Origin of the sequence: Nonomuraea composti, assembly GCF_012034275.1 — a bacterium.
GTDB lineage: Bacteria > Actinomycetota > Actinomycetes > Streptosporangiales > Streptosporangiaceae > Nonomuraea > Nonomuraea composti.
The window spans coordinates 112,644-169,338 of record NZ_JAATEP010000024.1; the positions used below are offsets into that span (position 1 = coordinate 112,644).

Below are 56,695 nucleotides of genomic sequence, written 5' to 3' on the forward strand. Positions count from 1 at the left end.
CGCGAGGGTCAGTGCCAGGAGCGTCCAGCGGCTCCGGTAGACCAGGCGGCCCGCCGACTCAAACAAACAGGCCCTCCAGGTACGCCCGCAGGCACGCCTGGCGGGCGATCTTGCCGCTGGACGTTCTCGGCAGGGTGCCGGCGGTGGTCAGCACGAAGTCGTGCACGGACAGGTCGTGATATTTCCGGACGGCCGCCCGTACGGACCGCGCGACCTCCCCCGCATCGGCCCCTTCCCCGCCCCGCGACCGCTCGGCCACCACGACCACCCGCTCCCCCGCCTCTCCGGGAACAGGCCCCACCACCTCTCCCGGGCCTGGGGTCACGGCGTCGCCGGGCACGGCGAAGGCGGCGACGCGGTCGCGGCGGATCGCCGGGTGGGCCTCCTGGGCGGTGGCCTCGATGTCCTGCGGGTAGTGGTTGCGGCCGTCCACGATGATCAGGTCCTTGATGCGCCCGGTGACGTAGAGCCGCCCGTCGTGCAGCACGCCCAGGTCGCCGGTGCGCAGCCACGTCCCCCCGGCCTCCTCCAGCACGGCCCCGAACACCTCGGCACTGCGTGCCGGGTCGCGCCAGTAGGCGCGGGCCACGTTCGGCCCCTGCACCCAGATCTCGCCCACCTCGCCGTCGGGCCGGGCCCGCGAGGAGGGGCCGACGACGCGGACCCGCTGGCCGTAGGGCTGCCCGCAGGACACCAGGCGCGTGCCCGTCGCGGCAGGGACCGCGCGCCCATCGCGGAGCGCGTCGCGGTCGAAGGTGGTGACGACCGGCCGCTCGTCCCGGCCCGTCGCGGTGACGAAGACGGTGGCCTCGGCCAGCCCGTACGCGGGCGTGTGCGCCTCGGGCCGCAGCCCGCACCCGGCGAAGGCGGCGTCGAACGCCTCGATCGCGCCGGGCCGCACCGGCTCGGCGCCGTTCAGCATGACACGGACGCCGGACAGGTCCAGCCCGGCCTTCTCCTCGGGGGTGACGCGGGCGGCGGTGTACTCGTAGGCGAAGTTGGGCCCGGCGGTGAACACGTCCCCGAACTCCGACAGCAGCCGCAGCCAGCGCACCGGCCGCATCACGAACGCCACCGGGTCCATGAACGCCGCCTGGTTCCCGCCCATCATCGGCATCGCCACGGTGGCGACGAGCCCCATGTCGTGGAAGAGCGGCAGCCACAGGGCCGCGACCGACGTCCTGGGGGTGGCTCTGAACAGCTCCCAGAGCTGGGTGGCGTTGGCGGTGAGGTTGCCGTGGGTGATCTCGACGCCGGCGGGGGTGCGGGTGGAGCCGGAGGTGTATTGCAGGTAGGCGAGGTCGCCGGGGTGGAAGGGCGCCGGCTCCCACTCGTCGGCCAGCAGGTCGGAGACGGTGTCCACGGCGAGCACGTGCTTGGGGGCCTGGGCGGTGGCGAGGAAGTCGGTGACGCCGGGCAGGGCGGCGGTCGTGGTCAGCACGATCACGGGGTCGGCGTCGGCGTAGGCCCCGGCCAGCCGCTCGCCGTGGCCGGGCAGCCCGGGTGCGAACAGCGGCACCGCGACGAGCCGGGCGTACAGGGTGCCCAGCATCGCCACCACGTAGTCGAGCCCCTGCGGCACGAGCAGCGCCACCCGGTCGCCGGGCCCGGCGAGCTCGCGCAGCCGGACGGCCAGCGCTCTGGCCTTGAGGTCGGCGCGCCCCCAGGTGACCGTGTGCCGGGCGCCGCCCCCGAGGTGGTCGACGAACGTGTACGCGGGCTCTTTCGGGAGCTCCCGGGCCCACCGGGCCACCTGTGCGAGCAACATGTCGCGCATGCCTGGTCCCCTCACCGTGAGCAGGACCTAGCAAATTACGGGAGGAAGCGGACGTGATTCTTGCCCGGGACCGGCACAATCCGCAGCCGGTCTTGTTGCTCGGGTGACAAGAAATAACCAGACGACACAGCACATTCCGTGCGGCAGAATGACAGGGTTTGGGCAGCTTGGGGGGTTCGAGGTCATGCATGGCTATCTGGGCGATCTCGGCCTGCTGAGAGACCGCCGCTTCGCGCTCCTGCTGTCCGCGCGCACGATCTCCGTGCTGGGCAGCGCGTTCGCCCCCGTCGCGCTGGCGTTCGGCGTGCTCAACCTGCCCGGCGCCGACGCCTCCACCCTGTCGGCGGTGCTCACCGCCGAGTCGCTGCCCATGATCGCGTTCATGCTGGTCGGCGGCGTGATCGCGGACCGGCTGCCGCGCCACCGGGTGATGATGGCCGGCGAGTTCGTGATGGCGTCCGGGTTCTTCGCCCTGGGCGCCATGCTGCTCACCGGCTGGACCCCGCTGCCCGCGCTGATCGCGGCGGCGGCGCTGTCCGGGGTGGCGACGGCGGTCACGTTCCCCGCGCTGACCGGGATCATCCCCGAGGTCGTCCCCCTCGACCGGCTGCAGACCGGCAACGCGCTGCTCGGCCTGGGCGCGAACGCCTCCCGCGTCGCGGGCGCGGTGCTCGGCGGCGGCATGGTCGTGCTGTTCGGCGGGGGCTGGGCGCTGGTCATGAGCGGCGCGTTGTTCGCCGCGGCGGGCGTGCTGGTCGCGCTGCTGCGACTGGAGCCGGGCGACCGCCGGCGGGGCGAGGCCCGCTCCGTGCTGGCCGACCTGCGCGACGGATGGCGGGAGTTCAGCTCCCGGCAGTGGATCTGGGTGGTGGTCGCCCAGTTCTCGCTGCTGGTCATGGCCATCCAGGCCGCGCACGGCGTGCTCGGGCCGCTGCTGGCCAAGGAGAGCCTGGGCGGGCCGCTGGCCTGGTCGGGGTTCCTGGCCGGCGAGGCCGTGGGGACGATCGCCGGCGTGCTGATCTCGCTGCGGCTGCGCCCGAGCCGGCCGATCCTGCTGGGGGTGCTGCTGTGCCTGCCGACGGCGCTGCCGTACGTGCTGCTCGGGCTGGACGCGCCGCTGTGGGTGATCGTGGCCGGCGCGTTCGTGTTCGGGGTCTGCTTCGACGTGTTCGGCGTGCTGTGGCAGACCACGATGCAGCGCGAGATCCCGGCGGAGTCGCTGTCGCGGGTCAGCTCGTACGACATCCTCGGCTCGATGATGTTCGGCCCGATCGGGCTGCTGCTGGCCGGGCCGGCGGCGGGCTGGTTCGGCACCGAGGAGTCGCTGCTCGGCTGCGCGGTCATCATCGTGATCTCCACGCTGGCCGCGCTGCTGTCACCCGGCGTGCGCGGCCTGCGCGCACCCCGGCCGCAGGCGGCCGCGCACGCCGACCTGAGGTAGCCACGGGGCCGTCGCTCACGCCGACCTGAAGAAGGCGTTGGCCCTGGGCTGGAACATCAGCGCCACGCCGCCCAGCACGGCCAGCACGTGCAGGGTCCGGCTGGCGGCGAACGCCCAGGTCATCGCGTCCGCCCCGGCCATTGCGCCGGTGATCGAACCGCCCGCGAGCAGGTACTGGATCGGCTCCATGACCAGCGAGAGCGTGCCGAACACGCCGAGCGTCCCGGCCAGCGTCCAGCGGGCCCAGTTGGCGCCGCCCTTCAGCTTCAGCGCCAGGAACACCGCCCCGGCGAACACGGCCAGCCGGAACCCGGCCTGCGGCAGCAGGTCGAGCACCGGCGTGCCCTCGTAGAGCAGCTTGCCGATCATCAGCACGGCCTCGAACGCGCCGAACGCGACGGCCGCCAGCCACAACATGGCGGCGGTGTGCACGACGGGCGGGACGGCAGGGGTCTGGAGCTTGGCGACGGTGGTGGTGCTCATGGCGGGCCTCCTGAGAAGTGGTGATGCCTCAGTCTCCGCCGCGCGGCCCGCCCGGATCATGCCCGCCGTCCCCCGAGTCGGGGTAAGGCGCGCCCTACCTCCACCGGTCGCCTGTCCGCAGGTCAGGTAGGGGACGCCCTACCCGACGTGGCCGCTGGTCCGCAGGCCGCGGGTGGGCAGCCGCTCGTGCGGGCCGAAGCGCGGGTCGGGCGCGTGGGTGCCGTCGAGCACGCCCGCCACGTACGCGGCCAGCGCCGGCGCGTGCTTGAACCCGTGCCCGGAGTCCCCGCCCAGCAGCCACGCTCCGGGCGACCTCTCGGCGAGCAGCCATTCGGCGTCGGGCGTGAGCGCGTACTGGCAGACCTGGCTGAACAGCACCGGCGCCCCGGCCAGCGCGGGGAAGCGGTGCCCGAGGTAGCTCGCGGCCCGCTCGACGCTGTCGGCGTCGACGGCGCGGCTGTCGTGCTCGGGCTCGTACGGCCGTCCCTCGGCGTCGGAGGTGGACTTCATGCCCACCCCGTCCACGTCGCCGTGCCCGTAGGCGGAGACGTCGTAGTCGAGCCAGGCCGGCGTCTCGGGGACGGACCAGGCGGGCGGCACGGCGAAGTGCAGGGTGTCCTGCTTCGTCACGGTGATCGGCAGCCCGTCGAAGAGCTGCGGCAGCCAGGCGCCGCACGCCCACACGACCCGGTCGGCGCGGTGGATCTCGCCGTCGATCTCGACGGCGGCTTGCTCGGGTACGGGCAGCGCCCGCGCCCTGACCACCCGGGCCCCGGCGTCCTCGGCCAGGCCGGCGGTGACCTGGGTGGCCCGCCTGGCCCTGATCACGCCGGCGTTCGGCTCGCGCAGCACGAAGCTGAGGTCGTCGCCGCGGAAGTCGGGGAAGAACCGGGCGCCGTCGGCCGGATCCAGCACCTCACACGGGATGTCCAGATTTTTCAGTACTTGGGCGCTGGCGTGCTCCCACCCGTCCGGCCTCCTGGCGAACCACAGCACGCCCGACTCCAGGTAGAGCCGCTCCCCCGCCCGCTCGCCGAGCCGCCGCCAGCCGTCCCTGGCCTCCCAGGCGCGGCGGGCGTACCAGTCGTCGGCCCCGTGCGCGCAGCGCAGCAGCCGCGTCTCGCCCGCGCTGGCCTGCCGGACGTGCCCCGGCTTGTGCTGCTCGACCAGCGTCACCCGCCAGCCGGTTTCGGCCAGCCGCAACGCCAGTGACGACCCCCAAATACCCGCTCCGACCACAATGACCGATTTCATACGACCACCGTGACCGCAAACCGGCTTCCCCGACAAGGGTCAGACGATGATCAGCCGGACCACGACGCCCGCGCAGTTGCCCGCCACGCAGATGCGGACCGGCACCTCGGAGATGCCGGGCGCGGCCGGAACGCCGCCCACGTGCCCGTCGGGGCCGATGCTCACGCCCTCGGGCACCTTGTCATGGTCGGTCACGGTGAAGGTGGGCACGACGCCGGCGGGGCCGCCGTTGATGCCGATCTCGCCGTTCAGAGTCGTGCCGGCCCGGCCGGGGAAGGTCAGCTCGCGCGGCTCCCACGGCACGTTGGCCAGCACCACGAGCGTGACGTCCTGCTCGTGGCAGGACCGCCCGGAGCAGACCTGCACGGTGGCCACGAACGTGCCGGAGCGCTGCGGCGTGCCGTACAGGTGGCCGCTCGGATCGACCCTGACGCCGACCGCCAGGTAGGACGGGCGGAAGGTGACGCCCTTGACGGTGGGCAGCAACCACTGGCTCACCTCGATGCCCACCGTGAGGTAGAACGTGTCCTCCACGAGGCTCTGGTCGGCAGGGGTCTCGCGGGCCACCTGCATCATGGGGGTGGTGGTGAGCGAGGGCATGGCAGGCGAAAGGGCGCACATCGCCATCCCGGCAAGCAGGAGAACCCACCTTTGCCGCATGATTACCCCCCGGCTCCTCTACGCCGATACGTACCCCCATCACCGTGCGGCGTCACTACATTCGGTCGCATGGCCGCTGAATCAGCTCAGACCCTGGAGCGCGGGCTCCGCCTGCTCAGACTGCTCGCCGACGGCAAGGGCGGGCGCACGCCGACGGAGCTGAGCGCCGAGCTGTCGCTGAGCCGTCCCGTGGTGTACCGGCTGCTGACGACGCTGCTGAGCGAGGGGTTCGTGCGCAGGGACGCCGAGGGGCGGGTGCACCTCGGGTTCGGGGTGCTGGCGCTGGCCCAGGCGGTGCAGCCGCTGCTGCGGGCGGCGGCGGTGCCGACGCTGCGGCGGCTGGCCGAGCAGGTGGGGGCGACGGCGCACCTGACCGTGGCCGAGGGCGACGACGGGCTGGCCGTCGCGGTGGTGGAGCCGTCCTGGACGGACATGCACGTGGCCTACCGCGAGGGCTCGCGCCATCCGCTGGCCAGGGGCGCGGCGGGGCAGGCGATCCTCGCCCTGCGGGAGGGGCGGCACGACTACTTCGTGACTGAGGGGCAGTTGCAGGAGGGGGCACGTGGCGTCGCCGCGCCCGTGACCGGGCTGCCGTGGCTGGAGGCGTCGGTGGGGGTGGTGACGTTCGGGCCGCTGGCGGAGTCCACGGGGCCGCGGGTGGTGGCGGCGGCGGCCGAGCTGGCCGCCGCGCTGTCCTGAGCCGGGTTGACATCCGCGCACGCATAGCAGACGGTAGTCACAGATAGAGGACACTTCCGTCCGATAGTCGGACAGGCAGGGGAGGGCCGGATGCCGTACTACCGGGTCGTGGGAGAGGTGCCGCGCAAGCGGCACACCCAGTTCAGGCGGCCGGACGGCGGTCTGTACGCGGAGGAGCTGATGGGCGAGGAGGGCTTCTCGTCCGACTCCTCGCTGCTCTACCACCGCTACCTGCCGACCGCGATCGTCAAGGCCGAGGCCGTCACCCCGGCCACAGGCACCCGCCTGGAGCCCAACCTGCCGCTCTCACCGCGCCACTTCCGCACCCAGGACCTCTCCAGCGCCGGCGACCTGGTCTCCGGCCGCATCCTGCTGGCCGGCAACGGCGACGTCCGATTGTCGTACGCGACCAGCGACCGGCCCAGCGAGCTCTACCGCAACTCGATGGGCGACGAGTGCGTGTACGTCCAGCGCGGCCGGGTCCGCTTCGAGTCCACGTACGGCGTGATCGAGGCCGGCGAGGGCGACTACGTCGTGATCCCGACCGGCACCATCCACCGCTGGGTCCCCCAGGGCACCGCGAACGTGCTGGCCATCGAGGCGTCCGGGCACATCAGGCCGCCCAAGCGCTACCTGTCGCAGTACGGCCAGTTCCTGGAGCACGCGCCCTACTGCGAGCGCGACCTGCGCGCCCCGTCCGAGCCGCTCGTCGTCGAGGGCGAGGAGGTGCCGGTGCTGGTGCGCACGCGCGGCGGGCTGACCAGGCTCGTCTACCGCAACCACCCCTTCGACGTGGTGGGCTGGGACGGCTACCTCTACCCGTTCGCGTTCAACATCGAGGACTTCGAGCCGATCGTGAAGAAGACGCACGCGCCGCCGCCGGTGCACCAGACGTTCGAGGGGCCGGGGTTCGTGGTGTGCTCGTTCTGCCCGCGGCCGCTCGACTACCACCCCGAGGCCGTGCCGATCCCGTACAACCACCACAACGTGGACTCCGACGAGTTCATGTTCTACGTCGGCGGCGACTACTCGGCCCGCGCCGGCTCCGGCATCGACGTCGGCTCCATCTCGCTGCACCCGGCCGGCTTCACGCACGGGCCGCAGCCCGGCGCGGTGGAGGCGGTCATCGACGCGGTCTCGCGCGGCGTCACGACGACCAGTGAGGTGGCCGTCATGGTGGACACGTTCCGCCCGCTCGACCTCGGCCAGGGCGCGCTGTCCTGCGAGGACCCCGGATACGCCTGGACCTGGGCACGATGAACCTCTACACCGCACTCATCGACGACGCCGGCCTGTTCCCGCCGACGTCCCTGCACATGGACGAGGCGCTCGCCCGCAACGAGCGCGACCTGGAGCGGGGCAGCGACGTCCTGACCCACCGCTTCCTCTGCCCGGCCAGCCGCCTCGACCGGCTGCGCGCGCGGGACTACCGGCCGCGCCGGATCGGCCTGATCGCCGACACCAGCGAGCTGCCCGACTGGGGCGACCTGCCGGTCGACTACGTCGAGACGCGCCTGCCGCCCGACACCTCCGTCGCCGAGCTGGCGGACACGCTGGGGCTGCGCGACGGCGTGCGGCTGTTCGCCGAGGTGCCGGCCCGCAAGACGGCCATGGACGTGCCCGACGGCGTCGGACTGAAGGTGCGCTGCGGCGGCACCACCGCCGAGGAGTTCCCGCCGGTGGAGCACCTGGGGCAGTTCATCAGGTCGTGCGCGGAGAGCGGCATCCCGTTCAAGGCCACGGCCGGGCTGCACCACGCCGTCCGCCACTTCGACCCCTCGCTCGGCGTCGACCGGCACGGCTTCCTGAACCTGTTGCTGGCCGTCTGCGAGGCCGTGGAGGGCCGCGACCCGGCGCCGGTGCTGCGCACGACCGACGTGGGCCACCTGGTCAGGCTGGCGCACGCCGTCCAGCAGGACACGGCGGAGCGTGCCCGGCAACTGCTGGTGAGCTACGGCTCGTGCAACACCAGCGCTCCCCTGGAGGACCTGCGCACGCTGGGGCTGATCTCATGAGCTGGGGTGTGGACAACCTGCCGTACGGGGTCTTCTCCTGCCCGGGGCAGCGGCCCAGGGTGGGCGTCAGGTACGGCGACAAGGTGCTCGACCTGGCCTCCGCCCTGCACGACGAGGTCTTCGCCACCCCCTCGCTGAACCCGTTCATGGCCAGGGGCCGCGCGGCCTGGCACGACACCAGGGCGCTGATCCAGACCAAGCTGACCAGCGACAGGTTCGTCACCGACCGGCACCTGATCCCGCTCGACCAGGTGCGGCTGCACCTGCCGTTCGAGGTGGCCGACTACGTCGACTTCTACTGCTCGCTCGACCACGCCAGCAACATCGGCAAGATCTTCCGGCCGGGCTCGGAGCCGTTGCAGCCGAACTGGCGGCACCTGCCCGTCGGCTACCACGGCAGGTCGGGCACGGTCGTGGTGTCCGGCACGCCGATCAGGCGGCCGCAGGGGCAGCTCGGGCCCGGGGTGTTCGGGCCGTGCCAGAAGCTCGACATCGAGGCGGAGCTGGGGTTCGTGGTGGGCGTGCCGACCTCGATGGGCTCGCCCGCCGGCGCGTTCGAGGACCACGTGTTCGGGGTGACGCTGGTCAACGACTGGAGCGCGCGCGACATCCAGTCGTGGGAGTACGTGCCGCTGGGGCCGTTCCTGGCCAAGTCGTTCGCCACGTCGATCTCCCCCTGGGTGACGCCGCTGGAGGCGCTGCCCAGGATCCCCGGCCGGGCGCAGGATCCGGAGCCGGCGGCGTACCTGCGCCGGCAGGCCGACTGGGGGCTGGACATCGAGCTGGAGATCGTGCTCAACGGCGAGGTCGTGTCGCGGCCGCCGTACTCGGCGATGTACTGGACGCCCGACCAGATGCTCGCGCACCTGACCGTGAACGGGGCCTCGCTGCGCACCGGCGACCTGTTCGCCAGCGGCACGATCTCCGGGCCCGAGCAGGGGGAGCGCGGCTCGCTCATCGAGCTGACCTGGAACGGCACCGAGCCGATCAAGCTGCCGGGCGGCGAGACCCGCACGTTCCTCCAGGACGGCGACACAGTGACGATCCGGGCCAGTGCGGCGGGGCTGACGTTGGGGGAGGTTTCCGGAACTGTCGGATAGCTGACTCAGCGTGCTTGCGCCGTGACTCACCGCTACCCTTGGAGCTTCCCTTCCCTCGGAAAGCAGGAGTCACATGCGGCATGCCGCGACGTTTTGTGTCGCCTTTCTCCTGGTCTGCGGGTGCCTGCTCCTGGTCGGCGGCTGCGGCTCGGGCGCGGTCGAGACGCCCGCGGCGCCGCCGGTCGTGCAGGTGTGGCCGCCGTTCGACGCCAAGCGCGCCCGCACCGATCACGGCCTGGTGATCAAGGCGCAGGGCGGCACGCTGAGCCAGGTGCTGGTCTACGAGGGCGGCGAGCCGGTGCCGGGCCGGCTCGACGACACCCGCACGACGTGGCGTACCGACTGGACCCTCCAGCCCGCCGCCGAGTACACCGTGACCGCCACCGCCATCCGCGAGGGCGCGCCCGCCACGGTCGCGATGGGCCGCATCCGCACCAGGAGCGCCGCGAAGACGTTCCAGGTGGCCGCCACCGCGCCGCTGCCGGGAGAGACGGTCGGCGTCGGCATGCCGATCGTCATCGACTTCGACGCCCCCATCGAGGACAAGGCGGCCGTCGAGCGCACGCTGGAGGTGCGGGCGCAGACCCCGGTCGAGGGCGCCTGGCGGTGGACCAGCGACACGCAGGTGGTCTACCGCACCCGGCGGCTGTGGCAGCCGCGGCAGCGGGTCACGGTCACCGCGCACCTGGCCGGCGTGCGCGCCGGCGACGGCCTGTACGGCGCCACCGACTCCACCTTCTCCTTCGCCGTCGGCCGCAGGCAGACCAGCACCATCGACACCCGGACCCACCAGATGGTCGTCCTGCGCGACGGGAAGGTCGCCCAGCGCATGGCCATCAGCGCCGGCATGGCCACCACCACCGAATACACCACGACCAGCGGCATCCACCTGACCATGGACAAGGGAAATCCGGTCCGGATGATCTCCCCCGGCCGCGAAAAAGGCGATCCCGGTTTTTACGACATGATGATCGACCACGCGGTGCGCATTTCCAACAGCGGCGAATACGTGCACGCCAAGGACAACGTGTGGGCCCAGGGCCGGTCCAACGTCAGTCACGGCTGCGTCAACGCCCGGCCCGACCAGGCGGCCTGGTTCTACGCCACCTCCCTGCGCGGCGACCCGGTCACGATCACCGGCACCGACCGGATATTGGAATGGAACAACGGATGGGGTTTCTGGCAGCTCTCGTGGGAGAAATGGCGGCAGGGAAGCGCGTTGCGTGACGCCGGCACCCCAGGTGAGAGGGTGCCGCAGCGCTGATATCGGGATTACGGTAGAGAGGGAGGAACCGCACGCCGGCGCAGGCCCGTTGTCCTATCAGGAGGGCCAGGACATGGATGAATGGATCATCTGGATAATCCTCGCAGTCGTCCTCGGCGTGGCCGAAATCTTCACGCTCACGGCCTCACTCGGCCTGCTCGGCGTCGCGGCCCTGCTGACCGCCGCCACCGCGGCCATCGGGCTGCCCGTCCCCCTGCAGTTGATCTTCTTCGCCGTGTCCTCGGCGGCCGGCCTGCTCGTGCTCAGGCCGATCGCGATGCGTCATATCAGACAGCCGCCGCTGCAGCGGTTCGGCGTGGAAGCGCTCGTCGGTAAACCCGCGTACGTCGTGGCCGAAGTGACGGGCCGCGACGGCCGCGTGCGCATCGGGGGCGAGGAATGGTCGGCGCGCGCCTACGACGAGACGCTGGTGATCCCCACAGGGGCGACCGTCGACATCATCGAGATCGAGGGAGCGACAGCCCTCGTATATCCCCGGGAGTGACCATGGATCCGCTCTTGCTGGTCGGACTGTTCGTCATACTCTTCGCCGTGCTGACCCTGCTCAAAGCGGTGCGGATCGTCCCGCAGGCCCGAGCCCGCAACGTCGAGCGCCTCGGCCGCTACCACCGCACTCTCAAGCCGGGCCTCAACTTCGTCATCCCGTACGTCGACCGCGTCTATCCCATGATCGACCTGCGTGAACAGGTCGTCTCCTTCCGGCCGCAGCCCGTCATCACCGAGGACAACCTCGTCGTCGAGATCGACACCGTCCTCTACTTCCAGGTGACCGACCCGCGGGCGGCGGCGTACGAGATCGCCAACTACATCACCGGCGTCGAGCAGCTCACCGTCACCACGCTGCGCAACGTCGTCGGCTCCATGGACCTGGAGAAGACCCTCACCTCCCGCGACACCATCAACAGCCAGCTGCGCGGCGTCCTCGACGAGGCCACCGGCAAGTGGGGGCTGCGCGTCAACCGCGTCGAGATCAAGGCCATCGACCCGCCCAAGACCATCAAGGACGCGATGGAGAAGCAGATGCGGGCCGAGCGCGACAAGCGGGCCGCGATCCTCAACGCCGAGGGCCAGCGGCAGTCGCAGATCCTCACGGCCGAGGGTGACAAGCAGAGCCGCATCCTGCGGGCCGAGGGCCAGCGCACGGCCGCGATCCTGGAGGCCGAGGGCCAGTCGCGCGCGATCGACCAGGTCTTCCAGGCCGTGCACCGCAACGACCCCGACCCGAAGCTGCTGGCCTACCAGTACCTCCAGGTGCTGCCGCAGCTCGCGCAGGGCGACGGCAACACGTTCTGGGTGATCCCCAGCGAGGTCACCTCGGCGCTGCAGGGCGTCTCGAAGGCGTTCACGGAGGCGCTGCCGCGCTCGGCGGCCACCCGCGAGGAGGTGCCGGAGAGCTCGGCCGCCGAGGAGGAGGCGGCCAAGGCGGCGGAGGCCGCGGCCGAGGCCGTCGCCGACGCCCAGGAGGCGGAGAGCCCCAATGGCCCCCGGCAGATCACGCAGCGGGTCGACGAGCCCTCCCCGTTCCCCGACCTCGACCTCGACAAGAAGCCGTCGGAGGCCGAGCGCTGAGCCCGGCGCCGGTGCCGGCCGCTCAGGGCCGGCACCGGCGGGGGTCAGTGCGACAGTGGCGCTTCGGTCGTGTCCACCAGGGTGCAGTCGGCGATCGGCCCCTCGCCCACCCTGGCCCAGATGCCCGCGACGATCCCGCCCTTGGCGGTCTCCGAGACGCTGAACTCCAGCACCCCGGTCTGGTCCGGCCCGATCACCCGGGGATCGATGACGAAGCCGGGCCCGGCCTCCTCAGGCGTGGGGAACACGCTCAGCGGGGCCTCCTCCGAGCTGAGGAAGTGGCTGCTGCGAGGCTGCGGGCTGCACTTCTTGCCCATGGGGATGTAGTCCACCACCACGTTCGCCCCCATCTCCCGCAGGTCCGCCTCCAGCTTGTCGGGATCCTTGGCCTCGTGGATGTCGATGTGGATCAGCCCGTCGGGCAGCTTGGCCACCGCATAGGCCGGTGAGCCGCCCAGCAGCAGCGGCACGGCCACCGCGGCGGCGGCCGCCAGGCCCAGGGCGGGGGCCAGGACGGCGAGGCGGGGCAGGCGGCGCCTGCGCGGGGTGCGGTCGATCTCGGTCATCACGAACTCCTTGAGCAGTCGGCGACGGCCCTCGGGAAGATCACGTTCGGCCGGCCAGTTCATCGGATCTCCTCCTTGTCGGGGCCTCGGTCACCTGATGACTGTCTCGGCGCGGGCGGTGGTTCCCCCGCGCCGGCGAGTTTCTTGCGAGCCCGCGAGAGCCGGGACCTGACCGTGCCCACGGGGATGCCGAGCGCGTGCGCCGCCTGGGCGTAGTCGAGACCCGCCCACACGCACAGCGCGAACACGTCCTGCTCCTGGCGGCGCAGGCCGTCGTACGCGGTGCGGACGGCGGCCAGCCGCTCCGCGTCGTCGATGCGGCCCACGACCTCGTCGGCGAAGTCCGGCACCACGTCGCCCCTGGGCATCCTGGCCAGCGCGTCGTCATGCCGGCGGGCGGTCCTGCGCAGGTTGCGGTGCACGTTCGTCGCGATGCCGAGCAGCCAGGGCCGCAGCGAGCCGCCCTCGTGATCGATCTTCCCGCGCAGGCGCCACGCCTCCAGGAACGTCAGCGCCATCACGTCCTCGGCGGTCGACCAGTTGCCGGTCAGGCGGAAGGCGTGGTTGTAGACGGCCTTCGAGCACTCGTCGAAGAGCTCCCCGAAGGCCGCCTGGTCCCCGCCACGTATTCGAGCACGTAATGACATATCCACATATGTCTACTGTCCGGGCGCGCCGCCCGGTTCCGTCTGGTCCCGCACCTGGCCGCGGTCGAAGTACGCGGCCAGGTCCGCGTCCAGCGGCGGCACGTCGTACGGCGTGCCGCCGTCGCGCAGCGACATCGTCGCCATGTACCCGGCCGCCACGCTCATCCGGGCCGCCACCGGCGAGGTGTCCGTCACCCCGCCGTCCCTGACGAACCTCAGGAACTCCGAGACGATCTCCATGTCGGCGCCCCCGTGCGAGCCCGTCGCCTCCGGCACCTTGTACGCGATGTCGCAGTCGTCCCGGTAGCCGGTGGGCCCGGTGTTCCAGACCTTGACGGTGTCCCCCGGCCCGTCGCCGAAGTTCTCCAGGCGGCCCTCGGTGCCGATCACCGTGTAGTTGCGCACGTAGTCGGGCGAGAAGTGGCACTGCTGGTAGGCCGCGATGACGCCGTTGTCCAGGCGCATGTTCATCACCGACACGTCCTCGACGTCCACGACGTGGTGCAGGTCCTTGCGCGCGGTGGGCGGCCACTCGTACTGCTGCAGCCAGCCGTCGGGCCGCGGGGTGCCGGGCGCGCGGCGCGGCAGGTCGCCGTAGAGCATGAGGTCGCCGAGGGCGTTCACCCTGGTCGTGTAGCCCCCGGCGAGCCAGTGGATGACGTCGAGGTCGTGCGCCGCCTTCTGCAGGAGCAGGCCGGTGGTGCGGGTGCGGTCGGCGTGCCAGTCCTTGAAGTAGTAGTCGCCGCCGTACGAGACGAAGTGGCGCACCCACACGGTCTTCGGCTCGCCGATGACGCCCTTGGCGATGATGTCGCGCATCAGCCGCACCACGCCCATGTGCCGCATGTTGTGCCCCACGTACAGCCGGGTGCCGCTCTCGCGGGCGGCGCGCAGGATGGTGTCGCAGCCCTCGACCGTGATGGCCATCGGCTTCTCCAGGTAGACGGCCTTGCCGGCGCGCAGGCAGTCGACGGCCAGGCGTTCGTGCGTGTCGTCGGGCGTGTTGACCACGAGGGCGTCGAGGTCGGGGCGGTCGAGCAGCTCGCGGTAGTCCTGCGTGAGGAAGTCCGCCTCGAACGTGCCCGCCTGCCGCTTGAGCACCGCCGGGTCGGAGTCGCACAGCGCGGCCACGACCGCGCCCCTGCCGGGCCGGTGCGCGGCCCGGGCGAGGCTGGTGCGCAGGCCGAGGCCGATCACTCCGAGGCGCAGGTCTTCCACGGGCGTTCCTTCCGCTCGATTAACTCAAGGCGTCGACTTAAATCATGTCCTGCTAAGCAAACTTGAGCAATAGGGCCGCTTAAGTGACAGTTTCCGTCAGGACGGTTGCGTAAAGAGGTGCCGGTCGGCGTGGTCGAGCGCCCACCTGACCGCACCGAGCGCGACGCACTCGCCGCCCAGGGCCGAGGCGACGACCACCGGCGGGTGGAGGCACACCTCCGCGAACAGCTCCCTGATGGGCTCGATGAGCAGGTCACCGGCCTTCGACAGGCTGCCGCCGATCACCACCATCTCGGGGTCGAGCGGGTTGACGACCGTGATCAGGCCCTCGCCGAGGTGGCGGGCGAAGGCCCGCACGGCCCGCGCGGCCTGCTCGTCGCCGGCGCGGGCGCGCTCGATCGCGAACCGCGCGGCCTCGCGCTGCGAGCGCATCTCGCCGGGCTCCACCGCGATCGCGTACTCCGTCATGTGCCGGTAGGCCCGCCAGTGGTCGCCGGGCTGCCGCCCGATCTCGCCCGCGGCCGCGTGCGCGCCCCGGTGCGGCCGGCCGTCGATGAGCAGCCCCAGGCCGAGCCTGCTGCCGGCGAACAGGTAGACCACGTCGCTGCGGCCGCGCGCCCGGCCGCGCCAGTGCTCGGCCAGCACGGCCAGGCGCATGTCGTTGTCCACCAGCACCGGCGCCGGGATCCGGCGCGACAGCTCGCCCCGCAGGTCGAGCCCCGTCCATCCGGCCAGCACGACGCTCTTGACGACCCGGCCCGAGCCGTCGACCATGCCCGTGGTGCCGACACCCACGGCGGTCAGGTCCGGCACGGCCAGCCCGGCCTCGGCCGCCACGGCGCCGACCAGCTCCGCGACGGCGTCGAGCCGGTCGCCGGCAGTCATCGACGGATGGTGCGGCACCCGGCGCTCGGCCACCACCGTGCCGTCGAGGTCCGTCACCATGGCCCGCAGCCACGACGCGCCCACGCCCACCCCCGCCACGTGCCCGGCCGCGGCACGGAAGCGGAAGCGCCGGGCCGGCCGCCCGCGCCGGCGGTCGCCCTCCTCCTCGCCGCACTCCTCGGCCCACCCCTCGGCGAGCAGGCCCTCGACGATCACCTCGGCCGTCGGCCTGGACACCCGGGCCGCCCGCGCCAGCTCCGACAGCGTGGCGACGCCGCTCTCCCGCAGGACGCGCAGGATCGCCGCCGAGTTGAGCCTGCGCAGGAGGGAGGCGTCCCCGCTCTGCTGTCGCACCCGACCTCCAACCGGTTATCGCAAGAGATTTGGCTAATTCTGCCAGGTACGGGGGTCGCGTGAAGCAGAGCTGTGGGGGCACTTAAGAACTCCTCGATGGACACCTCCCGTGCCGGGCGGGCACAGTGCACTAGGTTCGTAAGGGGAAAGAGGGGGCCATGAAAGCGCTGGTCAAAGAGCGGGCCGAGCCCGGCCTGTGGCTGGTGGACGTGCCCGAGCCCGAAGTGGGTCCCGGCGAGGTGAAGATCCGGGTCCTGCGGACCGGCATCTGCGGCACGGACCTCCATATCCGGAAATATGACGATTGGGCGCGGCACACGCTGGAGCTCCCGCTCGTCGTCGGGCACGAGTTCTGCGGCCACGTGGTCGAGGTCGCGCCCGGCGTCGAGGACATCTCCGTCGGTGACCTCGTCAGCGGTGAAGGGCACATCGTCTGCGGCAAGTGCCGCAACTGCATGGCCGGCCGCCGCCACCTGTGCGCCCACACGATCGGCCTCGGCGTCAACAGGGACGGCGCCTTCGCCGAGTACGTCACCCTGCCCGCCTCCAACGTCTGGGTGCACCGCGTCCCCGTCCACCCCGACGTGGCCGCCATCTTCGACCCGTTCGGCAACGCCGTCCACACCGCGCTGTCGTTCCCCCTGGTCGGCGAGGACGTGCTGATCACCGGCGCGGGCCCGATCGGCCTCATGGCCGCCGCCGTGGCCACCCACGTCGGCGCGCGCAACGTCATGATCACCGACGTCAGCGACGAACGCCTCGACCTGGCCGGCAAGCTCGGCGTCTCCCTCGCCGTGAACGTCTCCCGCTCCTCCATCGCCGAGGGCATGCGCCAGCTCCACCTGCGCGAGGGCTTCGACGTCGGGCTCGAGATGTCCGGCAACCCCGTCGCCGTCCGCGACATGATCGCGAGCATGACCCACGGCGGGAAGATCGCCATGCTGGGGCTGCCCGCCGAGGAGTTCGCCGTCGACTGGGCCACCATCGTCACCTCCATGATCACGGTCAAGGGCGTGTACGGCCGGGAGATGTACGAGACCTGGTACAACATGTCCGTCCTGCTGGAGAAGGGCCTCGACCTCTCCCCCGTGATCACCGACCGGTTCTCGTACCGCGACTACGACGCCGCCTTCGACACCGCCGCCAGTGGGCGTACCGGCAAGGTCATCCTGGATTGGAGCGACTGACACATGTTCACGAACGTGCGCCAGCAACTGCGTACGACCCTCGACGAGATCACCGAGGCGGGCCTGCTCAAGCCCGAGCGGGTCATCTCCACCCCGCAGAGCTCCCAGGTCAGCGTGGCCGGCCGCGAGGTGCTCAACTTCTGCGCCAACAACTACCTGGGCCTGGCCGACGACCCCACCGTGGTCGAGGCCGCCAAGCAGGCGCTCGACCGGTGGGGGTTCGGCATGGCCTCCGTCCGGTTCATCTGCGGCACCCAGGAGGTGCACAAAGAGCTGGAGTCCCGCCTGTCCGGCTTCCTCGGCATGGAGGACACCGTCCTCTACAGCTCCTGCTTCGACGCGAACGGCGGCGTCTTCGAAACCCTCCTCGACGCCCAGGACGCCGTCATCTCCGACGCCCTCAACCACGCCAGCATCATCGACGGCATCCGCCTGTCCAAGGCCCAGCGCCTGCGCTACGCCAACCGCGACATGTCCGAGCTGGAGGCCCGCCTCAAGGAGGCGTCGGAGGCCCGGCGGCGGCTGATCGTCACCGACGGCGTCTTCTCCATGGACGGCTACCTCGCGCCGCTGCGCGACATCTGCGACCTGGCCGAGCAGTACGACGCCATGGTCATGGTCGACGACTCCCACGCCGTCGGCTTCGTCGGCCCCACCGGCCGCGGCACACCCGAGCTGCACGGCGTCACCGACCGGATCGACATCATCACCGGCACCCTCGGCAAGGCGCTCGGCGGCGCCAGCGGCGGCTACGTCTCGGCCCGCAAGGAGATCTGCGAGCTGCTGCGGCAGCGCTCCCGCCCGTACCTGTTCTCCAACTCGCTCGCGCCCGTCATCGCCTCCGCGTCGCTGCGCATCCTCGACCTGCTGGAGACCTCCGGCGACGCCCGCGAGCGGCTGCGCTCCAACACGGCCCGCTTCCGCAGCGAGATGACCAAGGCCGGCTTCGACATCCTGCCCGGCGACCACCCGATCGTGCCCGTCATGATCGGCGACGCCGCCGAGGCCGCCGCCATGGCCGAACGCCTGCTCGACCTGGGCATCTACGTGATCGGCTTCTCCTACCCGGTCGTACCGCACGGCCAGGCCAGGATCCGCGTCCAGCTCTCGGCGGCCCACTCGCCGGAGGACGTGGACCGCGCCGTCCAGGCCTTCATCCAGACCCGCGGCTGACCCTTCTTCCGACGGCACGCCGGCCCGGGACCGCCCACCCCTCCCGGGCGGGCGGCGCACCCGCCCGGCGGCGCGCCGCTTCCCGGCGGCGCGTCCTTTCTCCTCGGCGGGCATGAGTATTCTCGCTGCGTGATAGACACGCGGCGATTGCGGACGTTGCGGGCGGTGGCCGACCACGGCACGGTCACCGCCGCCGCGGCCGCGCTGCACCTGACGCCCTCCGCCGTGTCCCAGCAGCTCGCCGCGCTGGAGCACGAGGTGGGGCACCGGCTGCTCACCCGGGACGGCCGCGGCGTGCACCTCACCGCCGTGGGCAAGATCATGCTCGGTCACGCGAACGAGGTCCTGGCCCAGCTCGAACGCGCCGAGGCCGAGGTGGCCGCGTACACGTCGGGTGAGGCGGGCGAGGTCACGGTGGCCTGCTTCGCCACCGCGATCAGCGCCGTGCTCTCCCCCGCCATCGCCGCGCTGCGCGAGACGTCCCCGGGCGTGCGGGTCCGCGTGCAGGACGCCGAGGGCGACCACAGCCTCGCCATGCTGCTCGACGGCCAGGCGGACCTGGCGATCACGGTGGAGTACCGGGGCGCGCCCGACGCCGCCGACCCCCGCCTGTCGCGCCGCCCCCTGTACGCCGAGCCGTTCGACCTGGTGCTCCCGCGCGACCATCCGCTCGCCGCCTCGGCCACGCTGACCTCGCTCGCCTCCGAGACCTGGATCGGCCCCTACCCGGGCAACCCGGTGCACGACGTGATCACGTTCGCCTGCCAGCAGGCGGGTTTCACGCCGGGCCTCGTGCACTGCTCCGACGACTTCCGCGCCGTCGTCGCCCTGGTCGGGGCGGGGGCGGGGGTGGCGCTGGTGCCGCGTCTCGCGCTGCGCGACATGGCGCTGCCGGGGGTGGCGGTGCGGCAGACACCGGGGCCGGAGCGCCGCGTCTTCGCCGCCGTACGCCGCGGCTCCGACGCCCATCCCCTCCTGCGCCCGCTCCTCGCTGCCCTGCGCGAGGTGGCCGGATCCCTCGGCACGGGCTGAAACACTCCGGCTTCATCCGGACATCTCCTTCTCCGAGAGGTACGTCAAGGCGCGGCCCAAGGACTGTCCCGCGTCGTGATCATGGCGTTCTAGCCTGGAGTGATGTCGTACCGCGCGATGCTCAGGCTGCCCGGCGTGGCGGCGCAGGCCGTGCTCGGGTTCCTCGCCCAGCTCACGCAGCAGGTGGCGCCCGTCGGGATCGTCCTCGTCGTGCAGGGCGCGAGCGGGTCGCTGGCGCTGGCCGGGGTGGCGGCGGCGGCGTTCTCCGTCGGGGCCGGCATGGGCAGGCCCGTGCAGGGGCGGCTCATGGACCGCCACGGAGGCAGGGTCGTCCTGGCCGCCACGGCACTCCTGCACGTGGCGGCGCTGCTGGCGCTGCTCGCGTGCGCGCGGCCCGGCCTGCCGTGGTGGCCCATGGTGGCTTTGGCCTGGATCGCCGGGATCGGCCTGCCGCCCGTCTCCGTCAGCATGCGCATCGAGTGGGGTCGCAGGGTCGACGGCGAGGGGCGGACCACCGCCTACAGCCTGGTGTACCTGGTGCAGGAGCTGGCCATGCTCACGGGGCCGCTGGTGTTCGGGCTGCTGATCGCGGTGGCCTCGGCGTCGCTGGCGCTCGGGCTGGTCGCCGCGGCGGCCGGCGCCGGCACGCTGGCCTTCGCCCGGGCACTCCAGGTGGGCCCGGACGCGCACGCGACGGGGCGCGGGCGCGCCTTCGCCGACCGGCGGATGCTGGTGCTCATGGCCGTCGTCCTGCTGCACGGCGGCACCTTCGGAGCGCTGCAGGTGGGCCTGCCCGCCCTGGCCGCCGCCCGCGACTTACCCGCCGCCACGGGCATCCTGGTCGCGGCCCTGTCACTGGGCGGCATCGCGGGCGCCGCCGCCTACGGGGCCCGCTCGTGGGCCTCATCCCCCCAGGTGCGGCTGGTCGCCTTGATGGCGCTGCTCGGGCTCGCGCTGGCGCCCCTGGTGCTGGTGGAGCCGCTGCCGGCGTTCTGCGCGGTGCTGTTCGCCGGCGGGCTGGCACTCAACCCGGCCCTGACGACGTCGTCCCTGCTCGTGGACGAGTACGCGCCCACGGCGCAGGCGGAGGCGTTCGGCTGGGTCTCGACGGGGCTCGGCGTCGGCGGCGCGGCCGGCTCGGCGGTGGCCGGCGTGGTCGGCGAACGCTTCGGCCCCGGCGCCCCCTTCCTCGCCGCCGCCACGTTCGCCCTGGTGGGAGCGCTGGCCGCCGCCCTGCTCCTCCGCCGCCCCTGACGCGCTCGGGACCACCGGCTCAGGCGCGGGCGCGGGCCCACGGTTTCCTCAGGCGTGGGCGCGGGCCACGTCCGTGGCTTCCTCAGGCGTGGGCGCGGGCCTGGTCCACGGCCTCCTTGAAGCGGGCGTAGGTGTCCAGCTCCGCCTCCACCGGCTCCAGCACCAGCTCCTCACCCACCCGGCCGATGGACGCACGCAGGGCCCGGCCCGTACGGCGGGCTCTGCGCCGGCCGCCCGCCCAGGCGGCCAGCCGCGCCAGCAGCGCGATCAGTACCCCCGCCAGCACGCCGCCCACCAGCAGCACCGTCGGCCACGGCACCACGCCAACCGTAGGCAGCGGCGGCTGCGGCAGCCGCAGGTAGTCCATCCCGAACAGCACGCCCAGCCACAACGCCCCGGCCAGCATCGCCGCGAACACCGCCCACTGCACCACGTTCACGGCCCGCCACCAGCGGGGCCGCCTCGTGCCGACGGCGGACGTCGTGGCGACCGCCCGGTCCACCGCGTCCGCCAGCTCGGGCGCACGCGACCTGGCCGCCTGCCGCACCGCCGCCGCCCACGCCCCGGGCATCCCGGCCGCCGCCACCTCGCCGACGTCCCTGACCGCCGTCTCCACCTGTGCCCGCTGCACGGCGGAGGCCGCCGGCACGGACGTACGCCCCACGATCTCCCTGTCGGCTCCCCTGTCGGCACGACCGCCTGCGGACCGGACCGCGCGGCCGGCGGGTGACAGGCCGCCGAGGCGGAGCCTGCGCAGGGGGTCCGGGCGGAACCTGCGCACCCACCTGGTGACCGGCCATCCGGTGGCGACGACGGCCCGATGCCGGTGCCCCTTGGCCACCGCCTCCACGACCGCCGGCACCCCGGCCGCCGCGCACAACGCCCCGGTGAGCGCCCGCTCCGCCCCGCCCAGCCGCTTGCCGCCACCCGACGTCCCTCCGTCCACAGCCTGGGGAGAACGGTCACCGTCCACAGGCTGTGCGGGGCCGGCGGCGGCCAGGTGCTCCGCGGCGGCCGTGATGTCGGCGGCCAGGCGGGCCGACCAGGACTTACGCTTGGATACCCGCTCCCCCAGCAACGCCCGCAGCTCGTCCAAGCCCCTTCCCGTACGCGCCGAGACGGCGAGCACAGGGATCCCCGGCAGCCCGTCGTCGTCCAGCAGGCGGCGCAGATCGTCCAGGCAACGGTCCACAGCGTCGGCGGGCAGCCGGTCCACCTGGTTGAGCACCACGACCATCACGTCCCGGTGCCCGGCCAGCGGCCGCAGGTAGCGCTCGTGCAGGGCGGCGTCGGCGTACTTCTGCGGATCCACCACCCACACGAGCAGGTCGACCTGCTCCACCAGCCGGTCCACCTCCAGCCGGTGGGACAGCCGGATGGAGTCGTGGTCGGGCAGGTCCAGCAGGACGAGCCCGGACAGGCCGGGATCGTCGGCCGCGGAGTGGCGGCGCGGGATGTCGAGCCAGTCGAGCAGCGGCCCGGCACCCTCGCCGTCCCACAGCGCCGCCTGGGCGGTCGAGGTGGTGGGCCTGGTGACGCCCACGTCGGCGAGGTCCTGGCCGGCGAGCGCGTTGTAGAGGGAGGACTTGCCACTGCCGGTGGCCCCGGCCAGGGCCGCCACGGTGTGGTCGATGGACAGCTCACGGCGTACCCCGGCCCGCTCGGCGACGGCCCGCGCGCCGGCCACCGCCGGCTCCGACACCCGCCCCTCACCCAGCTTGGCCGCTTCGAGCAGAGCGGCCAGCCGCGAGTCCAGCGAAGGTCCCTCCTTGCGCCGCAACACCTTCACGGCCTCTCCTCCGCATCGGGCCGTTCGGTGGTGCGTGGGTCCTGCGAACCAGGCAGTCCAGCGGTGCGGGGCTCCTCCGGCGTCGGTGGCTCCGGCATCGGCAGCTCCGCCGTCACGGCGGCGGGCAGCTCGGCGCGGTGGTCGCTGATGCGCAGGGCCGCCGAGCGCAGGGCGTCCGCCGTGCCCCGGGGCGGCGCGACCGAGTCGAGTTGCCTGGTGAACCTGGCGGCCTCCTCATCCAGCAGCACCCGCACCCGTTCCCGCAGGTCATCCCTGGCCCGCGCGGTCAACGACCGCACCGCCTGGTCACCGAACACGGCCTCCAGCAGCTTCTGCGACAGCACGCTCGTGCCGCCCGCGATCCCCACCTCGATCCCCGTCAGCCCGCCCGTGGAGGCGAACACGGCCAGCATGAGCAGCAGCCCCGCCCCGTTCACGCCGAACGAGGCCACCCGCGCGGTCGTCCGCCGCTCGGCGCCCTCCTCGCGGACGAGGTCGAGGACGTACTCCTGCCAGCCGCGCACCGCCGCCTCGGCCCGCTTGCCGAGGTCGCCGGAGGCGCGGCCGAGGCGGGCGGACTCGACGGCGCCGAGCCGTTCGAGCAGGCCGGGGCCGCCGGGCGCGGCCGACCAGCCCTCCAGGGCGCGCTCGGCGGCACCGTCGGCGGCGCCCCTGATCAGCGCCTCGACGCCGCTCTCCAGGGCGTCTCTGAGCTGGGCCTCCGGCACGCGTCCTGTGAAGAAGCCGACGATGCGGTCACGCAGCCACCCGACGCGGCTCTCCAGGGAGCGCATGAGGTCGCCGGTGCCGATGAAGTCCTGCCAGCGGGCCAGCACCTCGCCGCGCAGCAGCGAGCCGTCGCGCATGCCCTCGTCGAAGTCGGCCATCCCGCCGGCGTACGCGCCGGCCACGATGGAGTGCAGGCCGTCGAAGGCGGCCTGCTGGCGTTCGACGGCGGCGGCCAGCGACGGCACCCGGGTGGCCAGGCTGTCGAGCGCCCCCGACAGCGTCTGGCGGACGACCCGCGCCCGCTCGGCGGCGTCGGCGGCCAGCCCCGTCAGCCAGGAGGAGATGTCCTCGACGGAGGAAGCGGGCAGCCGCGCCCTCTCGTCGGGTAGCGCCGCCTCCGGGACGGTGAACAGCCGGGTGCCTTCCAGGCCGTTCTCGGCGAGGAGGCGGGCGAGGTCGCGGGAGACGGGCTCGACCGCCTCCGGGGCCACCCGGTCGAGGACGACGGCCAGGGCGGTGCTGCGTTCGCGGGCGGAGCGCAGGAAGCTCCACGGCACCTCGTCGGCGTACCGGGCGGCCGTGGTGACGAACAGCCACAGGTCGGCGGCGGCGAGCAGCTGCGCGGCCAGCTCCCGGTTGGCGGTCACCACGGAGTCGATGTCGGGCGCGTCCAGCAGCGCCAGGCCCGCTCCCAGCGCGGGCGAGGTCACCACGCGCAGCGCCCCCGGGCCGTCGCCGGTGGCGCGGGACAGGCCGGGCAGCACGTTCTGGCCCATGAACCAGGAGCGGTCGGCCGGGCTGACCACGAGCGTGGGCACCAGCGTGGTCGGGCGCAGCACGCCCGGCTCGGCCACGTCGGCGCCGACCAGCGAGTTCACCAGCGTGGACTTGCCCGCGCCCGTCGAGCCGCCGACGACGGCCAGCAGCGGGGCGTCGAGGGCGCGCAGGCGGGGCAGCAGGTAGTCGTCGAGCTGGCCGGTCAGCTCGCGCAGGGCGCGCCGGTCGGCGTCCGCCTCACCGACCGCCAGCGGGAACAGCTCCCTGTCCAGCGGTCGCCGCAGCGACTCCAGCGCGCCCAGCAGGTCCATGGGATCCACGCTAACCCCGAATCCAGCAGGTATTCGGGACTGACCCGCATTCCCTGCCCACCTGGCCGTTCTCCGGCACAGGTCCTTCCGAGGAGAAGGCGCCTCGCGCGCCTGCGCACATCACAAACGCGCCCCATCACAAGCGCGCGACGTCGCGGGGGTGTGGGGGTGTGGGGGTGTGGGGGTGTGGGGGTGTGGGGGTGTGGGGGTGTGGGGGTGTGGCGGTCAGCCCGAGGCCGGGGGCTCGCGGAGGACGTAGCCGACGCTGCGCAGCGTGTGGATGAGCCGGGGCTCGACGTCGTCCACCTTGCGCCGCAGATACGACACGTACGACTCGACGACGCCGGCGTCCCCGCCGAAGTCGTAGTTCCACACGTGGTCGAGGATCTGCGCCTTCGACAGCACCCGCCCCGCGTTGACCATGAAGTAGTGCAGCAGCTTGAACTCGGTGGGCGACAGCCGCACGGGCCGCCCGGCGCGCGACACCTCGCGCGCCTCCTCGTCCAGCTCCAGGTCCGCGACCTTCAGCTTGCTGGCGGGCGTGACCTCGCCCCGGGTGCGCCGCAGCACGGCCCGGATCCGGGCCTGGACCTCTTCGAGGCTGAACGGTTTGGTGACGTAGTCGTCCCCGACGCGCAGCCCCGCGATCTTGTCCTCGGTGGCGTCGCGGGCGGTCAGGAACAGGACGGGCGACTCGATGCGCCGGGCGACCTCGAACCCGTCGAGGTCGGGCAGCATCACGTCGAGCACCACCAGGTCGGGCGAGGTCCGTACGGCGACTTCGACGGCCTCCTCACCGTCGGCGGCCGTCAGCACCTCGAACCCGGAGAAGCGCAGGCTGGCGGCGAGCAGATCCCTGATGCTGGGTTCGTCGTCCACCACCATGATCAGCGCCTCGGGTCTTGTCACGTACTTAGAGTGACAAAATGACCTGAGGGTTAGCTGAAGGCTCACTCCAAGGCGAGTGGGAGTTCGACGCGGAAAGTGGAGCCGGCGTCGGGAGAGCTGTCGACGGTGACGGTGCCGTCGTGGGCGTGGACGAGTGCCTGCACGATGGCGAGGCCGAGGCCGCTGCCGCGGTCCTCCGCGGAGCGGCGGCGGGAGCGGGCGGAGTCGGCGCGGTAGAAGCGTTCGAAGACGCGCTCGACCTGCTCGGGGGTGAGGCCAGGGCCGTTGTCGACGACCTCGATGAACAGCTTGCCGGTGGTCGCCCCGGCCCGGACGATGATCGGGGAGCCGGGCTCGGTGTGCACGATGGCGTTGGTGACGAGGTTGCTGATGACCTGGCGCAGGCGCACCTCGTCGCCGGAGACGATCAGGGCGGCGCCGCCGACGACGTCCAGCTTGATCACGCGGTCGGGGGCGAGGATGCGGGCGTCCTGCACGGCGTCGGCGGCCAGCGCCAGCATGTCGACCGGCTGCATCTTGAGCGGGCGCTGCTGGTCGACCCTGGCGAGCAGGAGCAGGTCGTCGACCAGGACGCTCATGCGCCCGGCGGCGTGCTCGACGCGTTGCATGAGCTCGGCGGGGTCGGCGCCGGGGTTCTGCCTGGCGTACTCGGCGAAGCCGCGGATGGAGGTGAGCGGGGTGCGCAGCTCGTGGGAGGCGTCGCCGACGAACTGCCGCATGCGGTCCTCGGAGCGGCGGGCGGCGGCCTCGGAGGCGGATCTGGCGGCGAACGCGGCCTCGATCTGGGCCAGCATCCCGTTGAGTGACCGGGCCAGGCCGCCCACTTCGGTGCGCGGGTCGCCGTCGGGCACCCGGCGGTGCAGCTCGCCTCCGGCGATGGCTTCGGCGGTGCGCTCGATCTCGCGCAGCGGCCGCATGCTGTGCCGCACGATCGTGACGCCGACCACGGCGAGGATGAGCAGGATGCCGCCGCCGCCGAGCAGTTCGATGAGCACGAGCCGGGTGGTGATGGCGTCCACTTCCTCCAGGTCCACGGCGACCACGAGGGTGCGCCGCTGGGCCACGAGGTGGCCCAGCACCCGCCACTCGCCGTCGCCGCTGACGGCGGGCGCGGTGTAGGGCACGGTGTAGGGCGCCGCGCCGGGCACCGGCGGCAGCACCGGCTTGGGCTTCTTGTCCACGTCGCGGTCGGTCAGCATCGGTACGTACGCGCCGTCCGGCTCCTTGACCAGGGCGATCGCGTCAGACTCGATGAGGATGGGATGCTCGCCGGTCTCCCTGTCCCGCCTCCAGTCGCTCCTGACCTTCTTGTCCATGCGCGCGCTGAGCAGGTGGAGCTGGCTGTCCACCCGGTCGATGAGGTAGCCGTGCAGCACCGAGACGCTCACCAGGCCGATGAAGAACATGCCGAGGCCCAGCAGCGCCAGCATCGACGCGATGAGCTTGATCCTCAGCGGCAGGCCGCGCATCAGGAGCTCGGTGGCAGGCGCAGGACGTATCCGACACCGCGCAGGGTGTGGATGAGCCGCGGACTCCGGTTGTCGATCTTCCGGCGGAGCACGGAGACGTACGACTCGACGATGCCGACCTCGCCGCGGAAGTCGTAGTCCCAGACGTGGTCGAGGATCTGCGGCTTGGACAGGACGCGCCCGGCGTTCGTCATGAAGTAGCGCAGGAGCTTGAACTCGGTGGGCGACAGCGCGACCGCGTTGCCGCCGCGCCACACCTCGTGGCTCTCCTCGTCGAGCTCGATGTCGGCGAACGTCAGCCGGGGCGGCGCCGCCTGCGTCTCCCCGGCGGTGCGGCGCAGCACGGCGTGGATCCTGGCGACCACCTCCTCCAGACTGAAGGGCTTGGTCACGTAGTCGTCGCCGCCGAGCGTGAGCCCGCGGATCTTGTCCTCGGTCTCGTCGCGGGCGGTGAGGAACACCACCGGCGTGTGCACCCCGCCGCCGCGCAGCCGCTTGACGATCTCGAAACCGTCCAGGTCGGGCAGCATGACGTCGAGCACGACGAGGTCGGGGCGGTGGCGTTGGACGGCGGCGACGGCGTCGAGGCCGCTCTTCGCCGTGGTCACGTCGAAACCCGCGAACCTCAGGCTCGCGGCGAGGAGTTCGAGGATGTTCGGGTCGTCCTCGACTATCAGCAGGCGTGATTCCATCACTTCCAAGGATGCCCTCATCGGACGAGTGCTGGGACAATTCCGGCAATATGCCGGGCAATGGCCAGACTTGAGGTGGCCGCCGGAGAAGGGGCATTCCTCACCAGAACTACCTTTCCCCGGACATCTACCACGAAGTCATCCACGAGGCCGCCGTCCCTGGCGACGGCCTGCGCGCGTACGCCGCCGGGCGCCCGCTGCAGGTCTGCGGGGCCGAGCTCGGGCACGTACCGGCGGGCGGCCATGACGAACGCGTCCTTGACCAGAGATCCATAGACTTCCTTAAGTCCGGTACGCCAGTGCGCCCGGGCCATCCGGAGCGTCCCCGGCCAACCAAGAATTTGCCGGACATTACCGAAATTCGACCATCGGTACCCCTCGTACGCCATGGCCAGCACCGCGTTCGGCCCCACCAGCACGCCGCCATCGATCCGCCGGGTCAGGTGCACCCCGAGGAACGGGTAGCGCGGGTCGGGCACCGGATAGATCAGCCCCCGCACCAGGTCCCTGGCCGTGCCCCTGAGCGCGTAGTACTCGCCCCTGAACGGCACGATCCGCACGTCGCCGCCCGCCCCCGCCATCCTGGCCACCGCGTCGGTGCCGAGCCCGGCGCACACCACCAGGCGGTCGAAGGCGAACCTGCGCCTCCCGGCCACCACCTCGACCTTGCCCGCCCGTTCTCGCAGCGCCCGGACCGGGTGCGCCAGGCGTACCGAACCGCCCAGCTCCGCCACGTCCAGCGCGAGCCGGCGCGCGACGGCGGGGAAGTCGCAGATCGCGGTGTGCGGCGAGTGGACGGCGGCCACGCCGACCGCGTGCGGCTCGATCTCGCGCAGCGCCAGCGCGTCCAGCTCGGCGATGCCGGGCACGCCGTTGGCGCGCGCCCGCTCGGCCAGCGCCGCCAGCCGCGGCCGCTCGGCCCCGCTCGTCGCGACGACGAGCTTGCCCACCTCCTCGTACGGCAGCGCGTGCGCCGCGCAGTACTCCTTGAGCAGCGCCACGCCCTCCCGGCACAGCCTCGCCTTGAGCGAGCCCGGCGGATAGTAGATCCCCGCGTGCACGACGCCGCTGTTGTGGCCGGTCTGGTGGGCGCCGACGCGCCCCTCCTTCTCCAGAACGGTCACCTCGGCCCCCCTGGCGGTGGCCAGCTCGCGTGCCACCGCGAGGCCGACGATGCCGGCGCCCACGACTCCGATCTTCTCCGTCACAAGATGATTTTCCGCGTTACTGGCCATCCCCGCCATATCCGGACGAATCGAACATGAGTACGATGCCCCTATGTACGTCCCACCGGAATGGCCCGCGGAGGTCCGCCCCCCGAGCGTGCCCGACTGGGAGACCTCCGCCGTGGCCTGGCTGCTCGACGCCGTCCCGCCGGACTACCGGGCGTACGAGGTGCTCAGACGGCATCCCGTGGCCCTGGCCGCGATGGCCCGCCACCACGTCACGTCCGCCGTCGAGGCGGCCCGCGCCGGCTACCGGGCGGCAGCGGTCGACCTCAAGGGCCACCTGCCGCCGCACGCCATCGAGGCGGTGCTCGACACCTACCGGCAGGAGGGGCCGCGGCTGGTGCGGCTGTCACGCTCGATCGCGGTGGTCGAGCGCGCCCTGCGCGGCGACATCTTCACCGCCACCATGCGCCGCCCCTGAGCCTCACCGGGTGCGCCGCGCCAGGAACGTGATCACGCCGATCGCCGCCGCCGCGGCGGCGAGCCAGATCAGCACGTTCCCCAAGGTGAGACCGGTGCCGTCGCCGTCGTCCGCCCGCGCCACCGGCGTCTCCTCCTTGCCGGTGTCCTCCGCCTTGACCGGGCTCGGCGTGGGCGCGCTCCCCGCCGGGAGGGGCACCCGGTAGACGGGGCTGCGCGGCCCCTCGCTGCCGACCAGCAGCGACCTCCCGTCGGCGGTGAACGCGATCGACTCGGCCTGCTCCAGCTCCGGCATCGGCACCCGCCCGATCGTCTCGCCGGACGGGCGGAACAGGGTGGCGGAGAAGTAGGTGCGCACCACGTACGAGGAGCCGTCGGGTGCGTAGGCGGCGTCGGTGGCCATGAGCGGGGCGCTCGCCACCTTGCGCAGCACGTTCACCCGGTCCGTACGCAGCTGCTTCGGCGCCGCGTACACCGAGCCGGCGAACTCCTTGGACACCACGTACAGCCGCCCCGTCTTCGGGTGCACCATCAGGCCCTCGGCGTTGCGCGCCCCGTCGGCGTACCTGAACCGGTAGCGGACGGCGGGCAGCGTCGCGTCGGCGATCGTGCGCGGCTCCATGACCTTGTAGACCGACACGTTCGGCCAGGCGCCGTCGAGGTTGTCGCCGATGTCGGCGAACCACAGCACGCCGCGCCCCGTCCGCGGGTCCTTCGTGGCCGCCATGGCCTCCCAGTCGCGCGCCTGCGCCCCTCTCACCTGGAACGTGGCCCGCGTGCGGCCCTCCCCGTCGACCGCGTAGAACGTGGGGGCGGCGGCGCTGTCGTTGTGCGTGTAGTAGATGCCCTCGTGCGTCGGCGAGACGGCCAGGCCGCTCGACTCCGTGATGCGCGCGTCCTTGAAGGTGAACAGCTTCTCCGCGCCGTCGTCGGGCGCCGCGAAGGCCGGCCCGGCAGGCAGCAGGCACACGGCCGCCACGGCGACCAGCACTCTGATCACGAAGTCCCCCACGCCAGCCATCATGCCTCACGGGAGCCGCCGCGGCTTCGTGTCACCTCCGCCCCGGCCTTGCGTCACCTCCGCTCCGGCTTTTGCGTCACCTCCACCGCGGCCTTGCGTCACCTCCGCCCCGGCCTTGCGTCACCTCCGCCCCGGCCTTGCGTCACCTCCGCCCCGGCCCCCACCTTGGCGCTGTGGCGGTGGAAGCCGGTGCCCTGCAACACCACCAGGAGCCCGTTGGCCAGCGCCATGGCCGTCCACAGGCCGTCGATCCCCCACGTCCTGGCGACGGGCACGGCGGCCACGACGAGCGGGCCGTACCCGATGACGAAGTACAGCAGGCTGGCGGCGGAGCGCTTGAGCGCGGTCAGGCCCGTGCCCTGCACGGCCTGGGCCGCGTCGAGCACCGCCGACAGCAGCATCAGCGGCAGCAGCCCGAACGCCCGCTCCCGCACGGCGAGGTCGTCGCTGAAGAGCACCAGCACGTTCTCCCCGAGCCCGAGCAGCAAACCCGCCACCACAAGCGTCCCTGTAATGGCAAGCAGAGCCGCGCCCCGCTGGGCCCGCCGCGCCCCGGCCGCGTCGGGCGCCCGGGCCACGTCGGGCACCGCGGCCTGCGCGACCGACAGGGAGGCCAGCATGATCAAGCCGGTGAGGGTGCTCAGCACGGCGTGGGCGGCGGTGTCGCGGGTGCTCGTGGTGCTCGCGGCGAAGGTCACCACGCCCAGCACTCCAAACTTGACGAGCACCGTCCCGGCCAGCGGGATGCTCACCTTCGCCAGCTTCACGATCTCGCGCGGCCTGGGCCGAGCCTGGCCGATGGGCCGCCCGAGCGCCCGCCGCAGGAGGCTCGCGGCCACCAGCGCCGCCGCCGCGCCCGACACCACCCAGGCGACGCCCACCCCGGTCAGCCCGAGCCCCGGCACCAGCGCGGCGGTGAGCCCGCTCAGCCCGATCGCGAAGACCAGCGTCGGCCAGAGCACGTCACGGTTGCGCCCCAGCGCGACCAGGATGGTGCTCGCCCCGCCGGTGGAGGCAAAGATCAGCACATATCCGGCCAGAAACCACGGCAGCGCCCCCATCTCCCGCACCACCTCGCCCGGCACCCCGCCGGCCCCGGCGAGCAGCGGCACGCACAGCACCGCGAGAGCCCCCAGCACGCCCGTGGCCAGGCTGAGCCAGCGCGCGTCCCGCACGACCGGCACGGCCGCCGCCGGCTCGTCCCTGAACGGCGCCACGAACGGCCCGAGCCCGCGTAACGCGCCCTGCACGGCGGCGCTCGCGGTGCTGAGCACCGAGCTCACCACGGCGAACGCGGCCAGCGTGACCGTGTCATGCTTACCGAGCACCGACGTGACGACCAGCGACCCCGCCATGCCCGCCACCATCGCCAGAAAGATCGGCACCGCGGCCCGGAGCAGGGCGATCATGACATGGGAAGATCCGGCAGGGGTTCCGAGATCATGAAGCGAGTCTATGGCCTGGAGTGCACTCCAGGTCCTTAAGGTTGGCGCCATGGACTACGTCAACCTCGGACGCAGCGGTCTCCTCGTGAGCCCGCTCTGCCTCGGCACCATGAACTTCGGCCCCCGCACCACGGAGGAAGACTCCTTCGCGATCATGGATCGGGCTCACGAGCTGGGGCTGAACTTCTTCGACACGGCGAACGTCTATGGAGGCGTCAAGGGCGAGGGCGTCACCGAGCAGATCATCGGCCGCTGGTTCGCCCAGGGCGGCGGGCGCCGCGAGAAGACGGTCCTCGCCACCAAGGTCTACGGCGACATGGGCGACTGGCCCAACGAGCGCGGCCTGTCCGCACTCAACATCCGCCGCGCCTGCGACGCCTCGCTCAAGCGCCTGCAGACCGACTACATCGACATCTACCAGGCCCACCACGTGCACCGCCCCACCCCGTTCGACGAGTTCTGGGAGGCGATGGAGGTCCTGCGGCAGCAGGGCAAGATCCTGTACGTCGGCTCGTCCAACTTCGCCGGCTGGCACCTCGCCAAGGCCCAGGAGACCGCCGCCCGCCGCAACTTCCTCGGCCTGGTCAGCGAGCAGACCCACTACAACCTGCTCACCCGCGCGCCCGAGCTCGAAGTGCTGCCCGCCGCCGAAGACTACGGCCTCGGCGTCATCCCCTGGAGCCCCCTGGCCGGCGGCCTCCTCGGCGGCGTCCTGCGCAAGCTCGACAAGGGCCGCTCCGGGGCCGAGAACATGCTCAAGCAGCTCGAGAAGCACCGCGACCAGATCGAGCAGTACGAGAAGTTCTGCGACGAACTGAACGAGCAACCCGCCGACGTCGCCCTCGCCTGGCTCCTCAAGCAGCGCGCCGTCGCGGCGCCCATCATCGGACCGCGGACGATGCAGCAACTCGAAGGCAGCCTGCGCGCCCTGGAGATCGACCTCGACGAGTCGGCCCTGTCCCGCCTCGACACCATCTTCCCCGGCCACCGCACCGCCCCCGAGGACTACGCCTGGTAAACCCTCTCCCGGGTGTCCGGCGGCCTCCGCACCGCTCCGGACGGCATCCACGCCGCTCCCCGCCGCGTCCGCACCGGTGGGGACGGCATCCACACCAACGGCGGGCCGTTGCCCCAGCAACGCCCGCCGCCCACCCGCGCGATAACGCGCAGCCTGAACACTCACCACCCCGGCTGAGGCCGCCGAATGCGCGCCGAACCACGCGCATGCACGCCGCCATGCGCACTCGCCGCACACATCGGCGCTGCTCACAGCCTTGCCGCCCGACACGCGCCGGCCGGCACACATGCACGCCGACCGCACGGCACTCGCCACACACGCATGCGCCGGCCACCGCCATGCCGCCCTCCGCCCACACGCTGAGGCGGCCCGGATGCGCGCCGAGCCACGCATGCACTCGGCGGGCCCACACGCACTCGCCGCACGCATCGGCGCTGGTCACAGCCTTGCCGCCCGACGCGCATCGGCAGGCACACATGCGCGCCGGCCACGGCGCTGCCGTCCTCTGCCCACACGCCCAGGCGGCCGGACATGCGCCGAGCACACACATGCACGCAAGACCCACGCGCCCGCCGCTCACACGCACAGCCTCGCCGCCCGATGTGCGCCCGCCACGCGCCCGCGTCCAAGTGCGTCCGCCGCGTGCAGGTGCACCGGCCGCAGCTCAGGCCCAGCGCGCGCTCACCACACCCACGCCCGCGTCGCCCACACCCCGCGCGCCCCGAGGCGCGTGTGCGGCCAGGGGTGGCGTGCGCATGGCCCCGGGCGTGGCTCGGGTCAGGTGAGGAGGGCGCCGACGATCACGATCAGCAGGAGGAGGCCGAGCACGATGGGCAGCAGCCAGGGGCGAGGACGGTCCACGACCTGGAGCCTAGCCCTGCCCGGCGGGTGCCAGCGCCCATTCCGCGAGTGACTCGTACCTCACCTGCGCCCCCATGTGGCTGCGCACGAGCCGCACCCGGTCGGCCTGCCACGGCGATCCGCTGAAGCCGGACAGCGACTCCACCAGCGGCCGGAGGTCCGTCTCGGTCTTGGCGCGGGCGAGCGTGAGGTGGGGGTGGAAGCGTTTCTCGTCGGTCTGGGTGGCGCCGGCGCGGCGGGCGGCGGCGCGGACGGAGTCGGCGAGCCGGGTCATGGGGTCGCCGGTGACTCCCGCCCAGAGGACGCGGGCCCGCCGGGGGGAGGAGAAGGCGCCGAAGCGGTCGAAGGTGAGGTTGGGGGCGGGGTGGCGACGGACGGCGCGCTCGATGCGGGTCTCCAGGTCGGGCAGCACGCGTTCGGGCACCTCGCCGAAGAAGCCGAGCGTGATGTGCCAGGTGTCGCGGGCGGGCCAGCGCAGCCCGGGCACCTGCCCGACGTGCGGCGCGATGGCCTGAGCGAGCTCGTCGAGCACGTCGTCGGGCGGGACGAGGGCCGCGAAGAGCCGCACGGTCAGCCCCGTCGGGGCCGGCGGACGAACCACATGCCGAAGAGGCCGAAGCCGACGCCGGTGAGGCAGGTCCACATCCACCACGTGTTCTCGGGGGCGGGGCGGAAGATCAGCAGGGCGACGAAGGCGAGCGCCCAGACGGCCGTGCCGACGGCGATGGCGGCGGTGTCGTTGGTCTTGATGGGCTCCGGGTCGGGGTGCCACTGCTGCTTCACGTTGTCCAGCCTAGCTTCCAATCGGGTCTCGATCTCATCACCGACTCTTTTCGCAGCTCATCACTACTGTCACTCTTCGCGTCGTGAGTGACACACGTAATGCGATAGACCGTTTCTTCGCAATCTCCGCACGAGGGTCCACCGTTTCCCGTGAGGTACGCGGTGGCATCGCCACGTTCTTCACGATGGCGTACATCGTCGTGCTCAACCCGTTGATCCTGGCCAACGGCAAGGACGTGGACGGCCAGTTCATCGCCGACGGTTCGACGCCGCCGGTGGCGCTGGTGGCGGCGGGCACGGCGTTCGTGGCCGGCGTGCTGACGATCCTGATGGGGGTCGTCGGCCGGGTGCCGTTCGCGATGGCGGCCGGGCTGGGCCTGAACGCCTTCGTCACCTTCCAGATCGCCACGGTGATGACCTGGGAGGAGGCCATGGGCCTGGTCTTCCTTGAGGGCGTCATCATCGCCGTGCTGGTGCTGACGGGGCTCAGGACGGCGATCTTCCATGCCATCCCGGCGCAGCTCAAGACCGCGATCAGCGTGGGCATCGGGTTGTTCATCGCGCTGATCGGGTTCGTGGACTCGGGGTTCGTGCGCAAGGCCGCGGGCACGCCGCTGGAGCTGGGCATCGGCGGCAGCCTGACCTCGTGGCCGATCTTCGTGTTCATCGTCGGGCTGCTGGCCACGGCGGCGATGGTGGCGCGCAAGGTGAAGGGGGCGATCCTGATCGGGATCGTCGGCACCACGATCCTGGCGATCGTCGTCGAGGCGATCGTCAAGGCGGGCGCGTTCTCGCCGCAGAACCCGGCGGGCTGGCAGCTCAACCGGCCCGTCGTGCCCGACCAGCTGTTCGGCTTCCACAACCCGCTGGTGCTGTTCACCGAGTTCGACCCGTTCGGCGGTTTCATCCGGGTGGACGTGCTGCTGGCCGCCCTGCTCGTGTTCACCCTGCTGATCACGGACTTCTTCGACACGATGGGCACGATCGTGGGCGTCGGCCGCCAGGCGAACCTGGTGCAGGAGGACGGGACGCTGCCGCGTACCAGGGAGATCCTGCTCGTGGACTCGCTAGGGGCCGCCGCGGGCGGCGCCGGCTCGGTCTCCTCGAACACCACCTACATCGAGTCGGCGGCGGGGGTCGGCGAGGGCGCTCGCACCGGCCTGGCCAGCGTGGTCACGGGGTTGCTGTTCCTCGTGGCCATCTTCTTCGCGCCGCTGGTGACGGTGGTGCCGTACGAGGCCGCCGCGCCGGCGCTGGTGCTGGTCGGCTTCCTGATGATGACGGCCATCCGGGACGTCGACTGGAACGACTTCGAGATCGCGATCCCGGCGTTCCTCACCATCGTCATCATGCCGTTCACGTACTCGATCTCGAACGGCATCGGCGCCGGGTTCATCAGCTACGTGCTGGTCAAGGTGGTGCGCGGGAAGGCGCGCGAGGTGCATCCGCTGCTGTGGGGCGTGGCCGTGCTGTTCGCGCTCTACTTCGCGATCGGCCCGATCCGGGCGATGCTCGGTCTCTGAGCCCGCACCCTGCCGTCACACTTGAGAAGCCGTCCCGCACGTGCGGGACGGCTTCGGGGTATCAAGGGGTGAGATGACACTTCTGTCCGGAAATATCTTGTCTTGCCGTATAGTTAGCAAAGGTAATGACTCATGCTAACCAAAACCCAGCCCAAGATGGACCTGCGCAGCGACGCCGGTCTCGCTTCAGCCCTGCGCGTCTCACTCGCAAGGCTGAACCGACGCCTAAGACGACAGGCGGCGGCGCACTCGCTGACGCCCACCCAGTTCGCGACGCTCGCCGCGGTGGAACGGCATTCCGGGATAACCCCCGGAGAATTGGCCGAGCTCGAGAAGGTGCAACCACCCTCGATGACCCGCGTGATCGCCGCTCTAGAGGAGCGCGGCCTGGTCGCCCGCACCCCGCATCCGACCGACCGGCGCCAGGTGACCGTCTCGGTGACCGAGGCCGCCGAGAAACTGCTGAAGGAGGAGCGCCGCCGCAAGGAGGCGTGGCTGACGCAGCGGTTGAAGGAGCTGTCGCCCGAGGAGCGGTCGATCCTCAGGCAGGCGGCACCGATCTTGGAGAAGCTCAGCAAGATATAGAGCCCGAAGAACCCAGGACCGGGATGTTCCGGTCACTCAGGGTTCGCAACTACCGCATGTTCGCGGCGGGCGGCATCGTCTCCAACGTCGGCACCTGGCTGCAGCGCACCGCCCAGGACTGGCTGGTCCTCGATTTGACCGCCGGCCCCGGCAACGCCCACGGCAGCGCGGCGGCGCTCGGCACGGCGACCGCGCTGCAGTTCCTGCCGATGCTGCTGTTCGGGATGTTCGGCGGCGTGCTCGCCGACCGCTACCCCAAGCGGCCGATCCTCATCACCGCCCAGTCCCTCATGGCCGGGCTGGCGCTGACGATCGGCATCCTCACGATGACGGGCACCGCCCAGGTGTGGCACGTGTACGTGATGGCGTTCCTGCTCGGCCTGATCTCCTGCGTGGAGGTGCCGACGCGGCAGGCGTTCGTCGTGGAGATGGTCGGCCGCAAGGACCTGCCCAACGCGATCGCGCTGAACAGCTCCATCTTCAACCTCGCCCGCGTGGTCGGCCCGGCGCTGGCCGGCGTGCTGATCTACGTGCTGGGCGGCACGGGGCCGATCTTCCTGATCAACGCGCTGACGTTCGGCGCCGTCATCTCCAGCCTGATCTTCATGCGCAAGTCCGAGCTGAACCTCTCCGAGCCCGTCCCCCGGGCGAAGGGCCAGCTCCGCGAGGGGCTCCGGTACGTGCTGCGGCGCGAGGAACTGCTCATGCCGGTGCTGCTGATCGCCTTCGTGTCGATGTTCTCGCAGTCGTTCTCGATGTCGATCGCGCTCATGGCCCGCGAGGTGTTCGGGGCCGGGGCGTCGTCGTTCGGGCTGGCGTCCAGCATGTTCGCGGTGGGGGCGCTCGTCGGGGCGCTGCTCGCGGCGCGCCGGGCGCGGCTGTCGCGCAAGGTGCTCTTCGCGGGGGCGATCGGGTTCGGGCTGTTCCAGATCGCCACCGGGGTCGCGCCGTTCTACCCCGCGTACCTGCTGCTGCTGATCCCCACCGGGATCGCGCTGATCACCATCAACACCGTCGCCAACGCCAGCGTCCAGATCGCCACCTCGCCCGAGATGCGGGGCCGCGTCATGGGCATCTACATGCTCGTCTTCACCGGCGGGGCGCCGCTGGGGGCGCCGCTGATCGGCTGGCTGTCCGAGCTGGGCGGGCCGCGCACGGGTGTCATCCTGTCCGGCGTGCTGGTGCTGGTCGGGACGGGCCTGGCCGTGGTGATGACGCGGCTGATCAGCTCGCGGGTACGCGAGCCCGCGCTCGCCATGGCATGAGTCATTCGCCGGCGCGCACGGTGAAGGGGTGGGTTCCCGTGGAACCCACCCCTTCGTGACATTCGTCATCTCCGCCCGCTCCCCGAAGTCACCTCCAACTGGTGTTTTCGCCCACTACATCGCCATAAGCCCCCCAACCCATGCTGGGTTGCATGAAGAAGCCCATCGCAACCTTCCTCCTGGGCGCCCTGGTCCTCACCGCCTGCGGCACCGGCGGCGGCTCCCCCTCTCCCCCGCCCAAGAGCGGCGGCACGGTGGCGTGGGGCGCCTGCACGGATCTCGTCGGCCCCGACGGCAAGCAGCTCACCCCAGGCCCCGGCGTCGAGTGCGGCAAGCTCCCAGTCCCCCTCGACCACGCCAAGCCCGACGGCGAGAAGATCGACCTGGCGCTCATCCGGGTCAAGGCCACCGGCGACCGGCTCGGCTCCCTGGTGTTCAACTTCGGCGGCCCCGGCGCCTCGGGCGTGGACTCGCTGGCCATGGCCGCCACCGCGTTCAGCAAGCTCGGCACCCGCTACGACCTGGTCAGCTTCGACCCGCGCGGCGTCGACCGCAGCGCTGGGGTCACGTGCGGCGACACGTTCGCCCGGATGCTCGCCTCGGAGGCCGACGCCGACCAGGACGCGCTGGCCGCGGAGTTCGCGCGGACCTGCCAGAAGGAGTCCGGCAAGGTGCTGCCGCACGTCGGCACCGTCAACGCGGCCAAGGACCTCGACCTGCTCAGGGCCGCGCTCGGTGACCGGCGACTCAACTACTTCGGCTTCTCGTACGGCACCCACCTCGGCGCCGTCTACGCCACGCACTTCCCCAAGAACGTGGGCCGTTTCGTCCTGGACGGCGCCTTCGACCCGTCGGTGACGTTCGAGGAGCGCGCGGTCATCCAGGCGACCGGGTTCGACCAGGCGCTGGAGGCGTTCGCGAAGGACTGCGTGGCGCAGAGCTGCGAGCTGGGCGCCGACCCCGCCGCCGTCGTCAAGACGGTCGAGGACTTCGTCGAGGGGCTCAAAACCAAGCCGATCAAGGTGGGCGACCGCGAGCTGACGTTCTGGCTGGGCCAGCTCGCCGTCATCACCCCGCTGTACGCCAAGCAGAGCTGGCCCATGCTGGAGCAGGCCACCGCCGCCGCGCTCAAGGGCAACGCCACGATCCTGCTCGCCCTGGCCGACTCCTACACGGGGCGGCGGCCCGACGGCACGTACAACACGATGATGACCAGCCTCCAGGCCATCAACTGCGCCGACTACGCCGAGCGGCCGACCGCCGCGCAGATGGAGCGGATCAACGAGCGGGTGAAGAAGATCTTCCCGGTGCTGTCGTTCGACGGCGTCACCGGCGGGGCCTGCGACCACTGGCCGGTACGGGGCGACGACGCCGCCCGGCGCGTCGACGCGACCGGCTCGGCGCCCATCATGGTCGTCGGCGGCAAGGGCGACCCGGCCACGCCGTACCGGTGGGCGACGAGCCTGACGGCCAAGCTCAGGACGGGCGTGCTGGTCACGTACGAGGGCGAGGGCCACGGCGCGTACCTGTCGGGCGACGCGTGCGTCATGAAGACCGTGGACGCGTACGTGATCGAGGGCAAGGTGCCCGCCGCCGGCACCACCTGCGCCGCCTGACCGGCACAACACACGAACCGGGGAGGGCCTGCGGGGGCGCCTCCCCGGCACCGTGCTCAGCTCAGGTCGGCCTCGGCCAGCAGCAGCGGCACCGCCTCCGGGTCGCGCAGCAGGGCCGCCACGGCGAGCCGGTCGTTCCACTGCCCGGTCGCCCACGCCAGCCCCCTGGCCAGCCCGTCGACCCCGGTGCAGTGCACCGCGCCCTCGAAGAAGCGCCACGCGCACTCCACGCCGTCGACCAGCAGCTTCTCGTGCTCGACGTACGTCTCGGGCGCGGTGGGCAGCAGCGAGCGCACCTGGGCCGGCACCGGCCGTGTCTGGCCCTCGGAGGTGACCTCGCCCGAGGTGAGCTCGCCGGCGAGCGGCAGGTCGAGCAGCTCCGACAGCGCCTCGGCCAGATCGTAGGAGGCCAGCACCAGCGGCCGGTCGGTCACGAGCTGCAGCAGGTCGGGCGCCTCGACGACAACGGCGTCGTCGGCCGAGGCCACCACGATGTCTCCGCCGAGCACCGCCCGCACCTTGGCGGGCGGCGCGACCCGCGACGGGTCGACGGCGGCCAGCGCGATCCACAGGGCTCGGAGCTGGGCCCTGTCGACCTCGATGGACGCGTCGGCCATCAGGTCGAGCAGCTCTTCGGGGCCGCCGTGGGAGGCCAGCAGCTCGGGCAGCGTGGTGCGCACGCCGAGCATCGACAGGGCCGCCTCGTCGAGGCCGGCGGGCGCGTCGGTGTACAGGCCCTGCAGCAGCGGGTCGGCGCCGGGCAGCCGCAGCTCCAGCGGCTTGCGCCCGCCCAGCACGGGGTGGTTGGCCAGCCACCACGCCGTGTAGGACGGCACCTCGACGCCCTCCACGCGCAGCGGGTGCAGCGCGGCCCGCAGCGGCGGCGTGGTCAGCAGCTCCAGCGCCGCCGGCCAGTCGGCGACCAGCTCCAGGTCGCGCACCGCCAGGAACTCGGGCACCAGCGGCGGCACGTCGAGGTCGGGCAGCAGGTCGAGCACGTGGTCGAGCCAGTCGGCCTCGCCGTCGAGGTCGTGGTCGCACTCGTCGGGGTCGAGCAGCACGTCGGGCTCGTGCACCACGGCGAACCCGTCGAGCACGCCGGCCGCGGCCAGCACGCGCGGCCCGTAGGTCTCCTCCAGCTCGGCGGCGGCCACGCCGAGGTGCGTGTCGGCCTCCAGGACGGCGGCGAGCGCGCCGTCGGCCAGCATGAGCTCGCCGGCCGGGTAGAGCTCGCCGTCGGTGCCGCGCAGCGCCAGCTCGGCCAGCCAGGGCGCCTCGCCGGGGGCCAGCCCGGACGCCTCCACCAGCGACAGCACGGCCCGCGCGACCGGCTCGGGGTCGGGGCTGTCGAGCGACTGCGCGACGGCCGCCTTGGTGAGCGGGTCTTCCAGCACGGTGCGCGGCGTGGCCTCGGCGGCGCCCAGCCGCAGCAGCGCCGGGTGCGCCGCCTCCGGGTGCACGATGCGCAACCCCAGGGGCGTCAGGTCGAGGTCGGCCCCGCCATCGGTGAGGATGAGCGTGCCGCGCGGCCCGCGCACGAGCCGGCCGTCGGCCAGCGGCACCGGCAGCGCGCCCAGCGACTCGGGGTCGTCGCCGGGCAGCACGTCGTAGAGCGAGCGCCACCACGACGGCTCGCGGCCCTCCACGGCCTCGCCCGACAGCAGGTCGACGATCTCGGCCAGCTCCACCCTGCGCACCCCGAGCGCCGCCATCGCGGGATGGCGGGCCGGCCAGCCGGCGGGCAGCAGGCCGGGCACGAAGTCGGCGACGGTCGTGAGCAACTCGGTCGTGGCGGAGGCCACGACGGCCGCCTCGCGGCCCGTCACCACCCAGCCGTCGCCGTCGGGCTCGGGCGCGGGGTGCTCGACCCGCCACTGCGCGTCGGGCTCGTAGACCTTCTCGTCGGCGAACGACGGCGTCTGCACGGCCGGGGCGGGCGCCGACAGGGCGGGCAGCAGCGGCGTGTCGGGTAGCCGCTCCAGGACGGCCCGGCGGATGCGCGCGTCGAGCTCGCCCTTGCCCATCAGCGACGGCACGAGGTCGAGCAGTTTGGACGTGCGCGGCAGCTCGCGCAGCAGGCGGACGTAGGCGTCGGCGACCCGCTCGACCAGGAAGTCGGTCAGCGGGCCCTTGGCCACGTGCCGCCGGTCGGTGGCCATCGGGAACGAGGCGATCAGCAGCGCGGGCAGGTCGATGGGCTCGTCGCTGGGCGTGGGCGCGTGCACGACGGGCGGCACGGTGGCGGGCAGCGGGCCGGGCTCGCCGGTGCCGGTGACCGGCACGGCCCAGCGCAGCGACCAGTAGGGCCGCGCCCGCTCCTCGGTGGGCCGGTCGGCGAAGAGCCTGCCCACCTCCTCGGGGGTGAACTCGCCGGACTCCGACACGACGTGCCAGCCGTCGGCGACGACCGTACGGGTGGCGCCGTCGATGTCGATCTCGATGCTCTCCAGCGCCGGCATGCCCAGCAGCAGCGCGGGGCTGGCCTCGGCCAGCATCCGGCGCACCGCCTCGACGCTGGCGTGGTCGCGCAGCGGCAGCCGGACGACCGTGTCGAAGCCCTCGGGGATGTCGATCATCGGCGGCTCGTCGAACGGCAGCCGCAGCAGCGGCACGTGCCCGCCGCGCTCGGCCAGCTCGCCCGCGAGCGCGGGGATCTCGGCCACGAGGGCCGCGGTCTCCGTGCGGGACCAGCGCACGGCGGGGGCCCCGCGCGAGCCGATCGAGGGCGCGTCGCAGACGGACACCACCGCCGCGAACCCGACCCCGAACCGGCCCGCCGCGCCCGCCTCGTCACGCTTGCCCGAGGCGCGCAGGGTGGACAGGCTCTCCACGCCGGTGGCGTCGAGCGGCGCGCCGGTGTTGGCGGCCGTCAGGACGTCGCCACGCAACGTCAGCCGCAGCACCCCTGGCACGCCCGCCCGCAGCGCCGCGTCGGCGGCATTCTGCGCCAGCTCGACGATCAGCCGATCGCGGTAGCCGCCGAGCGCGAAGTCCTCCTCCGCGTTGGCGTCTTCGCGGAACCGGGCGGACGAGGCCGTCCAGGCAGCGAGGACGGCTGCTCGCATCCGGTCAGTGCCGTAGGTGTCGCTCATCGATCACGATCCTGATTGGAGGGTTGGGGGCCACCGTAGGTTAGCGGCCCTCACCGACACTCACGGTCAGGAATGGCCGAGCTCCTCGGAAGCCGATGCGTCGACCGAGCCCGCCTCCTCTTCCATGAGGTCGTAGCCCAGGTCGTCGAGGATCGGGATGGCCTGCTCCACGGGCGGCGGCAGCACGGCGGCCTCCGAGTGGGCGCCGCAGCCGTGGTCGGCGGACACCACCTTGCCGTCGTCGGGGGCGTACTCGTTAGTGCAGACCCCGAACATCTGCCGCAAGCCACCCGCCAGCAGCCAGTAGAAGCCGCAGGTGGAGCATTGCGCGGGAGCGGCGTGTGCGATCGGCGTGTGCGGCCCGTGCTCGCCCGAGTGCCAGCGTCTGGCCGCCCGGTCCTTGCCAATGGCCGAGAGCACACGGGCCCGGCCCAGGCCGTACTCGAAAACCGCCTGATGGTCGGCGTCGTCGTCGGTCTCGGTGAAACCCGGCGCCAGCCTGTCGTCATCGTCGGCGGTGGGCAGCAGGTCGCCCACGCCCAGGTCGCCGGGGCGCAGGCGCTCGCTCCACGGCAGCCACTCGGGCGCCAGCAGCGCCCCCGTGCCGGGCAGCAGGACGGCCTCGCTGACCGTGACCTTCTTCGCGCGCGAGGCACGCGTCACGGTGACGGCCCAGCGCCAGCCGCGATAGGCCCGATCGAGACAGGCGAAGTAGTGGGTGACGATCCGGTCGCCTTCGCTCTCATAACCGAGGTGCTCGCCGGGCTCGCCCGGCCGCGCTAGCTCCTCGGCCGCGGCGCGCGCCAGATCGACCGCGGCGACACAGGCCTGGTCGGGAGCGGAGACGCGGGCCCTGGTGCGGCTCATCGGGCCGCCTTCGCCGAAAGGTGCTGTTCGCTCACACTTCATTCTCACCCATCACGGGACCTGCGGGGGCCCACACGGCTGAGATCGGGCCAGGATCGGGTAAGACTGGTAACCGTGGAGGGAGGCTGGGAGCAGGCACGCCACATCTCCCGGCGCGTGGCGCACGGCGCCGCCGGCGCCGGACGCGCCACCGTGCGCGCCGGCAAGGCCACCGCCGGCGGCACCGCGCGGGCCGGCCGGGCCACCGCCAAAGGGGCGCGCAAGGTCGGCAAGGCCACCCGCAGGCTCACGTACGCGGGCGGCGCGGGCCGCACCGGGCTCGGCCGGCTGATCGAGCTGTCGGCCGGCAACAGCGCCAGTGACGCGCTCGTCACGGTGGCGCTGGCCAGCACCGTCTTCTTCGGCGTGCCGGTGGGCGAGGCGCGCGGCTCGGTCGCCCTCTACCTCGTCATCACGATGTTGCCGTTCGGGCTGCTCGCGCCGTTCGTGGGGCCGATACTCGACCGGTTCAGGTCGGGGCGGCGCTACGTGATGGCGGGCACGCTGTTCGGGCGCGGCCTGCTGTGCTTCGCCATGGCGGCGGCCGTGGGGCCCGGCGACCTGCCGACGCTGTTCATCGGGGCGCTGGGCGTGCTGGTGCTGTCGAAGGCGTACAACGTGTCGCGGGCGGCGATCATGCCGAGCGTGCTGCCCGCCGACATCACGCTCGTGTCGGCGAACGCGCGGGTGGCGCTGTTCACGCTGGTCTCGGCCGGGGTGGCGGTGCCGGTCGGCGCGGGCCTGACCGCGTGGCTGGGCAGCGCGGCGATCCTGCGCGTCGCCATGGTGGCCTTCCTGCTGCTCGGCGTCGTCGCGGTACGCCTGCCGCGGCACGTCGACTCCCCCGACACCGAGGAGGAGGGCGCCGCCCCGCGCTGGCGCACCCTGCTCAAGGTGGGGCCGGCCGTGGCCGAGGCCGTCTGGGCGAACGTGGCCGTGCGCGTCTTCTCCGGCTTCCTGCTGTTCTTCCTGCTGTTCCTGGTGCAGGACAAAGCGGTGCCGTGGCTGGCCGCCGCCGAGCCGTGGGCGCACGACCCGTTCTTCGACATCCCCAAGACGATCGCGCTGCTGGCGGGCGCGGCCGGGCTGGGCGGCCTGGCGGGGGCCGCGGTGGCCAACTGGACGCGCAACCACGCGCCGCAGCTCATCGTGCTGGTCACGCTCGCCATCACCGCGGTCACGACCGTCGTCAGCGCGGTCTTCTTCGGGGTGTGGACGGCGCTGCTGATCTCGCTGGTCGCGGCGTTCGCGCAGGAGCTGGGCAAGCTGGCGCTCGACGCGATCGTGCAGCGGGAGATCGGCGAGGAGGTGCGCTCCTCGACGTTCGGGGTGGTGGAGGCCGTGCTGCAGCTCGCCTGGGTGTTCGGCGGGCTGGTGGGGCTGGTGCTCTCGCTCGGCCGCAGCAGCCTGGCGGGGCTGGTGACGCTGTCGGTCGTGCTGACCGGGGCGCTGGGGTGGCTGCTGGTCGCGCGCAGGAAGCGGGTGCGCGCGACGAAGGCCGACCTGCGCCGCCGCCGCGCCGAGGCCGCCGCAGAAACCACGGCCGAAGCCGCCGCCGCCCATTCCGAGACCGCCCCGTACCCCGAGCCGGACGTGCAGGACGAGCCGCCCGCCAAGCTCGACCCCACCAAACCCCTCACCAACCCGAACGGCTGACCCGCCCCGCCAGGACGGGCGGGCGTCAGGCGTCGAGGTCGTCGGCCACCGCGCGCAGCACCTGGGCGATCTTCTTGGCGTGCGCCGCCTCAGGGTGCTTGCCCCGCTGGTACGAGGTCGAGACCCCGTCGAGCAGCTTGATCAGGTCTTCGACGATGACCACCATCTCGTCCGGCTTCTTCCGCTTGCCCTTCGGCTTCGTCTTGGCCAGGGTCGGCGGCTGGTCCAGGATCCTGACGGACAGCGCCTGCTGGCCCCTGCGGCCCTCGGCCACGCCGAACTCGACCTTCTGGCCGGGCTTGAGCGCGCCCGCGCCCGCGGGCAGCGCGGATGAATGCACGAAGACCTCACCGCCGTCGTCGCGGGTGAGGAAGCCGAAACCCTTGTCGGCGTCGTACCACTTGACCTTGCCACTCGGCACAGGAGGACCTCGTTCAAACAGTCGAAAAGAAGGATGGATGGATGTAGGTTATGCCCCGCGCCGCGGCAGGGCGACCGGGTAAATGCCGGACAATTACCGAAGCGCGTCATGGGGACGCCAACCGGCGAACCAGGCGGCGAATTCGGTCAGGTCGCCCAGTGCCACATCTGCTCCGTGATCACGCAGCTCTCCCACGGTGTAAGGACCGGTAGCGACTGTCACGCTCACGGCGCCGCCCGCGCGTGCCGCCTGGATGTCCGCGACATGGTCACCAACATAAGCCGCCGCGCCGAAGCGCGCGAGTGCCGATCCCTTGTCGGGGCCGAAAACCGAGCCGACCACTTCGTCCACGTCGAGCCCGAGGGTCTTGACCGTGCCCTTGGCGTCGCGGACGTTCTTGCCCGTCACGACGATCACGCCGCCGCCGGCCCGGCGTACGGCCTCGATGGCCTCGTGGGCACCGGGCATGGCCGTGTGCACCGGAACCCCCATTTCCGGATATATCTCGCGATAGAGGTCGGCGGCGGCCGGGACCTCCTCCGCCGGCAGCCAGTTGGCCAGCTCGGCCTCCAGCGGCGGCCCCAACCGGCGCACGATCGCCGCACTGTCAAATGGCACGCCCAATCGCACGGCCAGCTCGTCGTAAACGGCCGCGATGCCCGCCCGCGTGTCGGCCAATGTCATGTCAAGGTCGAATCCCACCGAAGTCTTCACATGCTGCAGGATGCCAAACGAGCTCCTACCCGCGGTAACGGCCCTTGTTCCGCGGCAAGAGAAATGGGAAGAAAGGAGTTACTTATCGGAGAGGAGCCGCCGTGACCGACACCCCTGAGCCCGGCGACCGGCTCGTCGCCTCCTCCGGCCCGCCCCGCCCCCACCGCCCGGCCCTGCCCGGCGGGCGCCCCGCGAGCGTCCGCCGGCGCGCCGCCGCCCTCCTGGCCGGCCTGGTCCGGCTGCTCAGCAGGGTCGCCGCGCTGGCCCTCGTGCTCTACGCGCTCTTCACCGCGCTCAAGGCCAACCCCGGCAACGTCTGGTACCAGCTCGTCGAGCTGCTCGCCTCGTGGCTGTCGCTGGGCCTGGCCAACCTCTTCCAGCTCGCCGACCCGCGCTGGACGGCGCTGGTCAACTACGGGCTCGCCGCCGTCGTCTGGCTGATCCTCGGCTCCGCCGTGGCCGGCCTGATCCGGCGCGCGGGCTCCTGACGTGCGAAGTCCGGCCCTTGCCGCGTGCCGCTGAAGCGCGACTCGCGGCAACGATTACTCTCCTTACGGAGGTATCACCGTAGATATGAGCAGATCGACCCGTGAGCGGATCATCGATGAGGCCCTGAGGCTGTTCGCCGAGCGGGGTTACTCCGCCACGTCCGTGGCCGAGATCGAGGCCGCCTCAGGGCTGTCTCCCGGCGCCGGCGGGCTCTACCGGCACTTCAAGTCCAAGTACGAGGTGCTGGCCGCCGCCATCAACGAGCACGCCAGCAGGACCCGCCTCCAGGTGGCCGGCAGCCTGGCCGAGCTGAGCAGCATGGAAGCGTCGGTGGACCTGGAGGAACGGCTGGCGCACGTGTGCCGCGCCGGCCTGGCCAAGGTGCGCGAGGAGTCGGAGCTGACCCGGGTCTTCTTCCGCGACCTGAGCCAGTTCCCCGAGCTCGTCGCGGTGGTGCGCGAGGGGCTGCTGCAGCCGATGTTCGACGCCATCGTGACCTGGTTCCAGGCGCAGCCCGAGTACCGCGACGTCAAGCTCGACTGGGCGGGCATCGCGACCGTGCTCGGGGGCTCCGTGGTGCACTACCGGCTGTTCCAGGAGACGGTGGGCGAGCTGCCGGGGCACGCGGAGAAGGACCAGTTCGTGGCCGCCTGGGTACGCCTGGCGGTCGGCCTGCTGCCCAGCCCCGCGCCGGTCAGCTGACGTCGAGCAGCCGGTAGGCCAGCCAGACGACGCCCACCCCGGTGCCGATCATGAACATGGTGCCGCTGACGTCGAAGAACTGCTGGACGAACGCCTGCAACCCCGCCTCGATCCCGACCCGCAGGCCGCCGATGACCACGCCGCCCACCGAGTAGCCCAGCAGCGGCGCGCCGATCCCGAGGAACTTGTCGCGGGCGTTCCAGCCGTCGCCGAGCAGCACCAGCGCCGCCCCCACCGCCCACACCACCAGGGGCACCTCGAAGATGGCCAGCGGCGGCAGGTCGACCGGCACCAGCAGCGCCGCCACGACCAGGATCACCATGGCGGCGACGTCGCGGGGGTGCTCCTTGACGATGGTCCTGGCGTCCCTGCCGCCGGTGGCCATCGGGTTGGCGCTGGACATGGCCGCCCTGCGCAGCCCCGCGAACGGCAGCCTGCGGCCCTCCCGCCGCCGGTCGAGCCGGTCCTGGGCGATCCTCCGGTACGCGCGGACGCCGGGCGGCCCGTCCCGGTCGTCCACGATCGCAGGAAACTCCCGCGTACCGGACGGTCCCTCCGCCCCTGTCCCCGCCCCCGGCGAGCTTCCCGCCGATCCGTCCGGAGCCGTGACGAGCCCGGCCGGCGCGCCCGGAGTGCCGGACCCGCCCGAAGCACCCGAAACGCCCGACGCGCCCGGTGCGCCCGTGCGGGCCAGGTCGTGTCCCGTCGGGACGCCGCGCTCGGCCAGCCGCCTGACCTCCCGCTCGACCAGCGCGGCCGGATCGCCGAAGCGGGCCAGCACCTTCGCGACCTCGCGCGCGCTCTGGCTGCCGCGCCGCTCGACCTCGATCCTGGCGCGCAGCCGCTTGGCGAAGTCGAGCCGCTGGTCGGGCCGGAGCACGCCGTGGGCGGCGTCGGCCGCCTTCGAGACGTAGTTCAGCACGAGCTGGTCCGCGCGCTCTATCACGCCTAGCAATGCTGCCCCAATCAGGGGGGACATACCATGGCAACGATGGAGTTCACGGAGTGGATCAGGGGGCGCACCGACGAACAGCTGCGGGCGCTCGTCTCCGCGCGTCCCGAGTTGATCACTCCGGTGCCCGCGCATCTGGAGGGCCTCGCCTCGCGGGCCGCCAGTCCTTCGGCGATCGGCAGGGTGCTGGACCGGCTCGACCGGTTCACGCTGGCCGTGGTGGAGACGCTGGCGGTGCGGGAGGAGCCGATCTCGAAGGACGCGCTGCGCGACCTCGTCGGGAGGGCGCTGGCCTCCGATGACAGCGCGCGCCAAAAGCCCGCCGAGGGCCGGGATCCGGAGCCCGCGCTGTCCACGGCGCTCGACAGGCTGCGCGACCTGGCGCTGGTCTACGGGCCGGACGACGCGCTGGAGCTGGGCCCCGGCGTGCGCAAGGTGCTCGACGACCCGGCCGGGCTGGGCCCGAGGGCGGCCGACGCGTTCCGGCATCACGCGCCGGAGCAGCTCGACGAGATGGCCGACGACGTCGCGCCCGGCACGCCCGGCTCGGGCAAGGAGCGGCTGGCGGCGGCGCTGGCGCGGCCGGCCGCGCTGGTCGAGTCGGTCTCGCCCGAGGCGCGGGCGGCGCTCGACCAGCTCGTGTGGGGCCCGCCGACCGGCCGCGTGCCGAACGCCAGGCGCGAGGTGCGGGTGGCCTCGGCCCGCTCCCCCATCGAGGAGCTGCTCGCGCGCGGCCTGCTGGCCGCCACGGGCGAGGAGAGCGTGACGCTGCCCCGCGAGGTCGGCCTGTTCCTGCGGGGCGGCCGGGTGCACCGCGACCTGCTGGCGGTGCCGCCGCCGCTGACCGGCGCCACCCGTGACACGAGCCTGGCCGACCGCACGGCGGCGGGGCAGGCGTTCTCCTTCGTCAGGGCCGTCGAGGAGCTGTGCGAGCGGTGGAGCGTCGAGCCGCCGGGCGTGCTGCGCACCGGCGGGCTGGGGGTGCGCGACCTGAAGCGGACGGCGGGCGAGCTGGACCTGCCGGAGTGGGTGACGGCGCTGGTGGTCGAGGTCGCGCACGCGGCCGGGCTGATCGCGGCGGGCGGCGGCGTCGACGGCGAGTGGCTGCCGACCTCCGGCTACGACCTGTGGCGGGTGCGGCCCACCGCCGACCGCTGGACGACGCTGGCCGCCACGTGGCTGCACATGGACCGGGTGCCCGGCCTGGTCGGCGAGCGCGACGACCGCGACCGGCCGCTCAACGCCCTGCACACCGACCTGCGCCGCTCCTCCGCGCCGGGGGTCAGGGCGGCCGCGCTGGGCGTGCTCGCCGCCGCGCCGGGCCTGGCGCCCGACCGCGACTCCGTGCTCGAACGGCTGGCGTGGGAGCAGCCGCGCCGCCGGGGCCCGCTGCGCGAGCAGCTCGTCGACTTCACCCTGCGCGAGGCCGAGCAGGTCGGCGTGACAGGGCTGGGCGCGCTGTCCGGGCACGGGCGGGCGCTGGTCGAGGGCGGCGACGCGGCCGAGGCGCTGGCGCCGCTGCTGCCCGAGCCGGTTGATCACGTGCTGTTGCAGGCCGACCTCACCGCGGTCGCGCCGGGGCCGCTGACGAGCGAGCTCAACCGCTGGATGACGCTCACCGCCGACGTCGAGTCGAAGGGCGGGGCCACGGTCTACCGGTTCAGCGAGAGCTCGATCCGGCGGGCGCTCGACGCGGGGCACGGCGGCGAGGAGCTGGTCGCGATGCTGGCCAGGCATTCGGCCACGCCGGTGCCGCAGGCGCTGTCGTACCTGGTGACGGACGTGGCCCGGCGGCACGGGCGCATCCGCGTGGGCACGGCGAGCGCGTACATCCGCTGCGACGACCCCGCGCTGCTCGACCAGATCACCGCCGACCGCCGCTCGGCCGCGCTGCGGCTGCGCCGGCTCGCGCCGACCGTCATCGCCTCCCGCTCGTCCAGGGCGGCGCTGGTCGACTCGCTGCGGGCCATGGGGTACGCGCCGGTCGCCGAGTCGCTCGACGGCGACGTGATCATCTCGCAGCTCGAAAGCCGGCGCACCGAGGGCGTGGCGCCGGCCCGCGCCGTGGCCTCGCCCAACGGCCTCGACCCCGAGGTGGCGGCGGCGGCCGTGCGGGCGCTGCGGGCCGGCGACGCCGCCCACCTGGCCCGCCGCGAGCCGGTGGACGCGCCTGGTGGCCAGGTGCCGCGCGGGCCGGCCACGGCCACGATCTCGGCGCTGCAGGAGGCGATCAAGCAGGGCGTGCGGGTGTGGATCGGCTACCTCGACTCGCAGGGCAACGCGACCTCACGCATCCTGGAGCCGGCTCGCATGGAGGGCGGCTACCTGACGGCGTACGACGAGACGCGCGCGGCCGTGCACCGCTTCGCCCTGCACCGCATCACCGGCGTCGCCGGCCTCTGAGCAACCGCGCACCGCATCACCGGCGTCGCCGGCCTCTGACCCGCAGCACCGGTCACCGGTCGGGCAGGCCCCTGAGCGACTGGGCGGCCACCGCCGCCGCGGGGCCGCCCAGCGTCTCCAGGCGGCGCAGCGCCCGGGCGCAGTCGTCGGGATAGCGCACCGACAGCCCGCCGCCCAGCGCCACGGCCGCCGCCGTCGCCCGGATGTCGTGCGGGTCGGCGGCCCAGCCCAGCGCGATGCCGAGCGCCTCGGGGGCGAGGGTGTCGTCGGCGCACAGGTACGACAGCACGTTGGCCGCCGCCACCCGCTCGGCCGCGCTCCCCCGGGCCCAGACCTCCAGGAACTCCTGCCGGGCCTCCTTCATGGAGTGCCGGGCCAGCAGCGCCACGCCCTCCGCCGCCCGTACCTGGACGGCCGGCCCCTGCGCGGGCAGCGACCTGACCCATTCGCGCAGCGGCTGCCACAGCCCGAACCCGTACCGGGCGACCAGCTCGCCCAGCACCCGCGCCCGCTGGTGGGGGGCGCGGAAGGTGACGAGCCCGTCCTCGACGCCGATCAGCGGGCCGGCGGCGGGGCGGTGGCCGATCTCCTGGCAGAGGCGTTCGAGCCGGGCGAGCTGTTCGCCGAAGGCGGGCTCGGCCAGCCGGTGCGTGAAGGCGAGCGCCGCCACGGTCAGCACCTCGCGCATGGGCGGCTTGGTGTCGAGCCAGGCCGTCACCTCCTCGCCGGCGGGCTCGCCGCCGGGCGACAGGCGCGCGGCCAGGCGGACGACCTCGGCGGGCGTCGGCAGCGTCCGCGCCAGCTCCCTGGCGCGGGTCAGCTCGTCGGGGCGCAGCCCGGCGCGCCGGCCGTAGGCGCGCAGGCACAGGTCGAACAGCTCGCCGGGCTCGGGCGCGGCCCAGGCGTGCTCGACCTCCACCGCCTGCGACGGGCCGCCGCTCCTGGTGATCACGAGGTACGAGCCCAGCTCGGCCAGCTTGCGGGCCAGGTTGACCAGCTCGGTGCGGTCGGTGCCGGCGGTGATCCAGTCGTGCAGCAGGTATGCCCGGCCCGGCTTGTACTCGGTGCCGGTCAGCAGGTCAGCGGCGCCGGCGGCGGGCGACAGCACGGTGATGGTGCTCTCGGCCAGCGACATGCGCGACAGCAGCGCCAGCGCGCCGAGCCGCCGCCCGGTGTCGTGCTCGCCGACGAGGATGAGCAGGTGCCGGGTGGCCAGCCGGCGCACCGCGTCGGAGAAGCTGCGGGGCTCCAGGTACGAGCGGAGCAGCGTGTCGGCCTCCCGCCGGGTCAGCTGTCTGGTCGCCGGCCCGGTGATGGCGCGCAGGTGCCCGGTGACGGCGCGGTGGCTCCCCGTGAGCGTCATGTTGTCGAGGTCGATCTCGCCCGCTTCAGGCGTTTCGGTCACGGAGCCACCTCGGAGGTCTAACTGGAAACTTTTCTACAGGAATTACGGCGAGACAACGAGTTTCTTCGCATTATCGGCACAGGTTACCGAGCGTCACCACTTCGCTCCTGAACTGCGGAGACGGGCGGCCAGGACCGCCTTGCGACCCTTGGTACCCCACCTTTACACGATCTAGAGCGACATGAAAACACGAATGGCGATAGAGGAAGCTTTATGCCTATTTACGGGCTACAAGAACACCATCCACAATGACTAGTCAAGGGAGCCGAGGCTTGACTGCGGCTCCTCACACGCATCAGGTTGTGCATGTGACCGAGCAAACGCTGGGCAGGCTGGCGGAGGAGTCGTGGAGCCGGTTCGACGACCACGACTCCATGTACTACGAAGGCGTCTGGCACCGCAGCCACACGCTCGCCGAGCGGGCGCGCCGGATGTGCGGCGGCTTCACCGAGGCGGGCATCCGGCCAGGAGACCGGGTGGCCGTCATGATGGCCAACTCCCCCGAGGTGCCGATCGTCTACCAGGCCCTGTGGGCGGCGGGCGCGGTGGTGACGCCGGTCGTGTTCCTGATGGGGCCGGAGGAGCTGCGCCACGTCCTGCTCGACAGCGGCGCCGCCGCCGTCGTCACCTCACCCGAGCTGGCCGGCACCGTACGCGCCGCGAACGTCGACCTCCCCGTCCACGTGGACACCCGCGAGCTGGAACGCGCGGCCGAGCGCGACCCCGTCGCCCGCGACCCCGACGACCTGGCCGCGCTCCTCTACACCGGCGGCACGACCGGCAGGGCCAAGGGCGTCATGCTCAGCCACCACGGCCTGTGGCACGTGGCCAAGGACGCCTTCGAGCTGTCCCACCAGGAGGGCAGGAACCGGGCGCTGGTGCCGGTGCCGCTGACGCACTCGTACGGGCTGATCGTCACGATCGCCTCGCTGCACGCGAGCGAGCCGCAGCAGGCGGTGCTGACGCGCTGGTTCGACCCGCGCGAGTTCCTGCGGCTGGCCGCCGAGCAGCACGTGCACTACGGCACCGTCGTGCCCTCCATGATCCACTCCCTGCTCGCCGAGCCGCTCGAAGAGCACCCCCTGCCCGACCTCGCCTACCTGACCTGCGGCGCGGCGCCGCTGGGCAGGCGGACGCTGGAGGAGTTCGAGCGCAGGATGCCGGGCGTGCAGATCTTGGAGGGGTACGGGCTGACCGAGACCAGCGCGGTCACCACGTTCAACCCGCCGGGGCGGCGCCGGGTCGGCAGCGTCGGCCTGCCGCTGGCCGGCTACACGATCACCATCCGCGACAGCGACGGCGAGGAGGTGGAGCCCGGCGACGTGGGCGAGATCTGCGTCTCCGGCGACTCCCTGATGCTCGGCTACTGGGGCGAGCGCGAGCCCGACCCCGACGGCACCGCGCTGGTCGGCAAGGAGCTTCGCACCGGCGACATCGGGTGCATGGACGACGACGGCTACCTCTACATCGTGGACAGGAAGAAGGACCTGATCATCCGCGGCGGCTTCAACGTGTTCCCCCGCGACGTCGAGGACGCCCTCGACCGGCACCCCGACGTCGTCGTGTCGGGCGTCGTGGGCCGGCCCGACCCCCGCCTCGGCGAGGAGGTCGTGGCGTTCGTGCAACTCAGGCGGGATGCTACGGTGACGGCCGAGGAGCTGATCGAGTGGGCCCGCGAGCGCGTGGGGCGGGTGAAGTACCCGCGCGAGGTGCGCTTCGTCGACTCCGTGCCGCTGACCAGCGTGCTCAAGCTCGACCGCAGGGCCCTGCGGGGCATGCTCGGCTGAGCGCCCGCCGAGCCGGACCCATCTCGTGCTCTCGGTCAGACGCGTGTCAATTCCGTGATAAGTGTTGACCTGTCTGGAGGTGAACATGAGTCAGGGTGACCCGTCGGGATATCCGTACCAGCCTTATGGCGCCCCCTACGGCGAGCAGCCGCCTCCGCCGTACGGTTACGGCTACCCGCCGCCTCCTCCGCGCGGCAACGGGCCGAGCGCCAACGCGATCGTCGCCCTCGTGCTCAACATCTTCGCGCTCGTCTCCTGCTGCAACGTCCTGGCCCTGCCGGGCGCGATCCTGGCCGGCCTGGCCATCGGCAAGTCCAGCCACGAGCCGGGCACGGCCCGCACCATGGTGATGTGGAGCTGGATCCTGTTCGGGGTCGGCTTCGTGCTCACCATCGGCACGTTCATCGTCCTCGGTGTCAGCGGCGCCTTCGACGACCGCTGACCACGCGACCAGGCGATCCTGAGGACTAATCCTGGCCCGCCCGTTGTTGGAGAGTCGGAGCGGGGGCGCCGGGATCGCGAGACGATGGTCCTGTTGCGCCAGGCCCCCGTCCGAAACCCCACGGAGACTGCCAGTGAGCGATGGACCGCTGATCGTCCAGTCGGACAAGACGCTGCTGCTCGAGGTCGACCACGAGCGGGCCGACGCCTGTCGTAAGGCAATCGCGCCGTTCGCCGAGCTCGAACGCGCGCCCGAACACGTGCACACCTACCGCGTCACCCCGCTGGCGCTGTGGAACGCGCGCGCCGCCGGCCACGACGCCGAGCAGGTCATCGACGCGCTCATCGGCTTCAGCCGCTACCCGGTGCCGCACGCGCTGCTGGTGGACGTCGCCGAGACGATGGCCCGCTACGGGCGGCTGCGGCTGGAGAAGGACCCCGTCCACGGGCTCGTCCTGACCTCCACCGACCGGGCCGTGCTCGAAGAGGTGCTGCGCTCCAAGAAGATCCAGCCGATGCTGGGCGAGCGGCTCGGCGACGACTCCGTCGTCGTGCACCCCAGCGACCGCGGCAACGTCAAGCAGGCCCTGCTCAAGCTGGGCTGGCCGGCCGAAGACCTGGCCGGCTACGTCGACGGCGAGGCCCACCCCATCACGTTGCGCGAGGACGGCTGGTCGCTGCGGCCGTACCAGCGGGAGGCGGCCGAGGCGTTCTGGAACGGCGGCTCGGGCGTGGTCGTGCTGCCCTGCGGCGCGGGCAAGACCATCGTCGGCGCCGCCGCGATGGCGCAGGCCCAGGCCACCACGCTGATCCTGGTCACCAACACGGTCTCGGCCCACCAGTGGAAGACCGAGCTGATCAAGCGCACGTCGCTGACCGAGGACGAGATCGGCGAGTACTCCGGCAACAAGAAGGAGATCCGCCCGGTCACCATCGCCACCTACCAGGTGATGACCACCCGGCGTAAGGGCGTCTACAGCCATCTGGAGCTGTTCGACGCCCGCGACTGGGGGCTCATCGTCTACGACGAGGTGCACCTGCTGCCCGCGCCGATCTTCCGGATGACCGCCGACCTCCAGGCGCGCCGGCGGGTCGGGCTGACCGCGACGCTGGTGCGCGAGGACGGCCGCGAGGGTGACGTGTTCTCCCTGATCGGCCCCAAGCGCTACGACGCGCCCTGGAAGGAGATGGAGAACCAGGGCTGGATCGCGCCGGCCGACTGCGTCGAGGTGCGCGTGACGCTGACGGACGAGGAGCGGCTGGCGTACGCGATGGCCGAGTCGGAGGAGCGTTACCGCTTCTGCGCCACCACGCCGTCGAAGACGCACGTGACCGAGGCGCTGGTCCGCCGCCACCTGGGCGAGCAGGTGCTGGTCATCGGCCAGTACATCGACCAGCTCGACGAGCTCGGCGAGCACCTCAACGCCCCCGTCATCAAGGGTGAGACGCGGGTCAAGGAGCGCGAGCGGCTCTACCAGGCCTTCCGCGACAAGGAGATCCAGGTGCTGGTGGTGTCGAAGGTGGCGAACTTCTCCATCGACCTGCCGGAGGCGACGGTCGCGATCCAGGTGTCGGGCACGTTCGGCTCGCGCCAGGAGGAGGCCCAGCGGCTCGGACGGGTGCTGCGGCCCAAGTCCGACGGCGGGGGCGCGCGGTTCTACACCGTGGTCAGCCGCGACACGGTGGACCAGGAGTTCGCGGCGCACCGGCAGCGATTCCTCGCCGAGCAGGGATACGCGTACCAGATCATCGACGCCGACGACGTGATGGGCGGGGTGTGACGGTTGTGATGCCCGGCCGCTCGTCCTGAGCGGCCAGGCATTCATCGTGGCGTCACGTCCACGAGACTCCGCGGGCCGACATTCGAACCACCCCCCTCACCTGCGTACTATCACGCCGCCTGCGACATACCCCCATGATCCGGCAAACCCACCTGATATGCCCGATTTTTTCGGTATTCCCAGGTTCGTTGCAGCTTGCTGGGATCAGCGGACGAGCATGCCCCCGAGGAACAACACGCCCTCGGCCGCGATCCACGCCAGCACCCCCGCGCCCATGAGCTGCGCGAACGCCCGGGAATCCTGCCTGGACCAGGGAAGCAGCCACGCCGCCACCGTGCAGCAGGCGGCCAGCGCGGCAAACAGCCCCGACACGGTGGAGACCGCGCCGAGCCGCTGCGAGCACGCGGCGGGCGCCTCGCCGCCCGCGCAGAACGCCTCCAGCCCCCAGCCCGCGAACACCGACAGGCCCCACAACGCCGCGAGCAGGAAGCTCGCGATCGTGGGGATGATCGGCGAGAAACGAAGCTGCACCCGCGCCACTTCCTGTGCCTACCCAGCCGGGCGCCGGTAAATGCTTTGGATGCGTACGGAAGTCCCTACTAGACTGGTCGATTCGCTGCCTTTGACCACCTCCGTATCTCACCAGGGAGGCGCTTTCGCATGCCCACGCACGAGTTGGCCCCGGACATACCCACCGACGTCCTCGCCGCCGAGCAGGCCCACCTCGCCGAATCACGGGCCGCGCTCAAAGCCATGCGCGCCCACGCGCAGTCGCTGTCCGCCGACGCGGCCGGCGACTGGGTGTCCCAGCAGATCCTCCAGTCGCTGCTCGACCAGCGGGTGGCCGCGCTCGCCGACCACCCCGACACCCCGCTGTTCTTCGGCCGCCTCGACCGCGCCACCGA

General features: G+C 72.4%; 52 protein-coding genes (2 of these 52 only partly in view). 26 read left to right on the forward strand and 26 right to left on the reverse strand.

All coding sequences use genetic code 11. The annotated features are described in order from the left end of the window. On the reverse strand, positions 1-66 hold the 5' portion of the coding sequence (locus tag HCN51_RS30560; protein WP_168014047.1) for an MMPL family transporter. The gene continues 2,535 nt to the left of window position 1, outside the view; only the first 66 of its 2,601 coding nucleotides appear in the window; the start codon lies at positions 64-66; its stop codon lies beyond the left edge, outside the window. Beyond that, a complete protein-coding gene (locus HCN51_RS30565; RefSeq protein WP_168014049.1) occupies positions 59-1,777 on the reverse strand; it encodes a fatty acyl-AMP ligase in 1,719 nt (572 codons plus the stop codon). Before HCN51_RS30565 ends, HCN51_RS30560 begins: the two co-directional genes overlap by 8 nt. A gap of 184 nt (positions 1,778-1,961) precedes the next feature. Here HCN51_RS30565 and HCN51_RS30570 point away from each other — a divergent pair, with 184 nt between their 5' ends. Continuing rightward, entirely contained in the window at positions 1,962-3,218 is a 1,257-nt protein-coding gene (locus tag HCN51_RS30570) for an MFS transporter (RefSeq protein ID WP_168014051.1), read from the forward strand. Between the two features lie 15 nt (positions 3,219-3,233). On the opposite strand, the gene HCN51_RS30575 is transcribed toward HCN51_RS30570, so the two are convergent. The 3 genes from HCN51_RS30575 to HCN51_RS30585 form a co-directional block, all read right to left on the reverse strand. Next, positions 3,234-3,701, reverse strand: coding sequence for a hypothetical protein (locus HCN51_RS30575; RefSeq protein WP_168014053.1), 468 nt, complete (start codon positions 3,699-3,701; stop codon positions 3,234-3,236). Positions 3,702-3,839: 138 nt separating this feature from the next. After that, the gene (locus tag HCN51_RS30580) at positions 3,840-4,955 is read right to left on the reverse strand and encodes an NAD(P)/FAD-dependent oxidoreductase (RefSeq protein WP_168014055.1); all 1,116 of its coding nucleotides are present in this window, start codon (positions 4,953-4,955) and stop codon (positions 3,840-3,842) included. A 39-nt stretch (positions 4,956-4,994) separates the two neighbouring features. Then, positions 4,995-5,555 (reverse strand): hypothetical protein, encoded by a 561-nt coding sequence (locus HCN51_RS30585; RefSeq protein WP_168014057.1) that lies wholly within the window; start codon positions 5,553-5,555, stop codon positions 4,995-4,997. Between the two features lie 129 nt (positions 5,556-5,684). On the opposite strand from HCN51_RS30585, the gene HCN51_RS30590 reads away from it, so the two are divergent. The 7 genes from HCN51_RS30590 (at position 5,685) to HCN51_RS30620 (ending at position 12,283) form a co-directional block, all read left to right on the forward strand. Next, positions 5,685-6,314 (forward strand): IclR family transcriptional regulator, encoded by a 630-nt coding sequence (locus HCN51_RS30590; RefSeq protein ID WP_168014059.1) that lies wholly within the window; start codon positions 5,685-5,687, stop codon positions 6,312-6,314. Positions 6,315-6,404: 90 nt separating this feature from the next. Then, on the forward strand, positions 6,405-7,574 hold the full coding sequence (locus tag HCN51_RS30595; RefSeq protein WP_168014061.1) for a homogentisate 1,2-dioxygenase: 1,170 nt from the start codon (positions 6,405-6,407) through the stop codon (positions 7,572-7,574). Beyond that, positions 7,571-8,329: a hypothetical protein gene (locus tag HCN51_RS30600; protein ID WP_168014063.1), complete on the forward strand. Its 759-nt coding sequence runs from the start codon at positions 7,571-7,573 to the stop codon at positions 8,327-8,329. The genes HCN51_RS30595 and HCN51_RS30600 overlap by 4 nt, the downstream gene beginning before the upstream one ends. Further along, entirely contained in the window at positions 8,326-9,429 is a 1,104-nt protein-coding gene (gene fahA / locus HCN51_RS30605; protein ID WP_168014065.1) for a fumarylacetoacetase, read from the forward strand. The genes HCN51_RS30600 and fahA overlap by 4 nt, the downstream gene beginning before the upstream one ends. A gap of 73 nt (positions 9,430-9,502) precedes the next feature. Then, entirely contained in the window at positions 9,503-10,693 is a 1,191-nt protein-coding gene (locus HCN51_RS30610; RefSeq protein ID WP_168014067.1) for a L,D-transpeptidase, read from the forward strand. 73 nt (positions 10,694-10,766) lie between these two features. Next, positions 10,767-11,198, forward strand: a complete 432-nt coding sequence (locus HCN51_RS30615) for an NfeD family protein (RefSeq protein ID WP_080047447.1) — start codon at positions 10,767-10,769, stop codon at positions 11,196-11,198. 2 nt (positions 11,199-11,200) lie between these two features. After that, positions 11,201-12,283, forward strand: coding sequence for an SPFH domain-containing protein (locus HCN51_RS30620; protein WP_168014069.1), 1,083 nt, complete (start codon positions 11,201-11,203; stop codon positions 12,281-12,283). 44 nt (positions 12,284-12,327) lie between these two features. Here HCN51_RS30620 and HCN51_RS30625 read toward each other — a convergent pair whose 3' ends face one another. From HCN51_RS30625 to HCN51_RS30640, 4 genes are all read right to left on the reverse strand, one after another. Next, a complete protein-coding gene (locus tag HCN51_RS30625; RefSeq protein ID WP_168014071.1) occupies positions 12,328-12,912 on the reverse strand; it encodes a hypothetical protein in 585 nt (194 codons plus the stop codon). Continuing rightward, a complete protein-coding gene (locus HCN51_RS30630) occupies positions 12,909-13,496 on the reverse strand; it encodes an RNA polymerase sigma factor (protein ID WP_168014073.1) in 588 nt (195 codons plus the stop codon). Before HCN51_RS30630 ends, HCN51_RS30625 begins: the two co-directional genes overlap by 4 nt. Positions 13,497-13,508: 12 nt before the next feature. Then, positions 13,509-14,714 carry a Gfo/Idh/MocA family oxidoreductase gene (locus HCN51_RS30635; protein ID WP_168014075.1) on the reverse strand — a complete coding sequence of 402 codons (1,206 nt, stop codon included), beginning with the start codon at positions 14,712-14,714 and terminating at the stop codon, positions 13,509-13,511. Between the two features lie 96 nt (positions 14,715-14,810). Continuing rightward, positions 14,811-15,953 (reverse strand): ROK family protein, encoded by a 1,143-nt coding sequence (locus HCN51_RS30640; protein WP_168014077.1) that lies wholly within the window; start codon positions 15,951-15,953, stop codon positions 14,811-14,813. A 158-nt stretch (positions 15,954-16,111) separates the two neighbouring features. Here HCN51_RS30640 and tdh point away from each other — a divergent pair, with 158 nt between their 5' ends. From tdh to HCN51_RS30660, 4 genes are all read left to right on the forward strand, one after another. Continuing rightward, entirely contained in the window at positions 16,112-17,140 is a 1,029-nt protein-coding gene (tdh, locus tag HCN51_RS30645; RefSeq protein WP_168014079.1) for an L-threonine 3-dehydrogenase, read from the forward strand. A gap of 3 nt (positions 17,141-17,143) precedes the next feature. Then, a complete protein-coding gene (locus tag HCN51_RS30650) occupies positions 17,144-18,313 on the forward strand; it encodes a glycine C-acetyltransferase (protein WP_168014081.1) in 1,170 nt (389 codons plus the stop codon). Between the two features lie 129 nt (positions 18,314-18,442). Continuing rightward, on the forward strand, positions 18,443-19,345 hold the full coding sequence (locus HCN51_RS30655; RefSeq protein WP_168014083.1) for a LysR substrate-binding domain-containing protein: 903 nt from the start codon (positions 18,443-18,445) through the stop codon (positions 19,343-19,345). A gap of 102 nt (positions 19,346-19,447) precedes the next feature. Next, positions 19,448-20,599 carry an MFS transporter gene (locus HCN51_RS30660; protein ID WP_168014085.1) on the forward strand — a complete coding sequence of 384 codons (1,152 nt, stop codon included), beginning with the start codon at positions 19,448-19,450 and terminating at the stop codon, positions 20,597-20,599. Positions 20,600-20,681: 82 nt separating this feature from the next. On the opposite strand, the gene HCN51_RS30665 is transcribed toward HCN51_RS30660, so the two are convergent. From HCN51_RS30665 to lhgO, 6 genes are all read right to left on the reverse strand, one after another. Further along, a complete protein-coding gene (locus HCN51_RS30665) occupies positions 20,682-22,388 on the reverse strand; it encodes a GTPase (RefSeq protein ID WP_168014087.1) in 1,707 nt (568 codons plus the stop codon). Then, the gene (locus HCN51_RS30670; RefSeq protein ID WP_240973402.1) at positions 22,385-24,205 is read right to left on the reverse strand and encodes a GTPase domain-containing protein; all 1,821 of its coding nucleotides are present in this window, start codon (positions 24,203-24,205) and stop codon (positions 22,385-22,387) included. The genes HCN51_RS30665 and HCN51_RS30670 overlap by 4 nt, the downstream gene beginning before the upstream one ends. A 225-nt stretch (positions 24,206-24,430) precedes the next feature. Further along, on the reverse strand, positions 24,431-25,090 hold the full coding sequence (locus HCN51_RS30675) for a response regulator transcription factor (protein WP_206068087.1): 660 nt from the start codon (positions 25,088-25,090) through the stop codon (positions 24,431-24,433). 65 nt (positions 25,091-25,155) lie between these two features. Beyond that, positions 25,156-26,583: a sensor histidine kinase gene (locus HCN51_RS30680; protein WP_168014091.1), complete on the reverse strand. Its 1,428-nt coding sequence runs from the start codon at positions 26,581-26,583 to the stop codon at positions 25,156-25,158. After that, entirely contained in the window at positions 26,583-27,275 is a 693-nt protein-coding gene (locus HCN51_RS30685; RefSeq protein WP_168014093.1) for a response regulator transcription factor, read from the reverse strand. Before HCN51_RS30685 ends, HCN51_RS30680 begins: the two co-directional genes overlap by 1 nt. A 17-nt stretch (positions 27,276-27,292) precedes the next feature. After that, a complete protein-coding gene (gene lhgO / locus HCN51_RS30690) occupies positions 27,293-28,510 on the reverse strand; it encodes an L-2-hydroxyglutarate oxidase (protein WP_168014095.1) in 1,218 nt (405 codons plus the stop codon). A 43-nt stretch (positions 28,511-28,553) separates the two neighbouring features. On the opposite strand from lhgO, the gene HCN51_RS30695 reads away from it, so the two are divergent. Beyond that, positions 28,554-28,925 carry a hypothetical protein gene (locus HCN51_RS30695; protein WP_080044751.1) on the forward strand — a complete coding sequence of 124 codons (372 nt, stop codon included), beginning with the start codon at positions 28,554-28,556 and terminating at the stop codon, positions 28,923-28,925. A gap of 3 nt (positions 28,926-28,928) precedes the next feature. Here the strand turns inward: HCN51_RS30695 and HCN51_RS30700 are convergent, their stop codons facing one another. Beyond that, the gene (locus tag HCN51_RS30700; protein ID WP_168014097.1) at positions 28,929-29,936 is read right to left on the reverse strand and encodes a hypothetical protein; all 1,008 of its coding nucleotides are present in this window, start codon (positions 29,934-29,936) and stop codon (positions 28,929-28,931) included. A 107-nt stretch (positions 29,937-30,043) separates the two neighbouring features. Continuing rightward, a complete protein-coding gene (locus HCN51_RS30705) occupies positions 30,044-31,354 on the reverse strand; it encodes an MATE family efflux transporter (RefSeq protein WP_168014099.1) in 1,311 nt (436 codons plus the stop codon). 85 nt (positions 31,355-31,439) lie between these two features. Here HCN51_RS30705 and HCN51_RS30710 point away from each other — a divergent pair, with 85 nt between their 5' ends. Continuing rightward, on the forward strand, positions 31,440-32,408 hold the full coding sequence (locus tag HCN51_RS30710) for an aldo/keto reductase (RefSeq protein ID WP_168014101.1): 969 nt from the start codon (positions 31,440-31,442) through the stop codon (positions 32,406-32,408). Between the two features lie 871 nt (positions 32,409-33,279). Here HCN51_RS30710 and thpR read toward each other — a convergent pair. Together thpR and HCN51_RS30720 are read right to left on the reverse strand one after the other, a co-directional pair. Further along, positions 33,280-33,837, reverse strand: coding sequence for an RNA 2',3'-cyclic phosphodiesterase (gene thpR / locus HCN51_RS30715; protein ID WP_168014103.1), 558 nt, complete (start codon positions 33,835-33,837; stop codon positions 33,280-33,282). 2 nt (positions 33,838-33,839) lie between these two features. Further along, complete coding sequence (locus HCN51_RS30720) at positions 33,840-34,052, reverse strand: DUF2530 domain-containing protein (RefSeq protein ID WP_168014105.1); 213 nt, start codon at positions 34,050-34,052, stop codon at positions 33,840-33,842. A gap of 59 nt (positions 34,053-34,111) precedes the next feature. Here HCN51_RS30720 and HCN51_RS30725 point away from each other — a divergent pair, with 59 nt between their 5' ends. From HCN51_RS30725 to HCN51_RS30740, 4 genes are all read left to right on the forward strand, one after another. Further along, on the forward strand, positions 34,112-35,575 hold the full coding sequence (locus HCN51_RS30725) for an NCS2 family permease (protein ID WP_428981556.1): 1,464 nt from the start codon (positions 34,112-34,114) through the stop codon (positions 35,573-35,575). A gap of 132 nt (positions 35,576-35,707) precedes the next feature. Continuing rightward, positions 35,708-36,160: a MarR family winged helix-turn-helix transcriptional regulator gene (locus HCN51_RS30730; protein ID WP_080044745.1), complete on the forward strand. Its 453-nt coding sequence runs from the start codon at positions 35,708-35,710 to the stop codon at positions 36,158-36,160. A gap of 23 nt (positions 36,161-36,183) precedes the next feature. Further along, a complete protein-coding gene (locus HCN51_RS30735) occupies positions 36,184-37,425 on the forward strand; it encodes an MFS transporter (RefSeq protein WP_168014109.1) in 1,242 nt (413 codons plus the stop codon). A 152-nt stretch (positions 37,426-37,577) separates the two neighbouring features. Beyond that, on the forward strand, positions 37,578-39,041 hold the full coding sequence (locus HCN51_RS30740; RefSeq protein ID WP_168014111.1) for an alpha/beta hydrolase: 1,464 nt from the start codon (positions 37,578-37,580) through the stop codon (positions 39,039-39,041). A gap of 56 nt (positions 39,042-39,097) precedes the next feature. On the opposite strand, the gene HCN51_RS30745 is transcribed toward HCN51_RS30740, so the two are convergent. Further along, positions 39,098-42,133, reverse strand: coding sequence for a sacsin N-terminal ATP-binding-like domain-containing protein (locus HCN51_RS30745; RefSeq protein WP_168014113.1), 3,036 nt, complete (start codon positions 42,131-42,133; stop codon positions 39,098-39,100). A 66-nt stretch (positions 42,134-42,199) separates the two neighbouring features. Then, positions 42,200-43,000 (reverse strand): DUF3027 domain-containing protein, encoded by an 801-nt coding sequence (locus HCN51_RS30750; RefSeq protein WP_080044741.1) that lies wholly within the window; start codon positions 42,998-43,000, stop codon positions 42,200-42,202. Between the two features lie 114 nt (positions 43,001-43,114). On the opposite strand from HCN51_RS30750, the gene HCN51_RS30755 reads away from it, so the two are divergent. Continuing rightward, entirely contained in the window at positions 43,115-44,695 is a 1,581-nt protein-coding gene (locus HCN51_RS30755; protein ID WP_168014115.1) for an MFS transporter, read from the forward strand. 25 nt (positions 44,696-44,720) lie between these two features. Here HCN51_RS30755 and HCN51_RS30760 read toward each other — a convergent pair whose 3' ends face one another. Continuing rightward, positions 44,721-45,116, reverse strand: coding sequence for a cold-shock protein (locus HCN51_RS30760; protein ID WP_080044739.1), 396 nt, complete (start codon positions 45,114-45,116; stop codon positions 44,721-44,723). 93 nt (positions 45,117-45,209) lie between these two features. Then, a complete protein-coding gene (locus tag HCN51_RS30765) occupies positions 45,210-45,830 on the reverse strand; it encodes an HAD family hydrolase (protein WP_346433853.1) in 621 nt (206 codons plus the stop codon). Positions 45,831-45,931: 101 nt separating this feature from the next. Here HCN51_RS30765 and HCN51_RS30770 point away from each other — a divergent pair, with 101 nt between their 5' ends. Next, positions 45,932-46,318 carry a hypothetical protein gene (locus HCN51_RS30770; RefSeq protein ID WP_168014116.1) on the forward strand — a complete coding sequence of 129 codons (387 nt, stop codon included), beginning with the start codon at positions 45,932-45,934 and terminating at the stop codon, positions 46,316-46,318. A gap of 85 nt (positions 46,319-46,403) precedes the next feature. Then, on the forward strand, positions 46,404-47,021 hold the full coding sequence (locus HCN51_RS30775; RefSeq protein WP_080044737.1) for a TetR/AcrR family transcriptional regulator: 618 nt from the start codon (positions 46,404-46,406) through the stop codon (positions 47,019-47,021). Here the strand turns inward: HCN51_RS30775 and HCN51_RS30780 are convergent. Beyond that, positions 47,014-47,967, reverse strand: coding sequence for a hypothetical protein (locus HCN51_RS30780; RefSeq protein ID WP_168014118.1), 954 nt, complete (start codon positions 47,965-47,967; stop codon positions 47,014-47,016). The genes HCN51_RS30775 and HCN51_RS30780 overlap by 8 nt on opposite strands. A 45-nt stretch (positions 47,968-48,012) precedes the next feature. Here HCN51_RS30780 and HCN51_RS30785 point away from each other — a divergent pair, with 45 nt between their 5' ends. Continuing rightward, entirely contained in the window at positions 48,013-50,376 is a 2,364-nt protein-coding gene (locus HCN51_RS30785; RefSeq protein ID WP_168014120.1) for a helicase C-terminal domain-containing protein, read from the forward strand. 52 nt (positions 50,377-50,428) lie between these two features. Here HCN51_RS30785 and HCN51_RS30790 read toward each other — a convergent pair whose 3' ends face one another. Next, a complete protein-coding gene (locus tag HCN51_RS30790) occupies positions 50,429-51,781 on the reverse strand; it encodes a hypothetical protein (protein ID WP_168014122.1) in 1,353 nt (450 codons plus the stop codon). A 308-nt stretch (positions 51,782-52,089) separates the two neighbouring features. Here HCN51_RS30790 and HCN51_RS30795 point away from each other — a divergent pair, with 308 nt between their 5' ends. The 3 genes from HCN51_RS30795 (at position 52,090) to HCN51_RS30805 (ending at position 55,790) form a co-directional block, all read left to right on the forward strand. Then, positions 52,090-53,568, forward strand: coding sequence for an AMP-binding protein (locus tag HCN51_RS30795; RefSeq protein WP_346433854.1), 1,479 nt, complete (start codon positions 52,090-52,092; stop codon positions 53,566-53,568). Positions 53,569-53,653: 85 nt separating this feature from the next. Further along, on the forward strand, positions 53,654-54,010 hold the full coding sequence (locus HCN51_RS30800; RefSeq protein WP_080044731.1) for a hypothetical protein: 357 nt from the start codon (positions 53,654-53,656) through the stop codon (positions 54,008-54,010). Positions 54,011-54,143: 133 nt separating this feature from the next. Next, positions 54,144-55,790, forward strand: a complete 1,647-nt coding sequence (locus HCN51_RS30805) for a DNA repair helicase XPB (protein ID WP_080044729.1) — start codon at positions 54,144-54,146, stop codon at positions 55,788-55,790. Positions 55,791-55,994: 204 nt separating this feature from the next. Here the strand turns inward: HCN51_RS30805 and HCN51_RS30810 are convergent, their stop codons facing one another. Continuing rightward, positions 55,995-56,321, reverse strand: a complete 327-nt coding sequence (locus tag HCN51_RS30810; RefSeq protein WP_080044727.1) for a hypothetical protein — start codon at positions 56,319-56,321, stop codon at positions 55,995-55,997. 129 nt (positions 56,322-56,450) lie between these two features. Between HCN51_RS30810 and HCN51_RS30815 the strand changes: the two genes are divergently transcribed. After that, positions 56,451-56,695 carry the start of a HelD family protein gene (locus HCN51_RS30815; protein WP_168014126.1) on the forward strand. The gene runs 1,783 nt beyond the window's last position, so 245 of the gene's 2,028 nt are visible here — the first part of the coding sequence; the start codon lies at positions 56,451-56,453; its stop codon lies beyond the right edge, outside the window.

Excerpts from the sequence above, each read along its gene's own strand:
- HCN51_RS30565 (WP_168014049.1), bottom strand. The coding sequence starts at position 1,777 with ATGCGCGACATGTTGCTCGCACAGGTGGCCCGGTGGGCCCGGGAGCTC.
- HCN51_RS30570 (WP_168014051.1), top strand. The coding sequence starts at position 1,962 with ATGCATGGCTATCTGGGCGATCTCGGCCTGCTGAGAGACCGCCGCTTC.
- HCN51_RS30575 (WP_168014053.1), bottom strand. The coding sequence starts at position 3,701 with ATGAGCACCACCACCGTCGCCAAGCTCCAGACCCCTGCCGTCCCGCCC.
- HCN51_RS30580 (WP_168014055.1), bottom strand. The coding sequence starts at position 4,955 with ATGAAATCGGTCATTGTGGTCGGAGCGGGTATTTGGGGGTCGTCACTG.
- HCN51_RS30585 (WP_168014057.1), bottom strand. The coding sequence starts at position 5,555 with ATGCCCTCGCTCACCACCACCCCCATGATGCAGGTGGCCCGCGAGACC.
- HCN51_RS30590 (WP_168014059.1), top strand. The coding sequence starts at position 5,685 with ATGGCCGCTGAATCAGCTCAGACCCTGGAGCGCGGGCTCCGCCTGCTC.
- HCN51_RS30595 (WP_168014061.1), top strand. The coding sequence starts at position 6,405 with ATGCCGTACTACCGGGTCGTGGGAGAGGTGCCGCGCAAGCGGCACACC.
- HCN51_RS30600 (WP_168014063.1), top strand. The coding sequence starts at position 7,571 with ATGAACCTCTACACCGCACTCATCGACGACGCCGGCCTGTTCCCGCCG.
- fahA (WP_168014065.1), top strand. The coding sequence starts at position 8,326 with ATGAGCTGGGGTGTGGACAACCTGCCGTACGGGGTCTTCTCCTGCCCG.
- HCN51_RS30610 (WP_168014067.1), top strand. The coding sequence starts at position 9,503 with ATGCGGCATGCCGCGACGTTTTGTGTCGCCTTTCTCCTGGTCTGCGGG.
- HCN51_RS30615 (WP_080047447.1), top strand. The coding sequence starts at position 10,767 with ATGGATGAATGGATCATCTGGATAATCCTCGCAGTCGTCCTCGGCGTG.
- HCN51_RS30620 (WP_168014069.1), top strand. The coding sequence starts at position 11,201 with ATGGATCCGCTCTTGCTGGTCGGACTGTTCGTCATACTCTTCGCCGTG.
- HCN51_RS30625 (WP_168014071.1), bottom strand. The coding sequence starts at position 12,912 with ATGAACTGGCCGGCCGAACGTGATCTTCCCGAGGGCCGTCGCCGACTG.
- HCN51_RS30630 (WP_168014073.1), bottom strand. The coding sequence starts at position 13,496 with ATGTCATTACGTGCTCGAATACGTGGCGGGGACCAGGCGGCCTTCGGG.
- tdh (WP_168014079.1), top strand. The coding sequence starts at position 16,112 with ATGAAAGCGCTGGTCAAAGAGCGGGCCGAGCCCGGCCTGTGGCTGGTG.
- HCN51_RS30650 (WP_168014081.1), top strand. The coding sequence starts at position 17,144 with ATGTTCACGAACGTGCGCCAGCAACTGCGTACGACCCTCGACGAGATC.
- HCN51_RS30660 (WP_168014085.1), top strand. The coding sequence starts at position 19,448 with ATGTCGTACCGCGCGATGCTCAGGCTGCCCGGCGTGGCGGCGCAGGCC.
- HCN51_RS30670 (WP_240973402.1), bottom strand. The coding sequence starts at position 24,205 with ATGGACCTGCTGGGCGCGCTGGAGTCGCTGCGGCGACCGCTGGACAGG.
- HCN51_RS30675 (WP_206068087.1), bottom strand. The coding sequence starts at position 25,090 with ATGGTGGTGGACGACGAACCCAGCATCAGGGATCTGCTCGCCGCCAGC.
- HCN51_RS30680 (WP_168014091.1), bottom strand. The coding sequence starts at position 26,583 with ATGCGCGGCCTGCCGCTGAGGATCAAGCTCATCGCGTCGATGCTGGCG.
- HCN51_RS30685 (WP_168014093.1), bottom strand. The coding sequence starts at position 27,275 with ATGGAATCACGCCTGCTGATAGTCGAGGACGACCCGAACATCCTCGAA.
- lhgO (WP_168014095.1), bottom strand. The coding sequence starts at position 28,510 with ATGGCCAGTAACGCGGAAAATCATCTTGTGACGGAGAAGATCGGAGTC.
- HCN51_RS30695 (WP_080044751.1), top strand. The coding sequence starts at position 28,554 with ATGTACGTCCCACCGGAATGGCCCGCGGAGGTCCGCCCCCCGAGCGTG.
- HCN51_RS30705 (WP_168014099.1), bottom strand. The coding sequence starts at position 31,354 with ATGATCGCCCTGCTCCGGGCCGCGGTGCCGATCTTTCTGGCGATGGTG.
- HCN51_RS30710 (WP_168014101.1), top strand. The coding sequence starts at position 31,440 with ATGGACTACGTCAACCTCGGACGCAGCGGTCTCCTCGTGAGCCCGCTC.
- HCN51_RS30730 (WP_080044745.1), top strand. The coding sequence starts at position 35,708 with ATGCTAACCAAAACCCAGCCCAAGATGGACCTGCGCAGCGACGCCGGT.
- HCN51_RS30735 (WP_168014109.1), top strand. The coding sequence starts at position 36,184 with ATGTTCCGGTCACTCAGGGTTCGCAACTACCGCATGTTCGCGGCGGGC.
- HCN51_RS30740 (WP_168014111.1), top strand. The coding sequence starts at position 37,578 with ATGAAGAAGCCCATCGCAACCTTCCTCCTGGGCGCCCTGGTCCTCACC.
- HCN51_RS30745 (WP_168014113.1), bottom strand. The coding sequence starts at position 42,133 with ATGAGCGACACCTACGGCACTGACCGGATGCGAGCAGCCGTCCTCGCT.
- HCN51_RS30750 (WP_080044741.1), bottom strand. The coding sequence starts at position 43,000 with ATGAGCCGCACCAGGGCCCGCGTCTCCGCTCCCGACCAGGCCTGTGTC.
- HCN51_RS30775 (WP_080044737.1), top strand. The coding sequence starts at position 46,404 with ATGAGCAGATCGACCCGTGAGCGGATCATCGATGAGGCCCTGAGGCTG.
- HCN51_RS30785 (WP_168014120.1), top strand. The coding sequence starts at position 48,013 with ATGGAGTTCACGGAGTGGATCAGGGGGCGCACCGACGAACAGCTGCGG.
- HCN51_RS30800 (WP_080044731.1), top strand. The coding sequence starts at position 53,654 with ATGAGTCAGGGTGACCCGTCGGGATATCCGTACCAGCCTTATGGCGCC.